Origin of the sequence: Stenotrophomonas maltophilia group sp. Smal12 (genome assembly GCF_037079935.1) — a bacterium.
GTDB lineage: Bacteria > Pseudomonadota > Gammaproteobacteria > Xanthomonadales > Xanthomonadaceae > Stenotrophomonas > Stenotrophomonas sepilia.
Genome location: NZ_JBAWUK010000014.1, coordinates 1 through 55,656, shown reverse-complemented (window position 1 = coordinate 55,656; position 55,656 = coordinate 1). Strand labels below are relative to the sequence as shown.

General features: G+C 67.1%; 55 protein-coding genes (1 of these 55 only partly in view). 27 read left to right on the top strand and 28 right to left on the bottom strand.

The window, feature by feature from the left end; genetic code table 11:
• From WDC87_RS08525 to grxD, 3 genes are all read right to left on the bottom strand, one after another.
• On the bottom strand, positions 1-199 hold the start of the coding sequence (locus WDC87_RS08525) for a carboxypeptidase regulatory-like domain-containing protein (RefSeq protein WP_252745447.1). 3,023 nt of this gene lie to the left of the window's left edge; 199 of the gene's 3,222 nt are visible here — the first part of the coding sequence; the start codon lies at positions 197-199; its stop codon lies beyond the left edge, outside the window.
• Positions 200-431: 232 nt separating this feature from the next.
• On the bottom strand, positions 432-1,208 hold the full coding sequence (locus tag WDC87_RS08520) for an SDR family NAD(P)-dependent oxidoreductase (RefSeq protein WP_088497715.1): 777 nt from the start codon (positions 1,206-1,208) through the stop codon (positions 432-434).
• Positions 1,205-1,525, bottom strand: coding sequence for a Grx4 family monothiol glutaredoxin (gene grxD / locus WDC87_RS08515; RefSeq protein WP_005415957.1), 321 nt, complete (start codon positions 1,523-1,525; stop codon positions 1,205-1,207). The genes WDC87_RS08520 and grxD overlap by 4 nt, the downstream gene beginning before the upstream one ends.
• 120 nt (positions 1,526-1,645) lie before the next feature.
• On the opposite strand from grxD, the gene WDC87_RS08510 reads away from it, so the two are divergent.
• A complete protein-coding gene (locus tag WDC87_RS08510) occupies positions 1,646-2,224 on the top strand; it encodes a superoxide dismutase (RefSeq protein ID WP_032954072.1) in 579 nt (192 codons plus the stop codon).
• Positions 2,225-2,338: 114 nt separating this feature from the next.
• Here the strand turns inward: WDC87_RS08510 and WDC87_RS08505 are convergent, their stop codons facing one another.
• The 3 genes from WDC87_RS08505 to purE all read right to left on the bottom strand — a co-directional run bounded on the left by WDC87_RS08505 (position 2,339) and on the right by purE (position 4,454).
• Complete coding sequence (locus WDC87_RS08505; RefSeq protein WP_088497714.1) at positions 2,339-2,680, bottom strand: carboxymuconolactone decarboxylase family protein; 342 nt, start codon at positions 2,678-2,680, stop codon at positions 2,339-2,341.
• A 125-nt stretch (positions 2,681-2,805) separates the two neighbouring features.
• Positions 2,806-3,954 carry a 5-(carboxyamino)imidazole ribonucleotide synthase gene (locus WDC87_RS08500; RefSeq protein ID WP_061478498.1) on the bottom strand — a complete coding sequence of 383 codons (1,149 nt, stop codon included), beginning with the start codon at positions 3,952-3,954 and terminating at the stop codon, positions 2,806-2,808.
• Positions 3,951-4,454, bottom strand: a complete 504-nt coding sequence (purE, locus tag WDC87_RS08495) for a 5-(carboxyamino)imidazole ribonucleotide mutase (protein WP_005412808.1) — start codon at positions 4,452-4,454, stop codon at positions 3,951-3,953. Before purE ends, WDC87_RS08500 begins: the two co-directional genes overlap by 4 nt.
• A 58-nt stretch (positions 4,455-4,512) precedes the next feature.
• On the opposite strand from purE, the gene WDC87_RS08490 reads away from it, so the two are divergent.
• From WDC87_RS08490 to WDC87_RS08475, 4 genes are all read left to right on the top strand, one after another.
• Entirely contained in the window at positions 4,513-4,782 is a 270-nt protein-coding gene (locus WDC87_RS08490; protein WP_005415953.1) for a Trm112 family protein, read from the top strand.
• Complete coding sequence (gene nadC / locus WDC87_RS08485; RefSeq protein WP_252745448.1) at positions 4,779-5,630, top strand: carboxylating nicotinate-nucleotide diphosphorylase; 852 nt, start codon at positions 4,779-4,781, stop codon at positions 5,628-5,630. Before WDC87_RS08490 ends, nadC begins: the two co-directional genes overlap by 4 nt.
• Before the next feature lie 117 nt (positions 5,631-5,747).
• Entirely contained in the window at positions 5,748-6,737 is a 990-nt protein-coding gene (locus WDC87_RS08480) for a DUF2272 domain-containing protein (RefSeq protein ID WP_072166751.1), read from the top strand.
• Between the two features lie 67 nt (positions 6,738-6,804).
• Complete coding sequence (locus WDC87_RS08475) at positions 6,805-7,155, top strand: DUF3301 domain-containing protein (protein WP_072166752.1); 351 nt, start codon at positions 6,805-6,807, stop codon at positions 7,153-7,155.
• An 85-nt stretch (positions 7,156-7,240) separates the two neighbouring features.
• Here the strand turns inward: WDC87_RS08475 and WDC87_RS08470 are convergent, their stop codons facing one another.
• The 7 genes from WDC87_RS08470 to WDC87_RS08440 all read right to left on the bottom strand — a co-directional run bounded on the left by WDC87_RS08470 (position 7,241) and on the right by WDC87_RS08440 (position 13,298).
• Positions 7,241-7,693 carry a ClpXP protease specificity-enhancing factor gene (locus WDC87_RS08470; protein WP_005412806.1) on the bottom strand — a complete coding sequence of 151 codons (453 nt, stop codon included), beginning with the start codon at positions 7,691-7,693 and terminating at the stop codon, positions 7,241-7,243.
• A gap of 84 nt (positions 7,694-7,777) precedes the next feature.
• Positions 7,778-8,413: a glutathione S-transferase N-terminal domain-containing protein gene (locus WDC87_RS08465; protein ID WP_005415948.1), complete on the bottom strand. Its 636-nt coding sequence runs from the start codon at positions 8,411-8,413 to the stop codon at positions 7,778-7,780.
• 134 nt (positions 8,414-8,547) lie between these two features.
• Positions 8,548-9,297 carry a cytochrome c1 gene (locus WDC87_RS08460; RefSeq protein ID WP_072166753.1) on the bottom strand — a complete coding sequence of 250 codons (750 nt, stop codon included), beginning with the start codon at positions 9,295-9,297 and terminating at the stop codon, positions 8,548-8,550.
• Positions 9,290-10,549: a cytochrome bc complex cytochrome b subunit gene (locus WDC87_RS08455; protein WP_005408840.1), complete on the bottom strand. Its 1,260-nt coding sequence runs from the start codon at positions 10,547-10,549 to the stop codon at positions 9,290-9,292. The genes WDC87_RS08460 and WDC87_RS08455 overlap by 8 nt, the downstream gene beginning before the upstream one ends.
• Positions 10,549-11,169, bottom strand: a complete 621-nt coding sequence (petA, locus tag WDC87_RS08450) for a ubiquinol-cytochrome c reductase iron-sulfur subunit (RefSeq protein ID WP_004151998.1) — start codon at positions 11,167-11,169, stop codon at positions 10,549-10,551. Before petA ends, WDC87_RS08455 begins: the two co-directional genes overlap by 1 nt.
• A gap of 194 nt (positions 11,170-11,363) precedes the next feature.
• Positions 11,364-12,284, bottom strand: a complete 921-nt coding sequence (locus WDC87_RS08445) for a lytic transglycosylase domain-containing protein (protein ID WP_252745449.1) — start codon at positions 12,282-12,284, stop codon at positions 11,364-11,366.
• A 45-nt stretch (positions 12,285-12,329) separates the two neighbouring features.
• Positions 12,330-13,298: a WYL domain-containing protein gene (locus WDC87_RS08440; protein WP_072166755.1), complete on the bottom strand. Its 969-nt coding sequence runs from the start codon at positions 13,296-13,298 to the stop codon at positions 12,330-12,332.
• Positions 13,299-13,378: 80 nt separating this feature from the next.
• On the opposite strand from WDC87_RS08440, the gene WDC87_RS08435 reads away from it, so the two are divergent.
• Together WDC87_RS08435 and miaB are read left to right on the top strand one after the other, a co-directional pair.
• Complete coding sequence (locus WDC87_RS08435) at positions 13,379-13,999, top strand: glutathione S-transferase (protein ID WP_088497707.1); 621 nt, start codon at positions 13,379-13,381, stop codon at positions 13,997-13,999.
• Between the two features lie 195 nt (positions 14,000-14,194).
• Positions 14,195-15,613 (top strand): tRNA (N6-isopentenyl adenosine(37)-C2)-methylthiotransferase MiaB, encoded by a 1,419-nt coding sequence (gene miaB, locus WDC87_RS08430; protein ID WP_072166757.1) that lies wholly within the window; start codon positions 14,195-14,197, stop codon positions 15,611-15,613.
• A 79-nt stretch (positions 15,614-15,692) separates the two neighbouring features.
• Here the strand turns inward: miaB and WDC87_RS08425 are convergent, their stop codons facing one another.
• Genes WDC87_RS08425 through WDC87_RS08415 form a run of 3 tightly spaced genes read right to left on the bottom strand, consistent with a single transcriptional unit; the run spans position 15,693 to position 18,702 of the window.
• Positions 15,693-16,805 (bottom strand): ABC transporter permease, encoded by a 1,113-nt coding sequence (locus WDC87_RS08425; protein WP_088497706.1) that lies wholly within the window; start codon positions 16,803-16,805, stop codon positions 15,693-15,695.
• Positions 16,802-17,725, bottom strand: a complete 924-nt coding sequence (locus WDC87_RS08420; protein ID WP_252745450.1) for an ABC transporter ATP-binding protein — start codon at positions 17,723-17,725, stop codon at positions 16,802-16,804. Before WDC87_RS08420 ends, WDC87_RS08425 begins: the two co-directional genes overlap by 4 nt.
• Positions 17,726-17,745: 20 nt before the next feature.
• Positions 17,746-18,702 carry an HlyD family efflux transporter periplasmic adaptor subunit gene (locus WDC87_RS08415; RefSeq protein ID WP_088497704.1) on the bottom strand — a complete coding sequence of 319 codons (957 nt, stop codon included), beginning with the start codon at positions 18,700-18,702 and terminating at the stop codon, positions 17,746-17,748.
• 441 nt (positions 18,703-19,143) lie between these two features.
• Between WDC87_RS08415 and WDC87_RS08410 the strand changes: the two genes are divergently transcribed.
• The 6 genes from WDC87_RS08410 to WDC87_RS08385 all read left to right on the top strand — a co-directional run bounded on the left by WDC87_RS08410 (position 19,144) and on the right by WDC87_RS08385 (position 24,514).
• Positions 19,144-20,130 (top strand): PhoH family protein, encoded by a 987-nt coding sequence (locus WDC87_RS08410; RefSeq protein ID WP_005415936.1) that lies wholly within the window; start codon positions 19,144-19,146, stop codon positions 20,128-20,130.
• A complete protein-coding gene (ybeY, locus tag WDC87_RS08405) occupies positions 20,127-20,612 on the top strand; it encodes an rRNA maturation RNase YbeY (protein ID WP_072166760.1) in 486 nt (161 codons plus the stop codon). The genes WDC87_RS08410 and ybeY overlap by 4 nt, the downstream gene beginning before the upstream one ends.
• A gap of 104 nt (positions 20,613-20,716) precedes the next feature.
• Entirely contained in the window at positions 20,717-21,286 is a 570-nt protein-coding gene (locus WDC87_RS08400; protein WP_072166761.1) for a hypothetical protein, read from the top strand.
• A 64-nt stretch (positions 21,287-21,350) separates the two neighbouring features.
• On the top strand, positions 21,351-22,232 hold the full coding sequence (locus WDC87_RS08395) for a transporter associated domain-containing protein (RefSeq protein ID WP_005408827.1): 882 nt from the start codon (positions 21,351-21,353) through the stop codon (positions 22,230-22,232).
• Positions 22,229-23,485, top strand: a complete 1,257-nt coding sequence (locus WDC87_RS08390) for a DUF4105 domain-containing protein (protein ID WP_252745451.1) — start codon at positions 22,229-22,231, stop codon at positions 23,483-23,485. The genes WDC87_RS08395 and WDC87_RS08390 overlap by 4 nt, the downstream gene beginning before the upstream one ends.
• Positions 23,486-23,491: 6 nt before the next feature.
• Positions 23,492-24,514 carry a magnesium and cobalt transport protein CorA gene (locus tag WDC87_RS08385; RefSeq protein WP_252745452.1) on the top strand — a complete coding sequence of 341 codons (1,023 nt, stop codon included), beginning with the start codon at positions 23,492-23,494 and terminating at the stop codon, positions 24,512-24,514.
• Between the two features lie 75 nt (positions 24,515-24,589).
• Here WDC87_RS08385 and WDC87_RS08380 read toward each other — a convergent pair whose 3' ends face one another.
• The 4 genes from WDC87_RS08380 to potA all read right to left on the bottom strand — a co-directional run bounded on the left by WDC87_RS08380 (position 24,590) and on the right by potA (position 28,942).
• Positions 24,590-25,954, bottom strand: coding sequence for an NAD-dependent succinate-semialdehyde dehydrogenase (locus WDC87_RS08380; protein ID WP_111202171.1), 1,365 nt, complete (start codon positions 25,952-25,954; stop codon positions 24,590-24,592).
• A gap of 83 nt (positions 25,955-26,037) precedes the next feature.
• Positions 26,038-26,880, bottom strand: a complete 843-nt coding sequence (locus WDC87_RS08375) for an ABC transporter permease subunit (protein ID WP_005415928.1) — start codon at positions 26,878-26,880, stop codon at positions 26,038-26,040.
• Positions 26,877-27,809: an ABC transporter permease subunit gene (locus tag WDC87_RS08370; RefSeq protein WP_069137955.1), complete on the bottom strand. Its 933-nt coding sequence runs from the start codon at positions 27,807-27,809 to the stop codon at positions 26,877-26,879. The genes WDC87_RS08375 and WDC87_RS08370 overlap by 4 nt, the downstream gene beginning before the upstream one ends.
• Positions 27,806-28,942: a polyamine ABC transporter ATP-binding protein gene (gene potA, locus WDC87_RS08365; RefSeq protein WP_005415926.1), complete on the bottom strand. Its 1,137-nt coding sequence runs from the start codon at positions 28,940-28,942 to the stop codon at positions 27,806-27,808. Before potA ends, WDC87_RS08370 begins: the two co-directional genes overlap by 4 nt.
• Before the next feature lie 309 nt (positions 28,943-29,251).
• On the opposite strand from potA, the gene WDC87_RS08360 reads away from it, so the two are divergent.
• Positions 29,252-30,622, top strand: coding sequence for an NAD(P)-binding domain-containing protein (locus WDC87_RS08360; RefSeq protein WP_336331295.1), 1,371 nt, complete (start codon positions 29,252-29,254; stop codon positions 30,620-30,622).
• Positions 30,623-30,665: 43 nt separating this feature from the next.
• Here the strand turns inward: WDC87_RS08360 and WDC87_RS08355 are convergent, their stop codons facing one another.
• The 3 genes from WDC87_RS08355 to WDC87_RS08345 all read right to left on the bottom strand — a co-directional run bounded on the left by WDC87_RS08355 (position 30,666) and on the right by WDC87_RS08345 (position 34,022).
• Positions 30,666-31,775 carry a polyamine ABC transporter substrate-binding protein gene (locus WDC87_RS08355; protein ID WP_005415924.1) on the bottom strand — a complete coding sequence of 370 codons (1,110 nt, stop codon included), beginning with the start codon at positions 31,773-31,775 and terminating at the stop codon, positions 30,666-30,668.
• A gap of 91 nt (positions 31,776-31,866) precedes the next feature.
• Complete coding sequence (locus tag WDC87_RS08350) at positions 31,867-33,264, bottom strand: glutamine synthetase family protein (protein ID WP_049416306.1); 1,398 nt, start codon at positions 33,262-33,264, stop codon at positions 31,867-31,869.
• Positions 33,261-34,022 (bottom strand): gamma-glutamyl-gamma-aminobutyrate hydrolase family protein, encoded by a 762-nt coding sequence (locus WDC87_RS08345; protein WP_252744695.1) that lies wholly within the window; start codon positions 34,020-34,022, stop codon positions 33,261-33,263. Before WDC87_RS08345 ends, WDC87_RS08350 begins: the two co-directional genes overlap by 4 nt.
• A 200-nt stretch (positions 34,023-34,222) precedes the next feature.
• Between WDC87_RS08345 and WDC87_RS08340 the strand changes: the two genes are divergently transcribed.
• The gene (locus WDC87_RS08340; protein WP_194433971.1) at positions 34,223-35,461 is read left to right on the top strand and encodes an FAD-binding oxidoreductase; all 1,239 of its coding nucleotides are present in this window, start codon (positions 34,223-34,225) and stop codon (positions 35,459-35,461) included.
• 222 nt (positions 35,462-35,683) lie between these two features.
• A complete protein-coding gene (locus tag WDC87_RS08335) occupies positions 35,684-37,276 on the top strand; it encodes an MASE1 domain-containing protein (RefSeq protein WP_072166938.1) in 1,593 nt (530 codons plus the stop codon).
• A 160-nt stretch (positions 37,277-37,436) separates the two neighbouring features.
• Here WDC87_RS08335 and WDC87_RS08330 read toward each other — a convergent pair whose 3' ends face one another.
• Positions 37,437-37,895, bottom strand: a complete 459-nt coding sequence (locus WDC87_RS08330) for a hypothetical protein (protein WP_229766026.1) — start codon at positions 37,893-37,895, stop codon at positions 37,437-37,439.
• 489 nt (positions 37,896-38,384) lie between these two features.
• On the opposite strand from WDC87_RS08330, the gene WDC87_RS08325 reads away from it, so the two are divergent.
• The 3 genes from WDC87_RS08325 (at position 38,385) to WDC87_RS08315 (ending at position 41,933) form a co-directional block, all read left to right on the top strand.
• Positions 38,385-39,947 (top strand): MASE1 domain-containing protein, encoded by a 1,563-nt coding sequence (locus WDC87_RS08325; RefSeq protein ID WP_252744694.1) that lies wholly within the window; start codon positions 38,385-38,387, stop codon positions 39,945-39,947.
• Between the two features lie 95 nt (positions 39,948-40,042).
• Positions 40,043-41,386, top strand: a complete 1,344-nt coding sequence (locus WDC87_RS08320) for a diguanylate cyclase (protein ID WP_049416322.1) — start codon at positions 40,043-40,045, stop codon at positions 41,384-41,386.
• 85 nt (positions 41,387-41,471) lie between these two features.
• Positions 41,472-41,933 (top strand): bacteriohemerythrin, encoded by a 462-nt coding sequence (locus WDC87_RS08315; protein WP_188241124.1) that lies wholly within the window; start codon positions 41,472-41,474, stop codon positions 41,931-41,933.
• On the opposite strand, the gene WDC87_RS08310 is transcribed toward WDC87_RS08315, so the two are convergent.
• Together WDC87_RS08310 and WDC87_RS08305 are read right to left on the bottom strand one after the other, a co-directional pair.
• The gene (locus WDC87_RS08310; RefSeq protein WP_336331296.1) at positions 41,914-43,215 is read right to left on the bottom strand and encodes an MFS transporter; all 1,302 of its coding nucleotides are present in this window, start codon (positions 43,213-43,215) and stop codon (positions 41,914-41,916) included. The two genes, WDC87_RS08315 and WDC87_RS08310, sit on opposite strands and share 20 nt — an antisense overlap.
• 243 nt (positions 43,216-43,458) lie before the next feature.
• Positions 43,459-44,955, bottom strand: a complete 1,497-nt coding sequence (locus WDC87_RS08305) for an aldehyde dehydrogenase (RefSeq protein WP_072166770.1) — start codon at positions 44,953-44,955, stop codon at positions 43,459-43,461.
• A gap of 104 nt (positions 44,956-45,059) precedes the next feature.
• Here WDC87_RS08305 and WDC87_RS08300 point away from each other — a divergent pair, with 104 nt between their 5' ends.
• From WDC87_RS08300 to WDC87_RS08270, 7 genes are all read left to right on the top strand, one after another.
• The gene (locus WDC87_RS08300; protein WP_072166771.1) at positions 45,060-46,412 is read left to right on the top strand and encodes an aspartate aminotransferase family protein; all 1,353 of its coding nucleotides are present in this window, start codon (positions 45,060-45,062) and stop codon (positions 46,410-46,412) included.
• Positions 46,413-46,475: 63 nt separating this feature from the next.
• Entirely contained in the window at positions 46,476-47,354 is an 879-nt protein-coding gene (locus tag WDC87_RS08295; protein WP_252744354.1) for a plasmid replication/partition related protein, read from the top strand.
• A gap of 124 nt (positions 47,355-47,478) precedes the next feature.
• On the top strand, positions 47,479-48,765 hold the full coding sequence (locus WDC87_RS08290; RefSeq protein ID WP_252744355.1) for a DUF445 family protein: 1,287 nt from the start codon (positions 47,479-47,481) through the stop codon (positions 48,763-48,765).
• Positions 48,766-49,010: 245 nt separating this feature from the next.
• The gene (locus WDC87_RS08285; RefSeq protein ID WP_053498676.1) at positions 49,011-49,325 is read left to right on the top strand and encodes a DUF3649 domain-containing protein; all 315 of its coding nucleotides are present in this window, start codon (positions 49,011-49,013) and stop codon (positions 49,323-49,325) included.
• Positions 49,322-50,959, top strand: coding sequence for a PepSY-associated TM helix domain-containing protein (locus WDC87_RS08280; RefSeq protein ID WP_252745313.1), 1,638 nt, complete (start codon positions 49,322-49,324; stop codon positions 50,957-50,959). Before WDC87_RS08285 ends, WDC87_RS08280 begins: the two co-directional genes overlap by 4 nt.
• A complete protein-coding gene (locus tag WDC87_RS08275; RefSeq protein ID WP_005415908.1) occupies positions 50,956-51,285 on the top strand; it encodes a DUF3325 domain-containing protein in 330 nt (109 codons plus the stop codon). Before WDC87_RS08280 ends, WDC87_RS08275 begins: the two co-directional genes overlap by 4 nt.
• A gap of 29 nt (positions 51,286-51,314) precedes the next feature.
• Positions 51,315-51,788, top strand: coding sequence for a hypothetical protein (locus WDC87_RS08270; protein ID WP_088497693.1), 474 nt, complete (start codon positions 51,315-51,317; stop codon positions 51,786-51,788).
• A gap of 112 nt (positions 51,789-51,900) precedes the next feature.
• Here the strand turns inward: WDC87_RS08270 and rlmKL are convergent, their stop codons facing one another.
• A complete protein-coding gene (gene rlmKL, locus WDC87_RS08265) occupies positions 51,901-54,048 on the bottom strand; it encodes a bifunctional 23S rRNA (guanine(2069)-N(7))-methyltransferase RlmK/23S rRNA (guanine(2445)-N(2))-methyltransferase RlmL (RefSeq protein ID WP_252745312.1) in 2,148 nt (715 codons plus the stop codon).
• A gap of 145 nt (positions 54,049-54,193) precedes the next feature.
• Positions 54,194-54,721 carry an alpha/beta hydrolase gene (locus tag WDC87_RS08260; RefSeq protein ID WP_024958728.1) on the bottom strand — a complete coding sequence of 176 codons (528 nt, stop codon included), beginning with the start codon at positions 54,719-54,721 and terminating at the stop codon, positions 54,194-54,196.
• A gap of 72 nt (positions 54,722-54,793) precedes the next feature.
• Here WDC87_RS08260 and WDC87_RS08255 point away from each other — a divergent pair, with 72 nt between their 5' ends.
• Positions 54,794-55,360 carry an N-acetylmuramoyl-L-alanine amidase gene (locus WDC87_RS08255; protein ID WP_111007601.1) on the top strand — a complete coding sequence of 189 codons (567 nt, stop codon included), beginning with the start codon at positions 54,794-54,796 and terminating at the stop codon, positions 55,358-55,360.
• Positions 55,361-55,656 lie beyond the last annotated feature (296 nt).

The following is a 55,656-nucleotide window of genomic DNA, read 5'->3' as shown; positions in this document are numbered from 1 at the left end:
CATCGGTGGTGGCACGCGAAACAGTGCCCGACTCGGTGTGCGTGATGGTGACTTCAGCGCCGGCGACAGGCTGGCCTGCAGCGGACATCACCTGGCCGCCGACACCGGCGGAGGTGCTGCTCTGGGCGAAGGCGGGAGCGGCAGCAAGTGCAGCCACGAGACCAAGGGTAAGCTTGGACATCCGGAGTGGGTGGGTCATTTTTCGGTAGCCTCGATGCGAGTTGGCGATGGCGGAAAAAAAGCGCATCCAAGCAGCCCTGCGGGTGGCTGATCGGAGAGTTATCTGGGGTTCCCTACCGCTCGGCTGAAGGCAGCCCTAACGGTTAACACTAGATTAACACGCTACGCCATCATTGTGACGGTTGTGCGACAAACGGCACCGGTTCGCAACGCAATCGTGACGGGTTCTTCACTCCGTCTTTCCACAGGGCTCACCTTTCCCGGGGCGTCTCACTGGCATCGAGAATCTGCCCGCGCCAGGTGCTCCCAGCGGCGGACAGCAGGGTCACCGCGGCGGCCGCCGCGGCTTCCGGGCCTTGCGCAGCCGGGTCCTGGTCCACGGAATAGGCGCGGGCCCGAAGCGCCGTGCGCAGGGGGCCGGGGTACAGGCCGCTGACCCGGATGGGACTGCGGCCCAGTTCATCGTGCAGGCTGGCGATCAGGCCACGCAGGCCGTGCTGGGCCACGCCATACCCCCCCCAATAGGCCTGCCCCACCCGGTCGGGGGCATCGACCGCGAACACCATGGCGGCATCCTCGCGTTGCCGCAGCAGCGGCAGGCAGGCCTGGGCCAGCCAGGCCGGTGCGGTCAGGGTGACATGGACCGCACGGGCGAAACTGGCCGGGTCAGCCAGTTCAAACGGAGTCAGCCCGGGGAAATGCGCGGCGCAGACCAGCAGTCCATCCAGTCGCCCCAGCTCGCGCTGCAGGGCCTGGGCCAGTTCGGCATAGTCATCGGGGCTGGCGCCTTCCAGGTCCAGCGGGTACAGAAGCGGTTCCGGACCGACCGCCTGGACCTGGGCATAGACCCGGTCCAGCCGGCGCGGCTTGCGTCCCAACAGGACCACGGTGGCACCGGCTGCGGCTGCGGCGACCGCCGCGGCACTGCCCAGCCCTCCCCCGGCGCCGGCGACCAGTACGACGCGATCCTGCAACGGGCGGCCATCGATCGCCCCGTCAGTCGGTGACGTCGACGGCCAGGCACTCATCCCTGGGTCGCCTCTTCGACGATGCGCTTGAGCTCGCCGGATTCAAACAGTTCCATGACGATGTCGCAGCCGCCGATCAACTCACCGTTGATGAACAGCTGCGGGAAGGTCGGCAGATTGGAAAAGCGCGGCAGGTTGGCGCGGATCTCCGGCTCTTCGAGCACGTTGACAGTGCGCAGGGTGACGGCGCCGGCTGCCATCAACGCCTGCACGGCGCGACTGGAAAAGCCGCACATCGGGTATTGCGGGGTGCCCTTCATGAACAGCACGAGCGGGTAACGATCGACCTCGGCCTGGATTTGCTGCATTACCGCCACAACCACACTCCTTGCTTCGCCGGACAAACCGACCGTGATGGTCGGCTAGACTGCCCACGGTAGCCGCCATTGTAAGCGGATGGAACAGGCTGCCGCCGTCCCCTGGCCACGAACCTGTCCATGCCCGTCGAATTGCCTGCCCTGCCCTACCTCCCCGGCTCCCTGCAGCCCCACCTGTCCGCGCAGACCGTTGAGTTGCATCACGGCCGCCACCACCGCGCCTACGTTGACGCGGTCAACGCCGGCACTCTCGGCACCGAGTGGGAGGAGGCGTCACTGGAAGAGATCGTGCGCCATGCCCAGGGCACGCTGTTCGATGCGGCCGCCCAGGCCTGGAACCACGGCTTCTATTGGCAGTGCCTGCGCCCGCGCGGCGGCGGCGAGCCGCAGGGCCGGCTGGGCGAGCTGGTCAAGCGCCAGTTCGGTGACGCGCAGCGCCTGCGCGAGGAATTCAACCGCACCGCGCTGGGCCTGTTCGGCTCGGGCTGGGTGTGGCTGGTGCAGCACCCCGGTGGCCAGCTCGGCATCCAGGCCACCCGCAACGCCGGCACGCCACTGACCGGCGAAAGCACCCCGCTGCTGTGCTGCGATGTCTGGGAGCACGCCTACTACACCGATTACCAGAATGATCGCGCGCGTTACCTGGATGCCTTCTGGCAGATGGTCAACTGGGAATTCGCCGAGAGCCAGCTGCGCTGAGGCAGCGGCTCGGTCACGGGGTAGTGCCGGCCGCTGCCCGGCAACCCACTGGACGTACAGGGATGCCGGGGTTGCCGGCCAGCGGCCGGCACTACCAAAATGCAGAGCGGAGCGTCACGCGTTCTCGTGCGCGGCCACCGCGTCCATCACCCGCGCCGAATACACCAGCGCGGCGCCGGCATTGAGCGACACCGCCACGCCCAGTGCTTCGGCGATTTCCTCGCGACTGGCGCCCTGCTTCAGCGCAGCGTCCACGTGCACGGTGATGCAGCCGTCGCAGCGGGTGGTCACCGCCACCGCCAATGCGATCAGCTCACGGGTCTTGGCATCCAGGTGGTTGGTCTGGGCACCGGCATTGGCCAGGGTGGCGTAGCCCTTGACCGTGTCCGGCGAGAGCTTGCCGATCTCGCCGATGCGGCCCTTCAGTTCCTTGCGGTAGGCATTCCAGTCAAGCATGGTCGTGACTCCTGTGAAAGGAGCTCCACGCTACCACCGGCAATGGTGCGCCGATGCCTGCACCGGCGCGCCACACCGTTGCAGGCATACAGGGTTGTGCCGGCCATTGGCCGGCACGCCCGGGCTCAGCGGTTGCGCAGCGCGTGCACTGCCGGCGCCACCTGGGCCTGGCGGTCCAGCTCCAGGCCGACCTGGTCCAGCGCATCGGCCAATGCAGCGGCATCATCGTCGCGCAACGTGGCGTGGCCGACCTTGCGACCTTCGCGCGGCTCCTTGCCGTAATCGTGCCAATGGCCACTGGCCTGACCCAGCACCGGCGCCGGATCGGGCATCGCGCCCAGCCAGTTCAGCATGCAGGCATGGCCGAGCATGCGGGTGCTGCCCAGTGGCAGGCCCAGCACGGCACGCAGGTGGTTCTCGAACTGCGAGGTCTCGCTGCCTTCGATGGTCCAGTGCCCGGAGTTGTGCACGCGCGGTGCCATCTCGTTGGCCAGCAGTTCGCCGTCGCGACAGAACAGCTCCAGTGCGAACACGCCCACATACTGCAGGTGCTCGGCGACGCGGCGGGCATAGCCGATCGCTGCCTGCCGCTCGGCGTCGGACAGCACCGCTGGTGCCACGCTGGCCGACAGCACGCCGTCGACATGCCAGTTGCCGGTGACCGGCCAGGCTTCGAAGCTGCCATCGCGGCCACGCACGGCCACCACGCTGACCTCGCGTTGGAAGGCCACGAAGCCCTCCAGGATCAGTCCGGTGCGCTCCACCTGGGCACCGAGCGCATCCCATGCGGCGTCGATGTCGGCTTCGCTGCGCAGGCGGAACTGACCCTTGCCGTCGTAGCCGAGGCGGCGGGTCTTGAGGATGCACGGCAGGCCGAACTCAGCCGCCTTCGCCGCCAGCTCGTCGCGGTTACGGATGTCGGCGAAGGCCGGCAGCGGAATACCCAGCTGCTGGAACAGGGTCTTCTCGCTCAACCGGTCCTGGGCCACCGCCAGCGCGGCCGGCGGCGGATAGACCGGCACGCGGTCGGCCAGGAACTGTGCACTGTCGGCAGGTACGTTCTCGAAATCGAAGGTGACCACATCGACCTTGGCGGCGAAGTCCGCCAGGGCCTGGCGGTCATCGAAGGCGCCCACGGTGAGCGGCGCCAGCGGGCCGCTGCAGGCGTCGGCGGCCGGGTCGTACAGTTCGAAGCGAAGCCCCAGCGGCGCACCGGCCAGGACCATCATGCGGGCGAGCTGGCCGCCGCCCAGGATGCCGACGGTCAGGCTCATTGGCGCGGATCGTCGTGGGCCATCACGTCTTCGGTCTGGCGTGCACGGAAGGCATCGAGCGCCTGGCCGATCGCCGGCTGGTCGCTGGCCAGCATCGCCGCCGCGAACAGCGCGGCGTTGGAGGCGCCGGCGTTGCCGATGGCGAAGGTGGCGACCGGGATGCCGGCCGGCATCTGCACGATCGACAGCAGGGAATCCATTCCGTTGAGGGCCTTGGACTGCACCGGCACGCCCAGCACCGGCACGGCGGTCTTGGCCGCGATCATGCCTGGCAGGTGCGCGGCCCCGCCGGCACCGGCGATGATCGCGCGCAGGCCACGCGGGCCCGCCTGCTCGGCGTAACTGAACAACACATCCGGCGTCCGATGCGCGGACACCACCTTCACTTCGAACGGAACACCCAGGGCTTCAAGCTTCTGGGCGGCGTGCTGCATGGTTTCCCAGTCGGAACGGGAACCCATGACGATGCCGACAAGCGGCGCGATCGGGTTGGGGGTCATTGGCCGTCACCTGCCTTAAAGACGTATTCTAGCCGTCTTCCACGCAAGACGAAGAACCATGGATCGCAAGCTGCTCGACCTGCTGGTGTCCCCGGACACCCGCCAGCCCCTGTCCCTGCTGGATGGCAAGGGCCTGGAAGCCCTCAACAAGGCCATTTCCGCCGGCACGGTGACCAAGGCCGATGGCAACCCGCTGGCGCAGCCGCTGCGCGAGGCGCTGGTCACCCGTGACCGCAAGCAGGTGTTCCGCGTCGACGACGGCATCCCGGTGCTGCTGGCCGAGGAAGCCATTCCGACCGCCCAGATCGCCGACTTCCCGGCCGCATGAGCACGCTGCCGACGCCGGATGCGGCCGTTGTCGCCGCCGATGTCGCGCGCGCGCTGGCCGAGGACCTGGGCAGCGGTGACGTCACCGCCGCCCTGCTCCCCGACCAGGCCGACAGCGCCTACCTGCTGTGCAAGCAGGATGCGGTGATCGCCGGGCGGCCCTGGTTCGACGCCACCCATCGCGCGCTCGACCCTGACGTGCGCATTGAATGGCACATCGCCGAAGGCGATGCCGTCACCGCCGGCACCGTGCTGGCCCTGCTGCACGGGCGCAGCCGCAGCCTGGTCAGTGCCGAGCGCACATCGCTGAACTTCCTGCAGACGCTGTCCGGCACCGCGACCACCACTGCCCGCTACGTGGCTGCGGTGGCCGGTACCGGTACCCGCATCCTCGACACCCGCAAGACCCTGCCCGGCCTGCGCCTGGCACAGAAGTACGCGGTGCGCTGCGGCGGCGGCGAGAACCATCGCTTCGGCCTGTACGACACGGTGATGCTGAAGGAGAACCACATCCGTGCTGCCGCTTCGCTGGCCGCGGCGGTGGCCGCCGCACGCCGGCAGTGGCCTGCGCTGCCACTGGTGGTCGAGGTCGAAGACCTGGCACAGCTGCGCCAGGCGCTCGAAGCCGGTTGCGAACGCATCCTGCTGGATGACTTCAGTCCCGACCTGCGCCGCGAGGCGGTGCGCATCACGGCCGGGCGCATTCCGCTGGAAGTCTCCGGCAGCGTCGGCCTGGGCGGCCTGCGTTCGATCGCCGAGGATGGCGTCGATTGCATCTCCATCGGCGGGCTGACCAAGCATGTGCAGGCCATCGATCTGTCGTTGAAGCTGGGCCCGCCGCCGGCTTGAGGCCTACGCGACCTTGTGGAGCCGAGCGTAGGCTCGCCTCTACACGACCCGGGCGCCTTCACGGCTCGGCTACGCCAGCCTCTGCGACGCTGCGGGCATCCCCCACAGGAGCCGCGCATGCGCCGGATGCTCTTGCCTGCCTGTCTGCTGCTCGCGGCAGCCCCCTTGTCCGCCGCAGCCGCTGAAGCCTGCGATGTCCCTCCCCGCTTCGGCCTGAGCCCATTGGCGGTGGCCATCCGCAATACCGCCTGCAATGAACACCGGCTCTGGTTCCGGCCCTTCATCGATCGCGATGGCCGCGCGGCGAGTCTGAGTGTCACCGAGGCCGAGAACGAACACCTGGCCGACAACGGGCTGATTGCCTGGCAGCGCGTGGCCGGCTACTGGCGCAACAGCGGCACGCTCAACGCGATGGGCAGCATCGCCGGTGCCAGCAGCTGCGTGGCACCGCTGGGTACGCGCTACACCGACAGCGACTGCCGCGCCTTCCTGATCGACAATCCGTGGTCGGCCGCTTTCATTTCCTGGGTGATGGTGCAGGCCGGCGTTCCCGGCTTCAACACGTCGCCGCGCCACATCGACTACATCCGTGCCGCGTACCAGGGCGGCCCCTCGGGCGTGCCGTACCGGCTGGTCGATCCCGCGACCGCAAAGCCCGCACCGGGCGATCTGTTGTGCTTCCTGCGCGACCGCAGCACGACGCTCAGCTACAGCGGGCTGGTGCAGGCGCTGGGCAACGGTTCGGTGGGCCACTGGAAATCGCATTGCGAAGTGGTGGTGGCTGCCAACCTGGGGGGCGACCAGACCCTGTACCTGGTCGGTGGCAACGTGATGAACACCGTGGCAATGCGCCTGCTGCCGCTGGACCGTACCGGATTGATCAAGCTGCCCCCGGCACGCGAACGCAACAGCACCGGCATCGACCCCAGCTGCACGCCGGGCCGCGAGGACGAATGCAGCTTCAACCGCCAGGACTGGGCAGCCCTGCTGCAGTTGACCGCGACCGCGCCATTGGTGATGCCGTCACCCTCCGCAGCGCCGATGCAGGCCGTACCGGCCAACGCGCCCGCAGCACCGATGACGGGCCAGCCACCGCCGAGCCGGTGATACCCGTGCTTGATCCAGCGCGCGTTCGCCGCCATCTTTGCCGGATCGACCTCTGACGGCTGACGCCATGCCTACCCTGCTGCTGTTGCTGATTGCCGGCGGAATCATCTACTTCTTCTGGAACGCCGCACGCTCGGCCGCCGAGCGCGCGGTCGAGCTGGGACGCAATGCCTGCCGCGCCGCCGACGTGCAGTGGCTGGACCAGGCGGTGCACGCCACCGGCCTGCGACTGTCGCGTGGCGAGGATGGCCGGCTCGGTTTCGAGCGCACCTTCAAGTTCGAGTATTCCTACGATGGCATCGATCGCCACGTGGGCCGCATGGTGCTGCGTGGCGACCAGCTGATTTCGTTCACCGGCCCCGGTGCCGCGCGGATCAGCCAGATCCGGCCGGATGCGGAGGATGCCGAGGATGCCTAGGGTTTGAAGATGTGCCGGCCAACGGTCGGCACCCACCGCCAAACGGGCAAAGAAAAACGCCGCCCATCGGGCGGCGTCGGAATGGTTACTTGACCACGCGCAGGTTCGGGCGGCCCTTCGGTGGCGGACTGGCCGGCGGCGTGTCGTCCGGCGGCGTGCCTTCCTCGTGCAGCAGCTCATCGCTGGTCGGTGCGGTTTCGTTGCCCGGAATGTCATCCGGCAATGCCATGCCCTGCCCGGTCTCGCGGGCGTAGACCGCCAGCACGGCGCTGATCGGCACCTGCACCGGGTAGCTGGTTCCGGAGAAGCGGGCCGAGAAGCTCACCATTTCGTTGTCGATCATCAGCCGCACGACAGCACGTTCGGCGATGTTGAGCACGACCCGGCCATCCTTGACCGCCGAAGGCGGGACCTGCACGCCGGGGACGCCGGCGTCGACCAGGATGTGCGGGGTCAGCTGGTTGTCGTTGATCCATTCCACCAGCGCCCGCAGCAGGTACGGGCGGTGGCTGGTCATGTGGAAGAAGTCTTCGGTCATGCGTGAAGTGTACGCGCCCGGCGCCCCGCCGGGGCGGATCGTCTGCACGCCGGTCGGCCTGCAGACGGGTAACGCGGGGCCGGATCAGACCGGCAGATCGCGCAGTTTCTTTTCCTGCTCGGTCAGGCTGCGGACAAATCCCGGATGGCGGAAGATGCGGTTGCCGTAGTCCTCGATCGCCTTGCCATCCTTCGGCAGCGGCACATCCAGCGACTGCAGGCGCCAGATGATCGGCGCCATCGCGCAGTCGGCCAGGCTCATTTCCGGATTGAGGAAGAATTTGCTGGCCTTGAACAGCGGCAGCGAGGCGGTCAGCAGTTCCTTCAGGCGCTTGCGCCCGGCCTCGGCCTGGGTCTTGTTGCCCAGCTGGATGGCCTGCACCTGCGGCACCCAGTCGTGCTCGATGCGCAGCATGGCCAGGCGGATGCGCGCACGCGACAGCGGGTCGACCGGCATCAGTGGCGGATGCGGGTAGCGCTCATCCAGGTATTCGCTGACCACCGATGCGGCGTACAGCACCAGCTCGCGTTCGACCAGGGTCGGCACCGAGTGGTACGGATTGAGGTCGATCAGGTCTTCAGGCGGGTTCTGCGGATCGACCGGAACGAAGTCGAAGGTGACGCCCTTGGCCGCCAGGACCAGGCGTACACGGTGGCACAGTACGTCGTCGTTCGAGGAAAACAGCGTCAGTGTATTGCGCATGCGTACGCTCGCCGCCATCAAAGGCTCTCCCACGACAGGAGACCGCCTGCCGCATCGGCGCCGCCGGCACCGTGCCAGCGGTCGACTCCTCCCCGAGTGTGCAACCGACCATCACAAAAGCCAATAGGCCCACGCGATGGCCGGCGCCAGAATCAGTGAACGTCCTTCCAGTATTCCTTCTTCAGCAGATACAGAAGGAAGGTCAGCAGGGCCAGGAACAGGATCACCCACACGCCCAGCTGCTGGCGCTTGAGTGCGGCCGGTTCGCCGGCGTATTCGAGGAAGTTGGTGATGTCCCGCACGGCCTGGTCGTACTGCCCGGCATCGACCGATCCCGGCGTTTCAATCTTCAGGCCGGTCACCGGCGGGTCCATGCCGGGCGCTTCCGCCTTGCCGTGCACCGCATGCTGCAGCCCCTGCATCTCCCACAGCGGGTTGGGCATGGAGGCGTTGGCGAACAGCGCGTTGTTCCAGCCCAGCGGGCGGCTGCTGTCCAGATAGAACGACTTGAGATAGGTGTAAACCCAGTCACTGCCCCGCACGCGCGAGATCAGGCTGAGATCGGGCGGCATCTTGCCGAACCACTTCTCCGCGTTTTCCTTGGGCATCGCCACCGGGATCGGGTCGCCGATCGCCGAGCCGGTGAAGTTGAGGTTGTTCATCACCTCTTCTTCGGTCAGGCCCAGGTCCTGCGCCATCCGCGAGTAGCGCAGGTACTTCAGCGCATGGCAGCCGGAGCAGTAGTTCATGTACAGCTGCGCACCCCGCTGCAGCGAGGCGCGGTCACCGAGGTCGTTGCCGGCCTGCAGCAGCGTGGTGCCGCCCTCGGCGGCGGAGGCCAGGAAACTGCCCAGCATCAGGGTGGCCGTCAGGGCCAGCCGGACCATCCAGCGCTCAGTCATGCGTGGTCACCCTCTCCGGTACCGGCTTGGTCTTGTCCAACCTTGTCCATAGCGGCATGGTGATGAAGAACGCGAAGTACAGGAAGGTCAGCACCCGCCCGATGTAGGTTTCATGCACGTCGGTGCCCGGGCCGGAGCCGATCACGCCCAGCCACACGAAGCACACCGCCAGCACGCCCAGCATCACCTTCGAGATCCAGCCGCGGTAGCGCACCGACTTTACCCTGGCCTTGTCCAGCCACGGCACCAGGAACAGGATCGCAATGGCCGAGAACATGACCAGCACGCCACCGAGCTTGTTCGGTACCACGCGCAACATCGCGTAGTACGGCGTGTAGTACCAGACCGGCTTGATGTGTTCGGGGGTCACCAGGCGGTTGGCCTCGGTGAAGTTGTCGTGTTCCAGGAACAGGCCGCCGAAGCCCGGTGCGAAGAAGATGATGAAGGCGGCGATGATCAGCAGGAAGCCGGCGCCGACACCATCCTTGAGCGTGTAGTACGGGTGGAACGGAATACCGTCGGCCGGCGCATTCGGCGACCAGCGGTTGCCCTTCGGTCCTTTCTTGATCTCCACGCCATCGGGGTTGTTCGACCCCACTTCGTGCAGCGCGCCCAGATGCAGCACCACCAGCAACAGCAGCACCAGCGGCAGTGCGATGACGTGCAATGCGAAGAAGCGGTTGAGCGTGGCGTCACTGGGCAGGTAATCGCCCATGATCCATTCGGTCAGGCCGTTGCCGATCACCGGTATCGCGCCGAACAGCGAGATGATCACCTTGGCGCCCCAGAACGACATCTGGCCCCACGGCAGCACATAGCCCATGAAGGCTTCGGCCATCAGCACCAGGTAGATCAGCATGCCCAGGATCCACACCAGCTCGCGCGGCTTCTGGTAGCTGCCGTACAGCAGGCCGCGGAACATGTGCAGGTAGACCACGATGAAGAACAGCGAGGCGCCGGTGGAGTGCATGTAGCGGATCAGCCAGCCCCACTCCACATCACGCATGATGTATTCGATGGAGCCGAACGCCTCCGCGGCGCTGGTCTTGTAGTGCATCGTCAGGAAGATGCCGGTGACGATCTGGTTGACCAGCACCAGCAGTGCCAGCGAGCCGAAGTAGTACCAGATGTTGAAGTTCTTCGGCGCGTAGTACTCGCTGACGTGCTTGCGATAGACCGGCATCAGGCCCGGCGCGCGGGCATTGACCCAGTCGGCGACGCCGCTGGCGGTACGGCTGAGGATATTGGCCATCAGGCAGCCCCCTGCGGATCGACACCGATGATGATGGTGTTGTCGTCCTGGTAGTGGTGCGCGGGCACCTTCAGGTTGATCGGCGCCGGCACATCCTTGAAGACGCGGCCGGACATGTCGAAGCGCGACTTGTGGCACGGGCAGAAGTAACCGCCCTTCCACTGCGGGTCATAGGGCTCGGGCCGGATCTCGGCGACCATTTCCGGCGAGCAGCCCAGGTGCGTGCACAGGCCGACCAGCACGGAGATGTCCGGCTTGATCGAGCGCAGCTCGGGGTTCTGCTTCAGCACGTAGTCCGGCTGCTGGTCCTTCTCGCCGGACTCGGGGTCCTTGAGGCGGCCATCCAGCCCGTGCAGTGCATCCAGGATCGCCTTGGACCGCTTGACGATCCAGATCGGCTGGCCACGCCACTCCACGATCAGGCGTTGGCCTTCCTGCAGGGCGCTGATGTCGGCCACGACCGGTGCACCGGCAAGCTTGGCACGGGCACTGGGATTCCAGGATTTGATGAAAGGAACGGCGGTGAATCCGACGCCGACGGCGCCAACCACAGCAGTGGTGGCAGAAAGAAAACGCCGACGTCCGGTGTTGACTGGATCGTGTACCCCATCGTTGGCCATCCGGCACTCCGATATTGATTAGGTAGCTTTAAGGCTGCCAGCGGATCCGGTGGGGGCCAGAGCCGCATTGAATCATGGGCGAGTGTAGCGGAACCGTCGCGCGCCACACAACGCATTGCAACAACATTGATTACGGGGTTGCCGGCCAGCGGCCGGCACTACCTTTCAAAGGAGTGCCGACCAACGGTCGGCACCTACTGGTGACTCAGGGCGGTGCGGTAACGCTCGGCCAGCTGCCCAACCCGGCGCACGTAGTACTGGGTCTCGCTGTAGGGCGGCACGCCACCGTGGCGGTCGACCGCGCCTTCGCCGGCGTTGTAGCCGGCCGCGGCCAGGGTCAGGTCGCCATTGAAGCGCTTCAGCAACCACGCAAGATACTGCACGCCACCACGGATGTTCTGCCCCGCATCATAGGAATCGCTGACCCCGAAGCGCGCGGCTGTCGGCGGCATCAGCTGCATCAGCCCCTGCGCGCCGGCGCGGCTGAGCGCGGTCGGGTTGTAGGCCGATTCGGCGTGGATGATGGCACGCACCACGGCCTCCTCGACGCCGAACTCGCGTGCCGCCGAGGTGATCTCGGCCTGGAACGCGGTGGTGTTCAGGCGCACCGAACCGAAGTCCACGCGCGGGTTGACGCCGCACGCGTAGCAGCGCTCCATGAAACTGTAGCGGATGGTGCGCACCGGACCGAGGTTGGCCACCTGGGTCGGCCGCGCACTGGTGTAGTGGCGCACCCCATCCTTCATGAAGGAATAGACCTGGCCGCTGACCATCCGCCCGGCCCGCGAGGCCGTCGGTGCCGCGGCAGGCGCGGGTGCAGCAGGCGTCGGCGCGACCGCAGCGGGCGCAGCAGCGCTGGCCACCACAGCGACCGGATTGCGTTCGATGCTGGCCACCGAGGTCGGCGCAGGCTTCGGTGCGGCCACCACGGGGCGCGGTGCCGGGCGGGTATCGCGGCTGTAGCTGATGCTGCTGCAGCGCGCGCCGGCCACTCGCTTGCTCACGTAGCTGGTGACCCCGTCGGCGCCCTGGCACTTGTACAGGGTGCCGGCGCTGGCCGGCGCAGCGGTCAGCGCAGCGATGATGATCGCCGTTGTCCCCAGTATCCCCTTCATGCCGCGAGTGTCCCAGCTTCGCCGGGGCTTGCCAAGCGACGCGGCTCAGCCTGTGACCGGCGGCACAGCCAGCACCTGGCCCAATCCGGCCAAACGCTGTGCCAGCTCATCGCGCAGGCCCGGCGGTGTGGTCCACAACGCCACCGGCACGCGGTCCAGGCTGAGGATCTGCGCCAGCATCATGCCGCCGCTCTCGGCGCCCATGCGCAACAGGCAATGGTCGGCGCCATCAGCCTCCAGCACGCCACACCACGGCGGGATGCGCCCTTCCAGCTCGGTGCGGCTGCCGGCCAGGCGGACGATGGCCTGCAGCGCGAAGGGCGCCTGGCTGACCGCCTGCCGCACCATCACGTCCGGGGGCGCGGGCGTGCGTCGATGCATGCCCGGCCCGGCGCATTCGCGCACCGCGCCCATCCGGTCCACGCGCAGGGTGCGCCAGTCCTGCCGGCCCAGATCCCAGGCCAGCAGGTACCAGCGCCGCCCATAGTTGACCAGGTGCTGCGCCTCGACCTCGCGCTGGGTCACCGCCTCCTGCGCACTGCGGTACTCGAAGGCCAGCCGTGACGCCTGCCGGCAATGCTGGGCCAGCCGTCCCAGCAGGCGTGCGTCGGTGGAGGGAAGGTCGGACAGGGTGGCCGTCGCCGCATGCACCTCGCCGGCCTGCTGGCGGCGACGGGTCGGCACCAGCGGGTCGAGCTTGGACAACAGGCCCCGGGCGGTGTCGTCGATGCCAGCGACGGTCGCGGACGCGGCCCGCAGCGCGATCGCCAGGGTGGTCGCCTCTTCCTCGTCCAGCAGCATCGGCAGTACCGGTGCCCCGGCCCCCAGCTGATAGCCGCCACCGACCCCCGACGAGGCCCGGACCGGATAGCCCAGTTCGCGCAGCCGCTCGATATCACGCCGGATGCTGCGCCGGTCCACGCCCATGCGCTCGGCCAGCTCAGCCCCGGACCACTGGCGGCGGGCCTGCAGCAGGGCGATCAGGCGCAGCAGTCGATGGGCGGTATGGCGCATGAAGAATCGAGGACAGAAGTCGTCCGCAATGGTGCCCCAGGATGGCTTCCAGTTCACCACCCACCGCAAGGAGCAATGCCATGACCTCACGCCAGATCACCCTTTACCACGCCGCCCGATCCCGCTCGAGCGGCGCCGTGGCCCTGCTCGAAGCGCTGGGTGCCGACTACCGCATGCAGGTGCTGGACCTGAAGGCCGGCGCCAACCTGGCCCCGGCCTATCTGGCCATCAACCCGATGGGCAAGGTGCCGGCCATCGTCCACAACGGCGCGCTGGTGACCGAACAGGTGGCCATTTATCTGTACCTGGCCGACCTGTATCCGGAAGCCGGGCTGGCGCCGCCGATCGGCGATGCCCTGCGCGGGCCCTACCTGCGCTGGATGGCCTTCTACGGTGCCTGTTTCGAGCCGGCGATGATCGACAAGGCGATGCACCGCGAGCCGCCGCCGCGCATGATGTCGCCGTACAACGACGCCGAGACCGTGCTGCAGGTGGTCGAGGCCCAGCTGGCACAGGGTCGCTACCTGCTCGGCGAGACGATGAGTGCCGCCGACGTGCTGTGGGGCAATGCGCTGGCCTGGACCACGGCCTTCGGTCTGGTGCAGCCTGCGCCGGCCACGGCTGATTACATCGCACGGATGAGCGCGATGACCGCCTTCGACCGTTCGCGGCAGATCGATGCGGAGCTGGCGGCGGCATAAGCAGCGCCGGCTGGCTTTCCTTGTAGAGCCGAGCCCACGCTCGGCTGGCTTCAGTAGAGCCAGGCCATGCCAGGCTGCCCCATGGGAAGCGGGAAGAGCAGCCGAGCGTGGGCTCGGCTCTACAAGGGCGCGGCGGCTGGCGCGGGATGCGGGTAGAATTGCCCGCTTTCCCGCCACCCGAATGGATTAAGCGCCATGACCGGGACGCCAGACGTCTTTCCGCCCGCCACCCCGGGCGGTACCCCGCTCGTTGCCCTGCCCGCTGGTCCGCGCAAGCCCGACCAGGTCAAGGGCAAGCTGTACATCAAGACCCACGGTTGCCAGATGAACGAGTACGACTCGGCCAAGATGGCTGACGTGCTTGCCGCCAGCGATGGCCTGGAACTGACCGACAGCCCGGACGACGCCGACGTCATCCTGGTCAACACCTGCTCCATCCGCGAGAAGGCGCAGGAGAAGGTGTTCAGCCAACTCGGCGTGTGGAAGGGCCTGAAGAACAAGGGCCGCGAGGTCATCATCGGCGTGGGCGGCTGCGTTGCCTCGCAGGAAGGCGAAGCGATCATCAAGCGCGCCCCGTTCGTGGACCTTGTGTTCGGCCCGCAGACCCTGCATCGCCTGCCGGAACTGATCCGCGCGCGGCGCGAGCAGAAGCGCCCGCAGGTGGACATCAGCTTCCCCGAGATCGAGAAGTTCGACCGCCTGCCCGAGCCACGCGCCGAAGGTGCCTCGGCGTTCGTGTCGATCATGGAAGGCTGTTCCAAGTACTGCTCGTTCTGCGTGGTGCCCTACACCCGCGGCACCGAAGTCAGCCGCCCGTTCGAGGACGTGGTGGTGGAAGTGGCGCAGCTCGCCGCGCAGGGCGTGCGCGAGATCAACCTGCTCGGCCAGAACGTCAACGCCTATCGCGGCCCATATGGAGACGGTGAGTTTGCCGACCTCGGCCTGCTGATCCGCACCATCGCCGAGATCGATGGGGTCGGCCGCATCCGCTTCACCACCTCGCACCCGCTCGAGTTCAGCGATTCGCTGATCGACGCGTTCCGCGACGTTCCGCAGCTGGCCAACTTCCTGCACCTGCCGGTGCAGGCCGGCAGCGACCGCGTGCTGTCGGCGATGAAGCGCGGCTACACCGCGCTGGAATTCAAGTCGAAGATCCGCAAGCTGCGCGCGGTGCGCCCGGACATTTCCATCAGCTCGGACTTCATCGTCGGCTTCCCCGGCGAGACCGATGCCGACTTCGAGAAGACCATGAAGCTGATCGAGGACATCGGCTTCGACCACAGTTTCTCCTTCATCTATTCGCGTCGACCGGGTACACCGGCGGCCGATCTGGAGGACACGATCAGCGATGCCGAGAAGCACGCTCGCCTGTCGCGCCTGCAGGAGCGCATCAATGCGCACGCCGCCAGCATCTCGCAGAAGATGGTCGGTACCGTGCAGACCGTGCTGGTGGAAGGGCCGTCGCGCAAGAACCCGAACGAACTGACCGGCAAGACCGAGAACATGCGGTCGGTGAATTTCCCGGCGCCTGCGCGGTTGATCGGCCAGTTCGTGGATGTGCTGATCACCGAAGCGCTTACCAACTCGCTGCGTGGGCGCGTGGTGGCGGAATAAGGCTAGGGTGTGCCGACCAACGGTCGGCACCCACCGGAAATGATGCCGGCCAGCGGCCGGCACTACCGAATGACAGGCCTCAATCCAGGCGCTTGCGGAAACGCAGGATCGCCAGGGTCATCATCACCACGATGAAGGCCAGCAGCGCCAGTGCGTCGTGCCACAGCTCCCATAGCGAGGCGCCGCGCAGCATGATGCCGCGCACCAGACGCAGGAAGTGGGTCAGCGGCAGCACTTCGGCCAGCCACTGCACCGGCCGCGGCATGCCGGCGAACGGGAACATGAAACCCGACAACAGGATCGACGGCAGGAACAGGAACAGCGTCATCTGCATCGCCTGGAACTGCGAACGCGCGCGCGTGGAGATCAGCAGGCCCAGCGCCAGGTTGGCCAGCACCAGCAGCACTGCGGCCAGGTAGATGTCGAGCAGGCTGCCGCGGATCGGCACCTGGAACAGCCAGGTGCCCAGCACCAGCACCAGCGTGGTCTGCAGCATACCGATCGCTGCATAGGGCAGCACCTTGCCGACCATCAGTTCGCTGCGTGATACCGGCGTGGCGATCAGCAGTTCCATGTTGCCGCGCTCGCGTTCGCGCACCACCGCCACCGCCGTGAACATCACCAGGGTCATGGTCAGGATCACCCCGATCAGGCCGGGCACGATGTTCACCGCCGAGCGCCGTTGCGGGTTGTAGAAACTGGTCACGCTGACCTGGCCACCGGCAATGCTGCCTTCGCGCAGCGGCCGCGTATTGCTGGTCGGGCGCGTATCCAGTGGCACCTGCGCCAGCTGGATCGCCGCACTCTGCACCACGGTGTCGCTGCCATCGACCAGCACCTGTACCGCTTCGCGTCCATCGAAGCGGCGACGCTCGAAGTCCGCCGGCACCACGATGCCGACGCTGATCTCGCCGCGGCGCAGCGCCTGCATCAGCTGGTCCGGCGTGTAGGCCTCGCTGCGTGGCGTGATCACGCCGGTGGCGACCATGTCCTGCACCAGCGCGCGTGAGGCGGCGCTGTTGGCCTGGTCGGCGATACCCGCATCGAGGTGGCGCAGGTTGAGGTTGATCGCATACCCGAACAGCAGCAGCTGCATCACCGGAATGCCGACGATCATCGCCAGCGTGATGCGGTCGCGGCGCAGCTGCCGCAGCTCCTTGAGCATGATCGCCCACAGCCTGCGCAGGTTCATGCCGCTGGCTCCCTGCCACGGCCACGGGTGGCGGCCACGAACACGTCCTCCAGGTTCGGCGCCACGATTTCGATATGCGCTTGCAGGTCGGCGCTGGCCAGCGCGCGCCGCAGCGCCGCGACATCCGCTGCGCCTTCGTTGCACAGCACGCGCAGATGGGTGCCGATCTGCGCCACGCTCAGCACGCCGGGTAGCTCGGCCAGCACGCGGCTGGCCTGGCGTGGCTGCGATGACGTGACCTGCAGCGTTCGTCCTTGCAGCCGAGAGCAAAGCTCGGCCGGCGTGCCGTCGGCCACCAGTGCGCCGCGATCAAGGATCGTCAGGCGATGGCAGCGCTCGGCTTCGTCCATGTAATGGGTCGACACCAGCACCGTGGTTCCCGCGTCGGCCAGTTCAAACAGGGCCTCCCAGAAATCGCGGCGCGACTCGGGATCGACCGCGCTGGTCGGCTCGTCCAGGAACAGCAGTTCGGGCGAATGCACCACGGCGCCGGCCAGGGCCAGGCGCTGCTTCTGCCCGCCGCTGAGCGTACCGGCCAGCTGCGGCTGCCGGTCCTGCAACCGGTACTGCTGCAGCAGCGCATCGACCCGTTGCCGGGCCTGGTTGCGCGGCAGGTCCTGGATGGCGGCGAGGAATTCCAGGTTCTCGCGTACCGACAGGTCTTCGTACAGCGAGAAGCGCTGGGTCATGTAGCCGATGCGCCGGCGCAGTGCTTCGGCCTGCTCGGGAACCGCCAGGCCCAGCACCTCGATCTGCCCCGCACTGGGTTCGAGCAGGCCGCACAGCATGCGGATGGTGGTCGACTTGCCTGACCCGTTCGGGCCCAGGAAGCCGTACACCTGCCCGCGCGGGACGGTCAGGTCGACCTTGTCCACGGCCAGCAGTTCACCGAAGCGGCGGGTCAGGCCCTGCGCATGCACCGCGATGTCCGCACCGGTGTTCAGAAGCGCACCTGCACCGGCAGTCCGGCCGGAAGCTTCTGCATGTCGCTGGCTGCATCCACGTCGACCTCGGCGAGGTAGCTCAGGCGCTCGACGTCATCGCCGGTGAGTGCGTAGTACGGGGTGAAAGAAGGCTCGCTGCGGATCGCGCGCACATGGCCCTTCAGTACGGTGCCCCCTCCCTCCAGCTGTATCTGCGCTGGCTGACCGACCTTGACCTGCAGGCGCAGCGGCTGCGGCAGGTAGACGCGCGCATAGGGGCGCTCGCCGACCAGCATCACCGCCAGCGGCGCCCCGATCGGTGCCTGGTCACCCTGCCGGTAGGGCAAGGCATCGATCACGCCATCGCGCGGTGCGCGCAGCTGCAGCTTCTGCAGGTTGACGCCCTGCACCACCTGCTGCGCCTGTGCGGCGTCGGCGGCCGCCTGGCCCTGGGCGATGTCCTGCGCGCGACTGCCGTGCACCCGTTCCAGCCAGGCCTGCTCGGCGGCACGCACGCTGGCCGCGGCATGGCCGGCGGCCGCCCGTGCACGGTCCAGCTCGGCGGCGGCGATCAGGCGCTGGCGTGCCAATGGCTGCACCCGACGATAGTAGGCAGTGGCTTCAGCAGACTGCGCGCGCAACGCGGCCAGTTGTGCCTGGGCCTGTGCGATCTGTTCCTGGCGCGGGCCGAGCTTCAGCTCTTCCAGCTGGGCCTGCGCGCGCGCCGTGTCGGCCTGCGCCGCCGCGAACTGCGCGTCGCCGCGGGCGGGATCGAGCTGCATCAGCACGGCCCCGGCCTTGACCCGCTGGCCCTCGCGCACCTCCACCGTGGCGATCACCTCGGCCGCCGGCGCCGGCACCGTGATCCGGTCCCACTCCAGCGTGCCCAGCGCCGTTGGCGTTGACTGCCCACAGCCCGCCAGCAGGCCGATGCCCGCCAGCCCGAGTCCACGCATCCCGTTGCCGATGCCCATGCCATTCCCTCCTGCGACGGCGACACGGTGCCACCTGCCCCGTGCACCCTCAATGATTCCGATCAGCCCTGACGGTTTTTTCGCCACGCGCGGACAGGCCTTTTGCTGCAAGGTTCCTCGCCACCTATCCACAGCTTGATTCAGCATCATTCCACAGCCGGTGTGGAGAACCGGACGGGGGCAGCCGTACTGGGTGCCTGGCAGCGGAAGATGCGCTGCCGTCACAGGCGCCGGCCGACCGTGACGGTTTTTTCACCACCACCTCATCCGCCTTGTGGCACAAGCACTGCGAAGGCCTATCCACAGCTTTTCGCGCCCCCCGTCCACACCGGGTGTGGAAAACCGCGTATCGGCCCGCCGCTGGCCGCATGCCCGGTACGCGCGTAACCTTGTCACCCCGAGTCCATCGCGGTGGACGGCGACCCCGCCCCACCCCAAGCAATGAAAAGCATCGATCATCGAGACTTCACCCTGTCGCCGGAAGACAACGAGCGACTGGCCAACCTGTGCGGCCCCTTCGATGGGCACCTGCGCCAGATCGAGCTGAAGCTCGGCGTGGAGATCGCCAATCGTGGCTTCGTGTTCCGCATCAGCGGGCCCAACGAAGCCATCGTGGAGGCGCAGAAGCTGGTTGAAGCGCTGTACGCCGAAGCCGGCGAAACCACCTTCGACAACCACGCCATCCACCTGCGCCTGGCGCAGGCCAACGTCGAGCAGATCGCCGAGCGCTCCTACGAAGCGCAGGACGTGGCGATCAAGGTCAAGCGTGGCACGGTACGCGGCCGCGGCGCCAACCAGGGCCGCTACCTGCACCAGATCGCCACGCATGACATCAACTTCGGCATCGGCCCGGCGGGAACCGGCAAGACCTTCCTGGCCGTGGCCAGCGCGGTCGAAGCACTGAACGAGTCACGGGTGCAGCGCCTGATCCTGGTGCGCCCGGCGGTGGAAGCCGGCGAGAAGCTGGGCTTCCTGCCCGGCGACCTGAGCCAGAAGGTCGACCCCTATCTGCGACCGCTGTACGACGCCCTGTACGAGATGATGGGCGTGGAAAAGGTGGTCAAGCTGCTGGAGAAGAACGTCATCGAGATCGCGCCGCTGGCCTACATGCGCGGCCGCACGCTCAACGATGCGTTCGTGATCCTGGACGAGGCGCAGAACACCACCATCGAGCAGATGAAGATGTTCCTGACCCGCCTGGGCTACGGCTCCACCGCGGTGGTCACCGGTGACCTGACCCAGACCGACCTGCCCAAGCACGTGAAGTCCGGCCTGCGCGACGCCATCGATGTGCTGCGCGAGGTCGAGGGCGTCAGCTTCACCTTCTTCGAATCCCGCGACGTGGTCCGGCATCCGCTGGTGGCGCGCATCGTCAGCGCCTACGACCGCCGCGACCTGCATCAGATCCAGCCTGGAGCGACGCCATGACCCGTGGTCCCGTGCGACTGGACGTCGCCGTCAGTTATGCCCTGCCGCGTACCGGGCTGCCGGCGGCAGTGAGCTTCCGCAAGTGGGTGGCCGCTGCGTTGAAGGGCCGCATCCGCGAGGCCGACCTGGCCATCCGCGTGGTCGATGCCAAGGAAGGCCAGTCGCTGAACCGCCATTACCGTGGCAAGGACTACGCCACCAACGTGCTCAGCTTCCCGGCCGAAGTGCCCGAAGGTCTGCCCAAGGGCGTCAAGTTCCCGCTGCTGGGTGACCTGGTGATCTGCGCACCGGTGGTGGCGCGTGAAGCCGACGAACAGGGCAAGGCGCTCAATGCCCACTACGCGCACCTGACCGTGCACGGCGTGCTGCACCTGCTTGGCTGGGACCACGAGGACGACAAGGAGGCCGAGGCGATGGAACAGCTGGAGCGCGAGATCCTGGCCGAGCTGGGCATTGACGACCCGTACGCGGGCGAGCGCTAAGGCCTATACAGCCGCGCCTACGCTCGGCTCCAACGCATCGCCCCCCGCAAACCTGACCGAAATGCAGCCGAGCATGGGCTCGGCTCTACAACGGGAATTTCTTTGTGCTGCTGCGTATTGCCCTGCCCCTGCTGCTCGTCGCGTCCGCCCCGGCCGCTGCCTTGGATCTGCCGGCGCTGATCGAATGCCGCCAGGGCGTGGCCGAGCAGACAGCGCTGGCGCCGCTGCTGGCCGATCCGCTGAAGGCCGTGGCCCGGGGCCTGCAGCCGCTGCCGCAGGGCAACCAGTTCATGAGCGAGTACCGGCTGGCCAGCCCGATCACCGTCTTCGGCCAACAGACCGAGCGGGTAGCGGTGGCCGGCGCCAGCATCATGGCCGTCCTCGACCAGGCCGACCCTCGGCCTCTGGCCAAGCGGCTGGCGCTGGAGACCGGCTACGACCAGAACGGCAAGTTCATGGCCGGCCGCGAGCTGGTCAGCCGCGACGTGACCGACCCGCAGAGCGGCGAGGCCCAGATCGAGTCGATCATCCTCAGCGTCTCCACCGTGGCCTCCCATCCGGGGAAAACGCTGGCCGGCTGTACCTACAGCCTGGACCTGCCTGAAGAAGAAGCCCCTGCCCGGCCTGAACTGGCCCCGCCGCCGATCACCGGACCGGGCAGCGACGGTCACTGACAGGCCGCCACATCCTGCTAGACTTGGGCCAACGCCCGGCCTGCCGGGTGCCTTTTTTCCAGAGATGTCAGAAGACGACAGTAGTAGCTCCCCTGCGGAGCACAGTGAAAAGAAGCGCGGTTGGCTTGAACGCCTGACCTCGGCCTTCTCCGGCGAACCCCACACCCGCGACGAGCTGGTCGCTGTCCTGCACACCGCGCAGGAAGAGGGTCTGATCGCCGCCGATACCCTGAAGATGATGGAAGGCGCCATTTCGGTGGCCGAGCTGACCGTGGGCGACGTGATGATCTCTCGCTCGCAGATGGTCTCGCTGCCGGTCGAAGCGCCCTTCCTGGAACTGATGAAGCAGGTGGTCGAATCGGGCCATTCGCGCTTCCCGGTGCACGGCGAGAACAAGGACGACATCCTTGGCATCCTGCTGGCCAAGGACCTGCTGCGCGGCGTGGTCGCCGACAACGGCCCGGCCAACGTGCGCGAGCTGCTGCGCCCGGCGGTGCTGATCCCGGAGGCGAAGAAGCTGAACGTGCTGCTGAAGGAGTTCCGCCTGTCGCGCAACCACATGGCCATCGTGGTCGACGAGTACGGCGGTGTCGCCGGCCTGGTCACCATCGAGGACGTGCTGGAGCAGATCGTCGGCGAGATCGACGACGAGCACGACGAGGCCGAGGATCCGTCCGCGCAGATCGCCATCCAGTCCGACGGCCAGTACGTGGTCGACGCGCTGACCCCGATCGGCGACTTCAACGAGCGCTTCGGCGCGACGTTCTCCGACGAGGACTACGACACCATCGGTGGCCTGGTCACCGAGGCCGTGGGCCATCTGCCGGAAGTCGGCGATGAGCTGGCGCTGGACCGCTTCATGTTCCGCGTGGCCCGCGCCGATGCGCGCCGGGTGCAGGCCTTCCACGTGACCGTGCTGCCGCCGGACGCGCAGGACGACGCTTGAAGCGCCGCGTTCTGATCCTGACGGCGTGGCTGGCACTGTGTGTGCTGGCCATGACCATGGCCCTGCCACTGGCCGCCTTCGCGCAGCCGGCGGCAGCCGTGCCCGCACCTGCCACCGCCAGCGCCGAGGCCCCGGTCCCGCGTATCGGCGTGGTGACCATGCAGCCGGGCACCGTGTTCTTCGAACGCTTCGGGCATGATGCCATCGTGGTGATCGATCCGCTCAGCGGCCAAGCGACCTCATACAACTTCGGCTACTTCGATCCGTCCGAGGACGATTTCATCAGCCGCTTCGTGCGCGGCGACATGATGTATTACCTGGTGGCGCTACCGCTGCAGCAGGACCTGTCGTACTACGACGAGACCGGCCGCGGTGCCAGCGTGCAGTGGCTGGACCTGCGCCCCGACCAGGCGCGTGCCCTGGCCGCTGACCTGGCCGAGCGGGCCAAGCCTGAAAACGCGCGCTACCACTACGACTACTACACCGCCAACTGCGCCACGATGGTACGCGACACGGTGGACAAGGCGCTGGGCGGTGGCCTGCAGTCGCAGTTGTCGGGGCGTTCGCGCGGCAACACCTACCGCAGCGAGTCGGTGCGCTTGGCCTCGCCCGCCCCGTGGATGTGGCTGGGCTTCGATGTCGGCCTGGGGCCGTTTGCCGACCAGCCGCTGTCGCGCTGGCAGGAAGCGTTCGTGCCGATGCGCCTGGCCGATGCGCTGCGCCAGGCACGCAACAGTGATGGCCGGCCGCTGGTGCAGTCCGAACAGGAACTGCTGCCACACCGCATCGATCCGGAGCCGAAGGAATTCGCGCGTCGCTGGTGGCCGTGGCTGCTGCTTGGTCTGGCCGTGGCCGGCGGCGTGCTGGTGCTGCGCAACCGCCCGCGCCTGCTGGCCGGGCTGGCCCTGCCGTTCTGGCTGCTGTGCGCCATCGCCGGCAGCCTGCTGGTGTTCCTGTGGGGCTTCAGCATCCACTACGCCGCCTGGGCCAACCGCAACCTGCTGCTGCTTTCGCCGGTGGCCGTGCTGCTGCTGCCCGGAGCAATCAGCCTGCTGCGCCGGCGCGTGCCGGGCCGCATGTTCAGGGTCGTGCTGTGGCTGCTGGCAGTGCAGGCCGTGGCGGCGCTGGTGCTGCACTGGCTGAGCCTGCAGGCGCAGTACAACGTGCAGTGGATCGTGCTGCTGCTGCCCGTCCACGTCGCGCTGGCGTGGGTACTGGGGCGCCATCCTCACTTGTCCGAAACACGGCGCTGACGCACGATGGCGGGCATGTCATTGCCCGCCTCCGCTTCCGCCCAGGCTTCAGCCAACCCCGCCTGCGTCATCAACTGCGTCCACTACGATGACGAGGGCAAACGCCACGACATCACCCTGGACGCCATCAGCGATGTCATTGCCAGTGGCAATGGCTTTGTCTGGGTTGGCCTGTACGACCCCAACGACGATGTGCTGCTGAAACTGCAGGAGGAGTTCTGCCTGCACGACCTGGCCATCGAGGATGCGCGCAACGCCCACCAGCGGCCCAAGGTCGAGACCTACGGCAATTCAATGTTCGTGGTGGTGACCACCGCGCAGATGGTCGACGAGCGCATCCAGTATGGCGAAACCCATGCCTTCCTCGGCCCGCGCTTCCTGGTAACGGTGCGCCACGGCGCCTCGCTTTCCTACGCGCCGGTACGTGCTCGGGTCGAGCGTGAGCCGCAGCTGCTGAAGATGGGCCCGTCGTACTGCCTGTACGCGGTGACCGACTTCGTGGTCGACAATTACCTGCCGATCGTGCACCGCTTCCGCGACACCCTGGACCTGCTGGAAAAGGACATCTTCGCCGAGAACTACAAGCGCAGCACCGTGGTACGCCTGTACGAGCTCAAGCGCGAACTGAACAAGATGCGGATGGCGGTGGCGCCGCTGCAGGATGTGCTGGCCCAGCTGCGCCGTTACCAGGGCGAGCTGGTTCCGGACGAAGTGAAGCTCTACATCCGTGACGTGCACGACCACGCGGTACGCATCAGCGATGTGATCGACACCCTGCGCGAGATGCTGGGCACCGCGCTCAGCGTGAACCTGTCGCTGGTGACGCTGGCGCAGGGCGAGACGGTCAAGCGCCTCGGTGCGTGGGCCGCGCTGCTGGCGGCACCGACGCTGATCACCAGCTGGTACGGGATGAACTTCAGCCACATGCCGGAGCTGAGCCAACCGTGGGCCTACCCACTGATGATCGTTGGTGTGGGCGGCGTCTGCGTGGGCCTGTACCGGTTGTTCAAGCGCGCAAAGTGGTTGTGACCCGCTGGTGGTAGTGCCGGCCGCTGGCCGGCAACCAGGGCAATGCCGGCCAGCGGCCGGCATTGCCATTCGGCATCAAGCTACGTAAACGGTCTTGATGTTCATGAACTCATGGATGCCGTGGTCGGCCAGTTCCCGGCCAAACCCAGACTGCTTGCTGCCGCCGAACGGCAGCCGCGCATCGCTCTTGACGATCGCGTTGACGAACGCGGCGCCGCATTCCATGCGTTGTGCGAAAGCTTCGCCGCGCACCGGATCGCGCGTCCACACGCTGCCGCCGAGGCCGAAGCGGGTGTCGTTGGCCACGCGCAGTGCCTCGCTCTCATCAGCGACCCGGATCACCGCAGCCACCGGACCGAACAGTTCCTCGTCGTAGGCCGGCATGCCCGGGCCGACCTGGTCGAGCACCGTGGCCGGATAGCCGGCATGGGTGCCGGCAATCGGCTCGCCGCCTATCAGCACCCGCGCACCCTTGGCCACGCTGGCCTGTACCTGCTTGTGCAGTTCATCGCGCAGATCGGCACGGGCCATCGGTGCCAGCGTGGTGCCCCGCTCATCGGGATCGCCGTACTGGCGCTCGGCCGCAGCTTCAACGAAGCGACGGGTGAATTCATCGGCCACCGCCTCGACCACGATGAACCGCTTGGCCGCGATGCAGGTCTGCCCGCTGTTGTCGAAGCGCGACTTCACTGCTGCCGCAACCGTCTTGTCGAGGTCGGCATCGTCGAGCACCACGAAGGCATCGCTGCCACCCAGCTCCATCACCGACTTCTTCAACTGGCTGCCAGCGTTGGAGGCGATCGAGCGCCCTGCCCGCTCGCTGCCGGTCAGCGTCACCGCCTTCACCCGTGCGTCGCGCAGCACGTCGGCGGCCTGGTCGTTGTCGATGTGCAGCACGTCGAACACGCCGTCCGGCAGGCCGCCATCACGGCACACCGCCAGGATCAGGTCGGCACACTGCGGCACGTTGCTGGCATGCTTGAGCAGGGCCACGTTGCCGGCCATGAACGCCGGTGCGAGGAAGCGGAACACCTGCCAGATCGGAAAATTCCACGGCATCACCGCGAACACGCAGCCGATCGGCTCGTAGCGCACATAGCTGCGCTGCGCTTCGGTGTCGATCAGCTGCGGTTTGAGATAGTCGGCCGCATGGTCGGCGTAGTACTCGCAGGCCGCCGCGCACTTGTCGACCTCGGCCAGCGCTTCGGCCTTGAGCTTGCCCATCTCGTGGGTCATCGCCTGCTGCAGGTCGTCGCGGCGCGTGCGCAGCTGCGCCGCGATCTGGCGCAGGATCGCGCCGCGTTCCTGCAGCGAACGCTCGGCCCAGCCGGGGAACGCATCGGCGGCGGCCTGCAGGCGCTGCTCGATGTCGGCAGCGCCCATCAGTTCATGGCGGTAGGTCACCTGGCCGGTGGCCGGGTCGACGATCTCGACGGTCATGGGGGATCTCCATCTGAAAGACCCCCATTGTGCGCCGCCGGCCGTGAGCCGGGCGTTGCCGGCACAGTGGACGGATCGTGTACTCAGCCGTTGTCCTGCCGCGCCAGCTGCAGGTCGCGCTGGCGCCGCTTCTCGGCACGGGCATTGATGTACCAGCCGATCACCGCAGCGATCGATACCGCCGACACCAGCAGCGTGGCCAGTGCATTGATCTTCGGGCTGATGCCCATGCGCACCGACGCAAACACCTTCATCGGCAGCGTGGTCGAGCCCGGCGTGGCGACGAAGCTGGCCACCACCACGTCATCCAGCGACAGGGTGAACGCCAACAGCCAGCCCGCCACCAGCGCCGGCGCGATGATCGGCAGGGTGATGCGGGTGAACACGGTCAGCCGGCTGGCCCCCAGGTCCATCGCCGCTTCTTCCAGCGACAGATCCATTTCCTGCAGCCGCGAAGACACCACCACGGTGACGAAGCACAGGGTGAAGGTGACGTGCGCGATCCAGATGGTGGCCAGGCCGCGCGCCGGGAAGCCCGGAATCGCGCCCATCGAGGCCAGCAGCGCCATCAGCGAGAAGCCCAGGATCACATCCGGCATCACCAGCGGCGCGGTGACCAGCGCACCGAACAGCGGCTTGCCACGGAAGCGCTTGAAGCGGGTCATCACCATCGCCGCCAGCGTGCCCAGCACGGTGGCGGTACAGGCGGTCCAGAACGCCACCACCAGGCTGGTCCACATCGCATCCATCAGCGCGCGGTCGGCGAACAGGTCACTGTAGGCGCGGGTGGAGAACCCGGCCCAGACCATCGCCAGCCGCGAGCTGTTGAACGAATAGAACATCAACAGCAGGATCGGCAGGTACAGGAAGGCGAAGCCGAGCAGCAGCACGCCCAGCCCCAGGCCCTTGGCGGTACGCGGGCTCATGCCTGCTTCCCTTCCAGCAGGCGCTGCTGGGATCGGTTGAACAGCAGGATCGGCACCAGCAGCAACAGGATCATCGCCACCGCCATCGCCGACGCGCCCGGCCAGTTGCGGTTGTTGAAGAACTCGTTCCACAGCTGGCGGCCGACCATCAGCGTCTCCGAGCCCCCCAGCATTTCCGGAATCACGAATTCACCCACTGCCGGGATCATCACCAGCATGCAGCCGGCGATGATGCCGGCCTTCGACAGCGGCAGCGTGATGCGGAGGAAGGCCTGCCATGGCCTGGCACCCAGGTCGTAGGCCGCTTCCAGCAGGCGGTGGTCATGCTTGACCAGGTTGGCGTACAGCGGCAGCACCATGAACGGCAGGTAGCAGTAGACGATGCCGATGTAGGCGGCGGTCGGCGTATCGATCAACTGCAGTTTCGGCAGGCCCATCGACGTCATCAGCGTCTGCAGGCCGGTGAACTGCAGGAACTGGTCAAGCAGGCCGTTGCGGTCCAGGATCGCCTTCCACGCATACACGCGGATCAGGAACGAGGTCCACGACGGCAGCACCACCAGCATCATCGCCACGTTGCGTGCGGCCGGCGACAGGCGGGCGATGGCGTAGGCCATCGGGTAGCCGATCAGCAGGGTCAGGAAGGTGGAGATGGCCGCGATCCTGATCGAGCTCAGGAAGGCCTGCGCATAGATCGAATCGCGGAACAGCGCCAGGTAATTCTCCAGGTTCAGCTTCAGCGAGAACCCGCCGTCCCCGTACTGCAGCAGCCAGGTATACGGCGGCGAGCCGACCCGGCTGAGCGAGAAACTGATCATCAGCACGATCAGGAACGGCACTGCGAAGAACAGCAGCAGCCACAGGTACGGAATGCCGATCACCGTGGCACGCAGCCCCGGCAGCCAGCGCTTCAGGCCGGCGACGCTCATGAGGTGAGCACCACGCCGTCGTTGTCGCGCCAGTGCACCCACACCTCGTCGCCCCAGGTGAAGCCATCACTGGCCCAGCGCTGCGAGTTGGCGAAGTTGGCCAGCACCTTGGCGCCGCTGGGCAGGCGCACGTGATACACCGAGTGGCTGCCGAAGTAGGCGATGTCCTCGATCACGCCCTGCGCCTTGTTGGTGTGCCCTTCCGGCTCGTCCTTGCCGATCATCACCTTCTCCGGGCGCAGCGCGAATGCGACCGGCTGCCCTTCGTAACAGGTGATGCCATGGGCGATGTAGATCGGCGCCGGGAACAGCGGCGAGCGCACGGTCACGTACTCGGGCAGGTCCTCGTCGATCACCCCATCGAACAGGTTGACCGAACCGATGAACTCGGCGACGAAGCGGTTGGCCGGCTGCTCGTAGACCTCGTCCGGCTTGCCGACCTGCTGGATCCAGCCGGCATCCATCACCGCGATGCGGGTGGCCATGGTCATCGCTTCTTCCTGGTCGTGGGTGACCATCACGCAGGTCACGCCCGACGATTCGATAATGCTGACCAGTTCCAGCTGCATCTGCGAGCGCAGCTTCTTGTCCAGCGCGCCCATCGGTTCGTCCAGCAGCAGCAGCTTCGGCCCCTTGGCCAGCGACCGCGCCAGCGCCACGCGCTGCTGCTGGCCACCGGACAGCTGGTGCGGCTTGCGTTTGCCCAGGTGGCCCATCTGCACCAGGTCGAGCATTTCGCCGACGCGCTTGCTGATCGCGTCCTTGCCCAGGCCATCCTGCTTCAGGCCGAAGGCGATGTTCTGCTCGACCGTCATGTGCGGGAACAGGGCGTAGGACTGGAACATCATGTTGACCGGCCGCTGGTACGGCGGCAGCGCGTCCAGGCGCTGGCCATCGACGGTGATGCTGCCCTTGGTGGGCGTCTCGAAGCCGCCCAGGCAGCGCAGCAGGGTCGACTTGCCACTGCCGGAGCCACCGAGCAGGGCAAAGATCTCGCCCTTGCGCACGTCCAGGTTGACGTCGTCGACGGCGACGAAACCGTCGAATTCCTTGCGCAGATCACGAATGGAGAGATAGCCGGGCGCACCGGTCGTGTCGACGACGGCGGCTACCGGCTGGGCTTCAACGGGCATGGGGGCTCCGGGAGCGGGCGGTGGACAGCGGCGGCCATTCTAACGGCCGGGGGCCGAAGGGGATATGACGGGAGTGGGTGGAAGCGGCCGCTGGCCCGCCCAGGGCCCCCGAGGGCGTGTCGGTTTTCCCCGCGATGGTGGCCTGTCCGCCCCAAGGCCCGGGCTCCCCTGGACGACCCTGCAGCCGTCCCGGCCAGACACTGCGGGCGGCAGCCCGATCTGCAACATTTTTCAGAACGGGATCCATTGAAAGCCCCGGACATTCCCCGCGCAATGTCCCGCATCTAGGCCTTGCATGGACCGCCCCTGGTGATTTCCCCGGACAGCCCCTCCCCTTTCCCGCCCCGCCTGCCGGGCTGCCTGCCTGCACGGCTGCCGCTGGTCATCATCGGCGCCGGCCAGGCCGGGTTGTCGCTCAGCGCGCTCCTGCAGGAGGCCCGCGTCGAGCATCGCGTGCTGGAGGCCGAAACCGTGGGTGCCAGCTGGCGGCGACGCTGGGATTCGTTCCAGACCAACACCGCCAACGCGACGATGGCCCTGCATGGCCATGCCTATGCCGGGGATGACCCGGAAGGGTTCATGGGGGCCCCGGAAGTGATCCGACGGCTGCGCGACTATGCCGACGAGCGCGCGTTGCCGATCAGCGAGGGGTGCGTGGTCCATCGGGTCGGGCCGGAGTCCGGTGGCTATGCCATCGACAGCAGCCGGGGGCTGATCCATGCCCAGGCGGTGGTGGTCGCCACCGGTGAATACCGCCGGGCGCGGTTGCCCCGGGCCCCTTTCGCGCCCGCAGCAGGCCTCACCGTGCTGCACTCCAGCGACTACCGCAGTCCCGGCCAGCTATCCCCGGGCGCGGTGCTGGTCATCGGCGGCGGCCAATCCGGCGCACAGATCGCCCAGGACCTGTGCGACGCTGGTCGCAGCGTGTACTGGTCATTGGCCGATCGTCATTCGCACACCCGTCGGCTGCGCGGCAAGGACTCGATGACCTGGTGGGCCATGGCCGGGCGCATCCATCAACACGTAAGCCAATCGGCGGCCGTACTGGCAGGCGAGCCGGACGCGCTGCGCAAGGCCCGCACCGCGGAGTTCCCCCTGATTTCCGGCAAGGGAGGCGCCGGCCTGGGCAGTTCGATCAGCCTGCTGGCGATGCACCGCGCAGGGATCAGGTTGCTGGGACGGTTGCAGGAATTCAATGGAAACACCGCCCGCTTCGCCGATGTCCGCCCGCAGCTTCGCACCGCGATTGAAGCGACGCAGGCCGAGTACGCCTATCTCGATTCGCTGGCCAGCGCGTACTACGCCACGCGGCCCGAGCCGCGCACCGACGATGCCCGCTACATTCCCGAAGAGGTCTATCTGCACTGGGAGCCGGACATAGCCCCGGATGAACTGGATCTGCAGGCGGCAGGCATCCGCTCGGTGGTGCTGGCCACCGGTTTCGTCGCCGAGTGGCCCTGGCTCGATGTGCAGGGCGCGCTGGATGCCCACGGCTATCCGCTGGGCGAGTTTGGCGTTTCCCCGCAACCGGGCTTGTTCTTCATCGGCATGCACAACCTGCAGCGGATGAGTTCGTCGTTCCTGTGCAACGGCGGCCGCGATGCACGCGACCTGCTGCCGGCCATCCTGAGGCACCTTGACCAGGCCGACGGTACCGATTCCGGCACGGTGAAGCGGTGAAGCAAGGCGGCCGCCGGGCAAGGCCCGGCGGCGCCAGACCGGCTTAACGGCCGGTCTTCACCTCGGTCCACAGCCGGGTGTAGAGCTTGTCGGTCTCCGGCGTGTTGATCGAGTAGGTGAACATCTTCTCGGCCACGTCGGCCGGCGGGTAAATCGTCGGGTCGGTGCGGATCGCCTCGTCCACCAGCGGTGTCGCGGCCGGGATCGGGTTGGCGTAGTGGATGAAGTTGGTGTTGGCCGCGGCGACCTTCGGTTCCAGCAGATAGTTGATGAACCTGTAAGCCGCTTCCGGGTGCTTGGCGTCCTTCGGGATCGCCAGCATGTCGAACCACTGCGGCGCACCTTCCTTCGGGATCGAATAAGCCACGTGCACGCCATTGCTGGCTTCCTCGGCGCGGTCGCGGGCCTGGATGATGTCACCCGACCAGCCGACCACCAGGCAGGTGCCGCCATTGGCCAGCGAACCGACGTACTGCGAGGAGTGGAAGTTCTGCACGTACGGGCGGATCGACTTCAGCAGGTCGGCCGCCTTCTGCAGCTCGGCCGGGTCGCCGCTGTGCGGATCCAGGCCCAGGTAATGCAGCGCGATCGGGATCATGTCGGCCGGCGTGTCCAGGATGGTCACGCCGCAGTCCTTCATCTTGCTGATGTTCTCCGGTTTGAACACCAGGTCCCAGCTGTTGGCGATATCGGTGCTGCCGCCGAAGCGCTGCTTCAGCATGTCCACGTTGTAGCCGATGCCGGTGGTGCCGATCATGTACGGCACGCCGTACTGGTTGCCCGGATCCTGGGTGGCGATGCGCTTCATCACCGCCGGATCGAGGTTGGCCAGGTTCGGAATCTTGCTCTTGTCCAGCGGCAGGAACACGCCGGCCTGGATCTGGCGGCCGAAGAAGTTCAGGGTCGGCACCACCACGTCGTAGCCGCTGTTGCCAGCCAGCAGCTTGGTCTCGACCATCTCATCGCTGTCGAACACATCGTAGGTCACCTTGATGCCGCTCTCCTTCTCGAAGGTCGGAATGGTGTCCTCGGCGATGTAATCGCTGTAGTTGTAGACGTTCAGGACCTGGCTGTCCTGCGCGCCGCCGTTGCCACCGCCACAGGCGGCAAGCATGGCGGAGGCCAGGCCGAGCGTGAGGATACGCAGCTTCATCGGGTGCTCCAGAATGCGGGAAGGGGGGCCGGCGGGGCCGGCGACGGGTGCCAGCCTACCCCCCGGCGGCGGATTTTTCTATTCCAGATGCTCAGACGTTCAGCAGCAGGAACTCGCGCTCCCACGAGCTGATGACGCGGAAAAAGGTCTCGTATTCCTTGCGCTTGACCGAGATGTAGGCGCGGCAGAAACGCTCGCCCAGCAGGGCCTGGAGCTCGCTGCACTGCTCCAGCCCGTCCAGCGCCTCGCCCAGCGAGCGCGGCAGGTTGTAGCCCAGTTCCTTCGCGCTGCCGGTCACCGGCGCGTCCGGCGCCAGCCGCTCGCGGATGCCGAGCAGGCCGCAGGCCAGGGTCGCGGCCATCGCCAGGTAGGGGTTGGCGTCGGAGCCGGCGAAACGGCTCTCCACGCGCATGTTTTCCGGCGTATCCAGCGGCACGCGCAGGCCGCAGGTGCGGTTGTCGAAGCCCCAGTGCACGTTGCTCGGCGAGACTTCGCCGAACACCAGGCGCCGGTAGGAATTCACGTTCGGCGCGAAGAACGCCATCGCCTGCGGCGCGTACTTCTGCAGGCCGCCCAGGTAGTGGCCGAACACCGGGCTGAACTCGCCCTCAGCATCGGTCTCGCCAGCGAACACATTGCTGCCATCGCTCACCCGCACCAGGCTCTGGTGGATGTGCATGGCACTACCGGGCTCGTTCTCCATGGGCTTGGCCAGGAACGTGGCGTACACCCCGTGGCGCATCGCCGCCTCGCGCATGGTGCGCTTGAACAGGAACACCTGGTCGGCCAGGTCCATCGCATCGGCATGGGTGAAGTTCACCTCCAGCTGTGCTGCGCCGGATTCGTGGATCAGCGTGTCCACGTCCAGCTTCATCGCATCGGCGTAGTCGTACATCAGGTCGAGGATCGGGTCGAACTCGTTGACCGCGTCGATCGAGTACGACTGCCGCGCGGTCTCCGGGCGCCCCGAGCGACCGGCCGGTGGCAGCAGCGGGAAGTCCGGGTCGGTGTTCTTCTGCACCAGGAAGAACTCCAGCTCCGGCGCCACCACCGGGCGCAGGCCCAGTTCCGCATAAGCCGCCAGTACGCGGCGCAGCACGTTGCGCGGCGCAAGCTCGTGCGGTTCGCCGCTCTTGGTGTAGCAATCGTGGATGACCTGTGCGGTGGCATCGGCTGCCCACGGCACCATGCGCACCGTATCCGGGTCAGGGCGCAGCATCATGTCCGAGTCCGACGGCGAGGTCAGCTCGTAGTAGTCGTCAGGGAACTCGCCGGTGACGGTGGTGGCGAAGATGCCTTCCGGCAGGCGCGTGCCGTAGTCGTGCGAGAACTTGTCGGCAGGAATGATCTTGCCGCGGGCGTTGCCGGTGATGTCCGGCACCAGGCATTCCACCTCGGTGATGCGCCGCTCCTTCAGCCAGCGCAGCAGGCTGCTTTCCTGCGGTGCGGGGGGCGTGGCCGTCTTGCGCGGGCGCGTTCGGGAACTCATCGGGAATCCAGTCGGTTCTGTTGGTGCTGCCGGCAAGCTTGGCCGAACGCACGGAAAATAGCGTGATAGAACGGCGTCTGCGTGACACGCCACTCCGGATGCCACTGTACGCCGAGCACAAATCCATGGTGCAGGCTGCGCGCCGCCTCGACCAGTCCGTCATCGGCCATGGCCTCGACCTGCAGGCCCTGCGCGAGGCGGGCGATGCCCTGTCCGTGCACCGAATTGATCTGCGCGCGGCCACCGCCGTGCCACTGCGCCAGCCAGCCGTCGGCGGCCAGGGTCACCGCATGGGCCGGCCCATACTGCACGTCCACCGGCGCCCGCGGGTCGTCGCGATGGTCGGCCAGGCCGGGCACCGCATGCACCTGCGGATGCAGGCTGCCGCCCAGTGCGACGTTCAGCTCCTGGAAGCCCCGGCAGATCGCCAGCACTGGCAGGTCCAGCGCCAGCGCCTCGTGCAGCAGCGCGAAGGCATTGGCATCGCGGGCAGGGTCATGCGGATTGCCTGGCCAGCTGCGGCCGCCTTCGTAGTGCTGCGGTTCGATGTTGCTGACCGCGCCGGTCAACAGCAGGCCATCGAGCCCAAGCAGCCAGTCGCTGGCCGGCAACGGTGGCTGCAGGCTCGGCAACACCACCGGGGTCACCTCGGCCGCCTCGGCCAGCGCGCGCACATACTTCTCGCCGGCCACCGCGAAACGGTGGTGGCCGAGCACGGTGCTGTCGGTGGGCAGGCCCACCCAGGGCAGGCGGCGCATGGGAAGACTCCTTGGCGTGCCGACACGTTACCCGTCGCCTGGCAACGGCGGCAAGTCGCTGCCGTCACACCACAGCTGCCATGCATCGGCGAAACTACCGGGGTGAACGCTGATCGACCTGCCCTGCTCCGCCCGCCCGCACTGCACCCACGAGGCCTGCAGTGAGCGCCGCCTTTCCGCCCAGCTGGTATGCCTCCAGCCTGCCCGAACCGCCCGCACTGCCCGCGTTGCAGGGGCAGGTGCAGGCCGACGTTGCGGTGCTGGGCGCCGGCTATACCGGCCTGACCGCCGCACTGGAACTGGCCGTGCGTGGCCAACGCGTGGTGGTGCTGGACGCACAGCGGATCGGCTGGGGCGCGTCCGGCCGCAATGGTGGCCAGGTGCTGGTCGGCTATGGCTGCGAGGTGGACGAACTGGAGCGTCAGCTCGGCCGTAACGATGCGCGCCACCTGTTCGACTGGTCGCGCGACGCAGTACAGGCGATGCGCAGGCGCATCGACCGCCATGGTATCGACTGCCATTGGGTGGAGGGCCACGCCAGCGTCGCCATCCGCGAGCGCCATGAGCGCGACCTGCGCGCCAACTGCGAGCATCTTCAGCGCCACTACGACTACCCGATGCAGTGGTGGGACCGTGATGCGCTGCGCGCACAGCTGGACAGCCCGCGCTACCGCGCCGCGATGTTCGATCCGCACAGCGCGCACCTGCACCCGCTGGCCTATGCGCGTGGCCTGGCCGATGCGGCACGTGCGGCCGGCGTGGTGATCCACGAGAACTCCGCAGTGACCCGCGTGCAGCGCGGACCGCAGCCCACCCTGCATACCGCGCAGGGAAGCGTGCGCGCTGCGCATCTGGTGGTGGCCGGCAATGCCTGGCTGCAGGGCCTGCTGCCCGACCTGGAACGGCGGATCATGCCGGTCGGCACCTATATCGGCGCCAGCGCGCCGCTGGGGGCCGAGCGCGCCCGCGCCCTGATCGGCAACAACATGGCCGTGGCCGACACCGCGTGGGCACTGGACTATTTCCGCCTCAGCCACGACCACCGGCTGCTGTTCGGCGGCCGCGCCAGTTACTCGGCGTTGCCCCCACCCGGCCTGCATAGGGTGATGCAGCGGCGCATGCACCAGGTGTTTCCACAACTGGCCGACGTGCCGCTGGAGCAGGTCTGGGGCGGTTACGTGGACATCACCCGCAACCGCGCTCCGCATTGGGGCCGGCTGGACGGCAACCTGTACTTCGCGCAGGGGTTCTCCGGCCATGGGGTGGCCGCCGCCGGGCTGGCCGGCGAGGTCATCGCCGCCGCGATTGCCGGCCAGAGCGAGCGCCTGGACGTGTTCCAGCGCCTGCGGCATGCGCCTTTCCCCGGCGGCCGGCTGCTGCGCACGCCGCTGCTGGTGGCGGCGATGTCCTGGTACAAGCTGCGGGATGCGTTGTGGTGAAGATTCCGCATCTCCTGGATTGAACGCTCTGACAGGCGCACCGCAGCGCTGATCGTGCTGCACACGTCACAGATTTTCACGCAACATCTGTGATGGATGGTTGGTCAACTCCCTAAATGCGCCGCTGTGCAATTGCATAATCGTTCGCAGACCGATAACGTCCTGAGAAACCGGGCCTCGCGGCGAATGGAAGCTGACAGGGGACACGTAGGAGAGGGGGACGTGCGATTGGACTGGTGGAAAGAAGGATTGTTGCTGAAGGTGCGCATTCGTCCGGCTGGCCTGATGCTTGCCTTGCTTTATGCAGTTGCCTATTGGGCAACCCGACAGCTGTCGCTGGATCAGTTCTATTTGCCAGCCGGCATCCGGGTGGCGGCCGTACTGTTGTGCCCGCCGCGCCTGTGGCCGTATCTGCTGCTGGGCGAATATGCGTACTTTGCACAGTCCCGCGTGCCAATGATCGAGAAGTACGGCCTGACATGGGTCATTGTTGCCTCCGCGTTCCTCATGCCCGCAGTGATGTTGATTGTGAAGCTGCAACGGCGACTGATGGCGGAGTCGCAGACGATCGGCCTTTTGTTGATTGCCGCCGCTTCCAGCGTCGTAGTTACGCTGCTGAACCTCAGCTTTTCCCATCTGCTCTGGCCAACACCCCCTTCCACGCCCTTCCTGACCAGTGCGGCGCGTTACAGCGTGGGCGACTTCATCGGCATTCTGACGGTGGCCCCCATCGCCATGCTGTGGGCGCGACAGGACCTGGGGCAGGAGTGGAACGCTGGACGAAAGACCCCGATGCTGGCGGCACTTTCATCGATGCTCCTGATCGGGATAGCAGCAACTCAACTGCCCGCAGACTGGGTTGCGCTGAAGGCAACGCTCCTGCTGCTGCTGGCACTCCCCGCGGCCGCACTTACCTGCCTGTATGGCTGGAAGGGTGCCGCCCTTGCAGTACCGGTGCTCAACATGGTCATCGGCCTGACCACGCCCAACACCCATCCCACCGCATTCGATCCCGCGGCCTTCATCACCCAGCAGATCATGGCGATCAGCGGCATCGTATTGCTGTTGCTCGGATCACGCATCACCCACTTCTACCATCGTTACAGGCTGCGCGAGATGGGGGAAAGGGACGCCATCCATCTTGCGAGGAGCTCGCAATTGGCCAGCGAGATGGAGCTGCGTGAGCGTGCCCTGCACCTTCGCAAGCTCGGCGACGGCATTGATACCTCACTGGTGGAGCTGGCCGACTGGCTCAAGGCCCAGGGACATCACGCAGTGGCCAGCAGCCTTCTGCATACTTCGAATGTACATTCGCGGCTCCTTCGCGAACAGACAAGCATGGTCTATCCCTCGGGTCTGGAGCATCTTGGGCTTTACGTGGCTTTGCAGGCTGGTGGCATCCGTGAGTCGTGGACGCTGACGGAGCGCGTTCTCCGCCCTGATCTGAAAGGCGACCCCTGCAACCTGAGCGTGGAACTGCAGTTGGCCGCTTACCGGACACTGATTGATGCAGTCTCCATTCTTCTCAAGCATGAAGGTGGACAGATTCGCATTCGTGCAAGATGCGGCGGAATGGGCTCCAGGCGCGGAATCCTCATGGTCGTGTCGCTGCTGGAGTCGCGTCGGCGCCTTTCCCAGCAGACAACCATGGCAGCGTTCGAGCGGCTGACCGGGCGAACCCTGCCCTATGACGGGACCGTTGACTGCTATCGCAACCGGGTCAGGATCCTGTTCCTCGACCGTGAAACAAAACTTGAGACACAGCCCAGTGCTCCATCACGGTACAGCTGCCCTGCACCCTCTGCGCTGCAGTAGCGCATTTCACAGTCAAGCGATCGGATCGAACCAAGGCAGCGGTATCGCATGAACGTCCCGCTCATCCCGCTGGCCAAAGGCGTCATGGGCACCCGGCGAACATCCGGGTGCCCATGCAGTCTGACACTGAAGCTCTCCGATATCCCGGCAACAGGCGGTATCAGGGTGCCTCTACCGCCCACAAGACATCAGCTCCGCTTGCATATCTGACCAGCGTGAATGCGGGGGACCGATAGACAACCGTCCTGGTGGCTTTGGCGGGAACAGGCAGGCGCTGCTCAGGCAACGACACCTTCGCAGATGGGTCACCTGCCGGCAGTACCCAGAACGTGCCCGCAGCATTGCCGATCACGATGTGCACGTGGCCCGCGAGATCGTTTACCTGGAAATAATCCATACCATCGCGCTCGAACCCATAGACCAACCAGCCGGGATCCACGCTCAGGTCCTGTGCCTGCGGAATCGACTGGCCGAGTCCTTGGCCGGCCATCTTGATTCCATGGTCGTCACTCGGGGCAAAAGCAAGAACGGATACCGGCACCAACATCAACGCACCAGCAAATGCATGAATTCGGAAATTTCCCACACTAACCTCCAGGTTGGATGCAATACGGATCAAGCAGGATGCTACCCCCAATCGCATCAGCATATACCGGGCGGACTCCGTAAAGCCCATGGGACATAATCGACTGGATCGATGCAAACCCATGCCACGCCGATGCAGCGTCCGAAATCGCCAATACCCGTAGCGAAACCCGCCCACGGTGCGGGTCAGCTGCATCTGCGACAAATGACCTGGACAGGCGCGTGTAACAGCAGGACATTGTCGATTGCGCGATAGTGAACACAGTGGACAGCATCAACTGCCGAATGTAGCGGGTGCAACGGCTGCAACGTGATCGAACCGAGGACGCGCTGATTGTGGATGATTCACCGTCCGCTGGTGGCTATGCCGACGCACTGCTGACCGTGTAGGGCCACGAAGCGCAGGAAGCCGGCAATTGCAGCGCAAAGGGAGGCCAGACACCTCGATTGCGCCCTTCTCCGACTGTCGATAATGTCTACGGACGTGGCCAGTCATCATTGGCCGGGAGGCAAGAGGCGGGGCTTGGACCGATTCAAAGAAGCAATTGAACTGAGCTTCCGGATCCGACCCGTCGGAATCGCACTCGCGGCCGTCTACGCTTTGAGCTGCCTTGTCTCGCGTCAGTTCTCGCTGGATCAGTTCTTCCTGCCAGCGGGCATCCGGGCAGCGGCACTCCTGATCGTCCCGACCCGCCTGTGGCCCTACCTGCTGCTTGGCGAGTACACCTACTTCGCAACCCTGCGCATCCCCATGATCGACAGCTACGGCCTGGCCTGGGTCATCCTGGCCTCGACGCTGCTGATGCCGATGGCGATGCTGGTGGTCCACCTGCACCGCATGAGAATGCCATCGGAGTCCGCCGCCGGCCTCTGGCTGCTGTCGCTGACCTTCTGCACGGCGTTGTTCGTCCCGGTTCTCAATATGGGCGTTTCATTCGCCCTGTGGTCGAACCCGCCGCCGAGCAACCTGCTTAGCGCAGTTGATCGCACGATCTTTGGCCACTTCGCCGCCATCATTACCCTCGTGCCACTGGCATTCCTCTGGTCGCGACGAGAGGCGGCCCCCAATTGGACGCGCCGCTTTGCTGCACCTACGGTCACGGCCATCCTGGTGATGCTGGTCCTGGCCCTGTGCATGCAGCTTACGGCCATCAGCGCCCACACCACACGCACCCACCTGGTGCTGCTGTCCTCCCTACCAGCGATCGCCCTGACCTTCATGCATGGGTGGCGTGGCGCTGCCATCGCGATTCCGCTGTTGAACCTTCCACTCCATTTCGCCACTCCCAGCACCGGCCTACCGTCCTCGTTCGACCTGGGCACCTTCGCCACCCAGCAGAACATGGCCGTGATGAGTGTCGCACTGCTCGCCCTGGGATCCAGCATCAGCTATCACCACGAGCGTGCACGGTCCCGTGGACTGGCTGAGGAAACCACATTGCGCTTGGCACGTAGTTCGCATCAGATCCGTGAGCGTGAACTTCGCGAGCGCGCCTCCCATCTCAGGCAACTCGGCGAAGGCATGGACAGCTCGCTCGGCGAGATGGTCAGCTGGCTGAAGGCGCAGGGGCATCATGCGGTGGCCAACAGCCTGCAGCACGCCTCATCCGTGCACTCGCGGCTGTTCCGTGAACAGGCCAGTCTGGTCTACCCCACGGGGCTGGAGCAGGTTGGGCTGTATATCGCGCTGCGCGTTGGCGGCGCATGCGAGAACTGGGACAACTCCCATCGCGTGATACCGCCCCGGCTGGGGGGCAACCCCTGCCTGCTGACTGTTGACCTGCAGCTCGCCATCTATCGCTCGCTGATCGAGGCGGTGTCGCTGCTGCTGGAGCTGGAGTCGGGACAGGTCAGCGTGCGCGCCCGCAGCGGCCAGGCTGGCGACCGCCGCGGCATTGTGGTGGTCGTGGGCCTGCTTGACCGCAGCTGCACGCTGTCGAGTGGGACCGTTCAGCAGGCCACGGAGCGTCTGGCCGGCCGGATAATGGCCTACGGCGGTACGGTGCATTGCCGTGGCAACCGGCTCCGGTTCGTCCTGCACGAATCCATTGCGGGCACAGCGGCGTCATTCACATCGCCCGCCTGATCGCCGAACGACACGCAGGGCATACTGCCCCGCTAAAGTTACACCCGAAACCGCCGCTATCCGTGCCGAGCCCCTCCCTCGTGAGCCACCGCATCATGCCCGTGCTGCCGCAGGCCGCCGTCGATGGCGACCTGGCCGATCCGCTGCCGCAGCGGATCCTGCTGGTCGAAAACTCCCGTGCGTTCACCGGCATGCTGCGCGAAGCCATCGAGCAGCGCCTGGAACTGCCGGTGGTGATCGCCTCCACCCTGGCCGAGGCCGACCGGCTGCTCAGCGAAGGCGGAGGCTGGTTCCTGGTGCTGACCGGACTGGTGCTGGCCGACGGCGACCGCGATGCAGTGGTCGAGTTCTTCCTCAAGCGCGACCTGCCGACGGTGGTGGTCAGCGGCGTTTACGACGAGGACCTGCGCAAGCGCGTACTACAGCAGCAGATCATCGACTACGTGCTGAAGAATACCCCGGGCAGCATCGACTACCTGGTGTGGCTGGTGCAGCGGCTGGAACGCAACCGGCGCATCGCCGCGCTGGTGGTGGACGATTCGCCGTCCGCGCGTGGCTATGCCGCCGCCCTGCTGCGGATGTATGGGCATGAGGTGCACGAAGCCGCCGACGGCAACGAGGGCCTGGCTGCTATCGAGGCACATCCGGCGATCCGCCTGGCGGTGGTCGACCAGGAAATGCCCGGCATGCAAGGCGTGGAATTCACCCGTCGCCTGCGCACCCTGCGCTCGCGCGACAAGGTGGCGGTGATCGGCATCTCCGGCAATACCGACGCCTCATTGATCCCGCGCTTCCTGAAGAACGGCGCCAACGATTTCCTGCGCAAGCCGTTCTCGCGCGAGGAGTTCTTCTGCCGCGTCTCGCAGAACGTGGACCAGCTGGAACTGATCGGCACCCTGCAGGACCTGGCCACCCGCGACTTCCTCACCGGGCTGCCCAACCGGCGCTTCTTCCTGGAGCAGAGCCAGCGCCAGCTGCCGCAGCTGCAGCTGCACGGCCAATGCGTGGCGGTGGCGATGATCGACATCGACCACTTCAAGCACATCAACGACACCCATGGCCACGAAGCAGGCGACGACGCGCTGCGCGCGGTGGCCGGCGCGGTGACCGCGCATGCACGCAGCCACGACCTGATCGCGCGCTTCGGCGGCGAGGAGTTCTGCCTGCTGGTGCCAGACATGGAACAGGACGAGGCGCTGCTGTACTTCGAGGAGCTGCGCCAGCGCATCGCCGCACTGGAGGTGGACATCGGCACCGCTACCCTGCGCATGACGGTCAGCATCGGCCTGTGCTGCCTGCGCCCGCAGCGCGATGCGCTGCACCGGCTGATCTCCGAGGCCGACCGCCAGCTGTACCTGGCCAAGGCCGGTGGCCGCAACCGGGTCAGCTGCACCACGGTGGCCAGCCCGCTGCGTCCACGCGAGCCTGCGCTGACCTGACCGGCTCGCTTTGATCCAGATCAACGCCGTTCCCGCACGGCAGCTCTACAGTCGGCCCCGACATACGCATGAAGGGGAGCCGGGGATGGCACTACTGGTCTGGCAGGACGATCTGAACATCGGCATCGATGTGATCGACCAACAACACCGCCGCATCATCGAGATGCTCAACCACCTGCACGTGGCGCAGACCAGCCTGCAGCGTGCAGCGGTGGGTGAAGTGATCGACGAAGTCGTCGACTACACCCTGTCGCACTTCGCGTTCGAGGAAGAGCTGATGGAGGAGGCGGGCTACCCGTTCTGTGCAGCGCACAAGCGCGTGCATGAGATCTTCATCAAGCGCGTGGCCGAGTACCGGTTGCGCTTCCAGGCCGGCGAGGACATCAGCGACGAACTGCGCACCATGCTCTCGCGCTGGTTGTTCAACCACATCCGCGGCGATGATCAGGCCTATGCCGAACAGGTCAAGGCGCACCTTAACCAGTTCACCCGCGAGCACCAGGGCGGTGGCTGGCTGGGACGCACGCTCAAGCGCTTCTTTGGCTGAACCGCAGCGCGCGCCGGTGCAGTGCCACCAGCGCGCACAGCGTCGCTGCCGCAGTCAGGCACAGGTAGTAGCCGACCGCGACCAGGCCGAAGCGTTCGGCCAGCCAGGTGGCCAGGTACGGCGCCGGTGCCGCACCCAGAATGCCGGCCAGGTTGAATGACAGCGATGCGCCGGTGTAGCGCACCTCCACCGGGTAGATCTCGGCCAGGAAGGTACCGCAGGGGCCATAGGTCAGGCCCATCAGGAACAGGCCCAGGCACAGGAAGGCGGTGACCATCCACGGGCTGTGCGGCTGGAACAGCGGCGCGAACAGCACGCCAAAACCGATGATCAGCACGCTGGCCACGATCATCGTGCGGCGCGTCCCCCAACGGTCGCCATAGCGCGCCGACAGCGGGATGCCCAGCGCGAAGAACAGCATGCCGGCCATCTGCATCAGCAGGAACTGCTCGCGGCTGTAACCCAGCACGGCCGTGCCGTGGCCGAGGCTGAACACGGTCATCAGGTAGAACAGCACGAAGGTGGCGAACGCGCCCAGGGTACCCAGCAGCATCGGCACCGGGTGGTCACGCAGCACCGTCCACATCGGCAGCCGCACCGGCGCCTTGCGCTCCAGCGCCTGCTTGAAGTCGGGGGTCTCGTGGATGTTCAACCGCACCCACAGGCCGAGGCCGACCAGCAGCGCGCTGGCCACGAAAGGAATGCGCCAGCCCCATTGCAGGAAGTCGGCCTGGCTCAGGCAACGGCCAAGCACCAGGAAGATGCCGGCCGACAGCAGGAAGCCGAGCGGTGCACCCAGCTGCGGGAACATGCCGTACCAGGCACGCTTGCTCGGCGGTGCGTTCTCGGTGGCCAGCAGCACTGCCCCGCCCCACTCCCCGCCCAGACCCAGGCCCTGGCCGAAACGGCACAGCGCCAGCAGCGCCGGCGCCCACAGCCCGATCTGTGCGTGCGTCGGCAGCAGGCCGATCAGCACCGTGGACAGCCCCATGGTCAGCAGCGCAGCCACCAGGGTGGCCTTGCGGCCGATGCGATCGCCGAAATGGCCGAACACTGCCGAGCCAACCGGGCGTGCGATGAAGGCCACCGCGAAGGTTGCCAGCGACTGCAGCAAGGCTGCCTGTTCGCTGCTGTCCGGGAAGAACAGGTGCGGGAACACCAGCACCGCGGCCGTGGCGTAGATGTAGAAGTCGAAGAACTCGATCGTGGTACCGATCAGGCTGGCCAGCAGAACACGACGGGGGGAATTCACGGGCGGCGCGGCAGCGGTGATCGTCGACATCGGCAACGTGGGAAATGGCAGATCGCCCGATTCTGCCACGGGCAGGCGGCGGTACGGCACGATGGTTTCAGCCGACACCGATGCCAACGAGGGGCCAGGCGCCTCTGTAACGTCGAGCCATGCTCGACGGTTCTTCTCTTCGCGAGATGCAGCCGAGCATGGCTCGGCTCTACAGAAGAACGAACGGCAGTCGAGCATCCCTCGACTCTACAGAGAGCGAACAGCCGTCCAGCAGTCGCGTCGTTACAACTGGATCCAGGTGGCCTTGATCTCGCTGTACTTGTCGAACGCATGCAGCGATTTGTCGCGCCCGTTGCCGGACTGCTTGTAGCCACCGAACGGAGCGGTCATGTCGCCGCCATCCCAGCCGTTCACCCATATGCTGCCGGCGCGCAGCTGGCGCGCGACGCGGTGGGCCCGCCCCAGGTCCCGTGTCCACAGGCCGGCGGCCAGGCCGTAGCGGCTGTCATTGGCCACGCGCACCGCTTCGGCCTCGTCTTCGAACCCCAGCACGGCCAGCACCGGCCCGAACACTTCCTCGCGCGCCAGTGCCTGCTCCGGACGCACCTGGTCGAACACGGTGGGCTGGACGTAGCTGCCGCCGGCTTCCACTTCGGCGCGCCGCCCACCCAGCAGCAACCGGGCGCCCTCGCCTTCGGCGCGCGCGATATCGTCCATCACCTTGTCCAGGTGCGCGGCATCCACCAGCGCGCCCATCGGCGCATCGGGGTCCAATGGATGGCGGGGGTGCATGTGCTGGCCATAGGCAACCACCTGATGCACGAAATCCTCGCGGATCGAACGCTGTACCAGAAGCCGCGAACCTGCGGTACAGACCTCGCCCTGGTTGAAGAAGATACCCTGTGCCACCGCCTTCGCGGCGGCGTCCAGATCAGGGGCGTCGGCGAACACCACATGCGGGCTCTTGCCGCCACACTCCAGCCAGACCCGCTTGAGGTTGGATCGCCCGGAACACTGCAGCAGCTTCGCGCCCGTGGCGGTGGAGCCGGTGAAGGCGAGCACGTCCACATCCATGTGCAGGGCCAACGGCTCACCGACGCGCGCACCGTACCCCGGCAGCACGTTCAGCACGCCCTCTGGCAGGCCCGCTTCGGCGGCCAGCGCCGCCAGCCGCAACGCACTCAAGGGCGAGCGCTCGGACGGCTTGAGCACCACCGAGTTGCCCATGGCCAATGCAGGCGCGATCTTCCAGCAGGCCATCAGCAGCGGAAAGTTCCACGGAACGATCGCGGCCACGACCCCGGCGGCCTCGCGCGTGACCAGTCCCAGTTCGTGCGGGCCGGTCGGCGCGATCTCGCCGTACAGCTTGTCCACGGCCTCGGCGGTCCAGCGCAGGCAGCGCACCGCGCCTGGCAGGTCGATGCGGCGCGCATCACGCACCGGCTTGCCCATGTCCAGGGTTTCCAGCAGGGCCAGCTCGTCGGCGTGCTTTTCCACCAACGCCGCCAAGGCTAGCAGCACGCGCTTGCGATGGGACGGGCTTGCCTGCGACCAGTGCCCCGCCTCGAAGCTGCGCCGCGCGGCCAGTACCGCGCGCTCCACGTCCTGCGCGTCGCAGTCGGCGACCGCCCCCAGTACGCGACCGTCGATCGGGCTGACGCAGTCGAAACGGGCGCCGCTGGCTGCATCGACATAGCGGCCATCGATGAAGGCCTGGCCTGGCATCGACAGCTGGAGGGCCAGCGCCTGCCAATGGCTGCGGTCGGGAAAATCGGCCATGGGAAGCTCCAGCATTCAACGAGCCTTGGTTATACTGGGGTCACCGCGACTCCGCCGTGACGTGGCTGCGCTACATTCGTCGCATCGGACCCGACGGAGCTGGCATGAAGCGTCCCGGAAGCGACCTGCACGACCTGACCACACAGCGCCCCGAGTCACTGGACGCTTACTGGATGCCATTCACCGCCAACCGCCAGTACAAGGCGGCACCACGCATGCTGGTCCGCGCCGAAGGCATGCACTACGAAGACATCGATGGCCGACAGATCCTTGACGGCACCGCCGGCCTGTGGTGCTGCAACGCCGGCCACGCGCGACCGCGCATCGTCGAGGCCATCGCCGGGCAGGCACGCACGCTCGACTACTCGCCCGCTTTCCAGATGGGCTCGCCGCCGGCCTTCGCGCTTGCACAGCGGCTGGCCGCACTGGCTCCGGCCCCGCTCAACCATGTGTTCTTCACCAGCTCCGGCTCGGAGGCGGTGGATACCGCGATGAAGATCGTGCTGGCTTACCACCGCCAGCGTGGCGAGGGCCAGCGCACGCGCTTCATCAGCCGCGAGAAGGCGTATCACGGCGTCGGTTTCGGTGGCATGGCACTGGGCGGTCTGCCCAACAACCGCAGGGCGTTCGGCCTGCAGCTGGGGGGCGTGGACTATCTGCGCCACACCCTGGACCTGCAGCGCAACGCGTTCAGCAGGGGCCTGCCGCGCCAGGGCGCGGAGCTGGCCGACGACCTGGAACGGCTGATCGCGCTGCATGACGCCTCGACGATTGCCGCCGTCTTCGTCGAGCCCATCGCCGGCTCCGCCGGGGTGATCCTGCCCGCGCCCGGATACCTGCAGCGCCTGCGCGAATTGTGCGACCACCACGGCATCCTGCTGGTGTTCGATGAGGTCATCACCGGTTTCGGCCGGGTCGGCATGCCCTTCGCCGCACAGCGCTTCGGGGTCACCCCGGACCTGCTGACCTTTGCCAAGGCGGTCAGCAACGGCGCGGTTCCGCTGGGCGGCGTGCTGGCCAGCGACGCCGTGCATGCCACGCTGATGCAGGCCCCGCCACAGGCCATCGAGCTGTTCCACGGCTATACCTACTCGGGACACCCGCTGGCCTGCGCCGCAGCGCTGGCAACACTGGACGTCTACGCCGAGGAGCGCCTGTTCGAGCGCGCCATCGAACTGGGCGAGTACTGGCAGGAACGGCTGCACGCGCTGCAGGGCCTGCCCAACGTGATCGACATCCGCAACTTCGGCCTGGTCGGCGCGGTCGAGCTGGCGCCGCGCCGCGATGCACCTGGCAGCCGCGGCTACGAGGTGTTCCGGCGCTGCTTCCACGACGGCCGGCTGCTGGTGCGCTGTACCGGTGACATCATCGCGCTGTCGCCGCCGCTGATCGTGGACAAGGCACAGATCGACCAGATCACCGGCACGCTGGGCGAGATGATCGGGGCCACCGCCTGAGCCCGGGCCGGTGGTGGCGAGCGGGTACAATGGACGGTTCCGCTCCTGCTCGCTGCCGTGCCCATGGATATCGTCGTCAAAGAAGAACTCAAGGCCTACATCGACCCGCTGACCGCGGACGAACATGACGCGCTGGAGCGCAGCATCCTGGCCGAAGGCTGCCGCGATGCGCTGGTGCTGTGGGGTAATGTGCTGGTCGATGGTCACAACCGTTTCGGCATCTGCCAGAAGCATGGCCTGCCCTTCAACACCGTGCAGAACACGCGCTTGCAGAGCATGGAAGACGTGCACCTGTGGATGATCGAACAGCATCTGGGCCGTCGCAGCGTGTCCGATTTCCAGCGCGGCGTGCTGGCGCTGCGCAAGCGCGACATCCTGGCCGCCCGCAAGCAGGTCGAGCAGGCGCAGCTGCAGCGCGAGAGCGACGGTACCGCCGAAATCGCCGATGAGGCGGGCGAAGACAGCCCGCCGTGGGAGCCGGCACCGAAGCTCAGCCGCGCCGAGCTGGCCCGCGAAGCCAAGCTGAGTACCAGCCAGGTCGGCATGATCGAGCGGATCCACGCCCAGGCTGCACCCGAAGTGGTGGAGGCAGTGAAGGCCGGCGTGATCTCGATCAGCGCCGCTGCAGCCGTGGCCGACCTGCCCGAAGAGGAGCAGCGCGCCGCCGCCGCCGGTGGCAAGGACGAGCTGAAGCAGGCGGCCAAGCGCGTGCGCGAATCCAAGCGCAAGCCGCGCGCGCCGAAGCCGGACGCGGCCGAGATGGACTTCGAGGAGCCCAGCGAGGACGAGATCGCCAGCCGCGACGCCGAAGTGCTGTTGGCGCTGGAACAGCTGGGCGAGGATGCCCCGGCCCTGCGCCGCCGCGTGGTCGCGTTGACCCGCGAGAACGACACCCTGCGCGCGCAGCTGGCCGCGCTGCGCAAGCAACTGGAAGCGCTTTAAAAACGCGCGGATCTCTCATGTAGAGCCGAGCCCATGCCCGGCTGCGGTTTGCCGCGCGCAAGGCAGCCGAGCATGGGCTCGGCTCTACAGGCAGGCATCACCAGGCTGCGGTTAGACTCGTGCAATGACGCCTGCCCACGATCCGCGCCGCGCCCAGCTGCGGCGCCTGAAAGCCCTCGCACTGGGCCTGCTGCTGTTGATGCTGGCCGGATTCGCGGTCAGCCATTGGCACGGCGAACGCGGCATCTGGGCCTGGGTTTCGGCCTTCTGCGAGGCCGCTGCGGTCGGCGCGCTGGCCGACTGGTTCGCGGTCGTTGCGCTGTTCCGGCGGCCAATGGGCCTGCCGATTCCGCACACCGCGATCATCCCGCGCAGCAAGGAGCGCATCGGCGACAGCCTGGCGCTGTTCGTGCGCGACCAGTTCCTGGAACCCGGTGTGCTGCTGGCCAAGCTGCAGGTGTTCGATCCGGCCAGCCGTCTCGGCAGCTGGCTGTCCGACCCGGCACGCTCGCGGATGCTGGCCGACATGGCCCGCAGCTGGGCGCTGCAGGCACTGGATTTCTTCGACGAAACCGCGGTACGCCGGCAACTGCACGCCTTCGTGGTGCAGCAGCTGCGGCAGTGGAATGCCGCTGCCACCGCCGGTGAACTGCTGGCCCTGCTGACCGCCGATGGACGCCACCAGCGCGTGCTGGACGAGGGCCTGCAGCGGCTGGGGCGCTGGCTGGAGCAGCCGGAGGTGAAGGAACGCGCCTCGCAGCTGATCGTGCGCTACATCCAGCGCGAATGGCCGACGCTGTCGAGCACGGTGAACTGGGTCAAGCCGATCGACGAGATCGGCGACAGCCTGGCCGAGCGCCTGGCGCGGGCGGTACTGGAAGAACTGCAACAGGTGCTGGCCGAGCCGCAGCATCCGCTGCGCCAGGACTATGAGACCTGGCTGCAGAACTACGTGCAGCGCCTGCGCGAAGACCCGGCGCTGGCCGAGCGCATCGAACAGCTCAAGCAGGACATGATCGACCACCCCGCCCTGCAGGACTACGTGCAGGGGCTGTGGGCGCGCATCCATGCCAGCCTGCGCGCCGACCTGCAACGCGAGGACTCGGCACTGGTCGGCCACCTGCAGCGCAGCCTGGCGTCGCTGGGCAGCAGCCTGCAGGCCGACCCGGCCCTGCGCGAGGCCCTCAACCAGCACCTGCTGGAAGGTGCGCAGCGCCTGACCGGGCGCCTGCGCGAGGGCGTGACCACGCATATCGCGCAGACCGTGAAGGGCTGGGACGAGCGGCACCTGGTCGAGCAACTGGAACTGAGCGTGGGTCGCGACCTGCAGTTCATCCGCTTCAACGGCACCCTGGTGGGCGGGTTGATCGGCCTGCTGCTGCATGCGGCAACCGCGGTGTTCAGGTTCTAGCCCCGGCCAACGCCCACGATCAGCACGCTTGATTCATGAAATGCGAATACATATCATTTACTGATCGGTTGTACGCTTAGCCAAACGGGTACGAAAAACGTGCCCATCGCCCGTGTACTGCCCCGACTTCTGGGCTGCCCGTCTGCGCGGGCAGTGCTTCGTCGATGGGACACGCTGGGCGACATGCGCAGGGCGCAAGGGGGCCGCGGACGCGTTCCATCCCTTCTCCTACCTGCAGGAACGCCGTGGACCGCTCGCCCACCCCCGCCAGCCCCCGCACCTTGTTCTCCAACCCGCGCTGGGGCGTGCTGTCACGCGCTTTGGCCGCGATTTTCGGCGGCTATGCGCTGGCCTCGATGACCAGCGTGTTCTGCGCGGTGGCGTTGCCCGGCGCGCGCGGCCAGACCGTGCTGACCGGCATGCTGCTGGCCATTGTGGTGGCTGCCTGCGCGGCGCTGTGGGCCTTCGCCACCCGCAGCGCGCTGCGGGCCTGGGTCGGCATCCTCGCCCCCGCCCTGCTGATGGCGGCGGTCGCACGCCTGTTGGGAGCCTGGGCATGAAGAACGGATTCCGCCAGTCGATGGCCTGGCTGCATACCTGGACGGGCCTGCTGGTCGGCTGGTTGCTGCTGCTGATCTTCATGGCCGGCACGGCCAGCTACTACCGCGAGGAAATCAGTCGCTGGATGCGCCCGGAGCTGCCGTCCAGCAACGTCAGCATCGACGTGGCCGCGCAGCGCGCGGTGGACTACCTGCAGGCCAATGCGAGCCACGCCGAGAACTGGTTCGTCACCCTGCCGCAGCCGCGCAACCCGGCCATGCAGCTGTTCTGGCGGCTGCCACCGGAACTGGCTGACCCCAGTCGTGGCCGTCGCGGTGGCTTCGGCGACGCCACGCTCGACCCGAACACCGGCCAGGCATTGAAGGCGCGCGAGACCCGTGGCGGCGACTTCTTCTACCGCCTGCACTTCGACCTGCACTACATCCCGGTGTACTGGGCGCGCTACCTGGTCGGGTTCTGCGCGATGTTCATGCAGGTGGCGATCATCACCGGCGTCATCACCCACAAGAAAATCTTCAAGGACTTCTTCACCTTCCGCAAGGACAAGGGCCTGCGGTCCTGGCTGGATTTCCACAACGTCAGCGCGGTGATGGCCCTGCCGTACCACGCGATGATCACCTACACCGGCATCGTCACTCTGATGATCATGTACCTGCCGTGGGGGGTGAAAGTTGCCTACCCGCAGGACGAGGACAAGTTCTTCAGCGAAGCCTTCGGCGGCATGCCAGAGGTGACCGCGCCGGCACAAGGCCGCGCCACGCCGCTGCCGATCGCACAGCTGCTGGACAGCGCGCGTGCACACTGGCACGGCGTGGAAGTGGCCGGCTTCACCGTGTCCAACCCGGGCGCTGCCAATGCGGTGATCGACATCCGCCAACGCGACGGCAGGCGTTTGTCCACCGACACCCCAGCGCTGCGCTACAACATGGTCAACGGTGCGCTGCTGGAAGAGACGCCGCCGTCCGGCGGCGCCACCGCCACCCGTGGCGTGCTGTATGGCCTGCACCTGGCGCGCTTCGCCGACTGGGGCCTGCGCGCACTGTTCTTCCTGTCCGGCCTGGTCGGCTGCCTGATGGTCGCCAGCGGCGTGGTGTTGTGGGCGGTGAAGGAGCGTCCCAGGCATGCCAAGAACGGGCGTACCGGATTCGGCCTGCGCCTGGTCGATGCGCTGAACATCGGCACCGTGGCCGGCCTGCCGATCGCCTTCGCGGCGTACTTCTGGGGCAACCGCCTGCTGCCGCTGCAGATCGCCGAGCGCTCCAGTGCCGAGGCCAACGTGTTCTTCTACGCCTGGGGCGGCGCGCTGCTGGCCGCCTTCATCTGGCCGAAGCGGATGATGTGGGCGTGGCAGCTCTATCTGGGTGCGGCCGCGTTCGCACTGGTGCCGGTGGTCAATGCGCTGACCACGCACGCGCATCTGGGCATCACACTGCGCAGCGGCGACTGGGTACTGGCCGGCGTCGATCTTTCGATGATCGCGTTCGGCGCGATGCTGGCGCTGTGCGGCTGGCGCATGCAGCGCTGGACGCCACCGCTGAGTGCGGCCGAGAAGAAGAAACGTGCGGCCGCTGCGGCTGCACCGAAGGCATCGGTGAACACTGCGGAAGCGGCCGAAGCGGAGGCCAGCGCATGATGCTGCTGGCACTGGCGCTGTCGTTCTCTGCGTTCACCGCGCTGTCGCTGTCGATGGAAAAGCACCAGCACGACCTGCATGGCAAGGCCGCGGCCGCACCCGCACGGCGGATGCAGTGGCGGGTGCTGGGCTGGGCGCTGCTGGCGGCGGCGTTCGCACTGTGCGTGGCCGACCACGGCTGGGCGATGGGCCCGGTGCTGTGGCTGGGGGCAATGACCCTGGCCGGCGTGACGCTGTCGTTCGGGTTGTACCCGTATCGTCCAACATGGATTGCGCCGCTGGCGATCGCGCTGCCGGTGCTGGGGTTGGTGCTGGAATTGCTGTAGCCGCAGGACGGGGACAGCGGCATCCACGCATGGCGTGGATCTACAATGCCCGTATGGATAGCATGCTGCAGCGGATTTCTGGAATCGGCTTTTTTTCCCGGTTGGGTGAAACACTGCCCATAACGGCCGGCGTCGTCGCCGTTCGGTCGCTGGCCGAAGCACTGCGGACCATCGATACCGATGGTTTCGAATGGATGCCCACCACACTGGGCGATTCGGATCCGTTTCACGGCGCCCTGCCCCATCCCGCCGAACTCGCCGACGCCCGACGCGAACTCAACCGCACGTTGATGCGCGCGCTTTCGGCACTGGATCTGCCGGCATTGCGCTGTGGTGCACATGACCTGCAGCTGGTGGCGCGCGATGGGGCGATGTTCGCCTTCCGGCAACGCCTGCTGGAGATGCATCTCGGCCTGCCGGCACACTGGGAGCCTGTGCTTGCGCTGTACGAACAGGGCCATTGGCCCCTGGCCCATGCGCCGGGGCGATTGTTGGTGCTTTAGGCCGATCCACGCATGGCGTGGATCTACGGACCAGACGCGGTAATGCCGGCCGCTGGCCGGCATCCCGCGGACCTTCCACGGTTCTGACGCAGTTGCCGGCCAGCGGCCGGCACTACCGGGCGTACCCCAACCGCTTCAGTTCCCACGCGCGGTGGATGCGCGCGTTGCGCTCGAAATCCGGACCAATCGTGCGTGCGGTGATCTCGCGGCACTGGGCGAACTCGGCGATGGCGTTCTCTTCCAGCTTGAAGCGGCGGAAGTTGTTGGAGAAGTACAGCACGCCACCCGGTGCCAGCCGCGCCACCGCCGCACGCAGCAGCTTCAGTTGTTCGCGCTGCACGTCGAAGTCATCGGCGCGTGCGGAGTTGGAGAAAGTCGGCGGGTCACAGAAGATCACGTCGTACTGGCCACGGTCGCCTTCCAGCCACGCCATCGCGTCGGCCTGGACCAGCAGGTGCTGGTTGCCCCCCTGTCCGTTCAACGCCAGGTTGTCGTAGCACCATTGCAGGTAGGTAGCCGACAGGTCGACGCTGGTCGTGCTGGCGGCACCCGCCACGGCGGCCTGCACGCTGGCCACGCCGGTGTAGCAGAACAGGTTCAGGAAACGCTTGCCACGCACCTGCTCGGCCATCATCCGGCGCAGCGGGCGGTGGTCAAGGAACAGGCCGGTATCGAGGTAGTCGAACAGGTTCACCTGCAGCAGCGCGTTGTTCTCTCGCACCACGATGAACTCGTCGCGCTGCTCGAAGCGGCCGTACTTGCTGCCGCCCTTGCCGCGCTCGCGCGATTTCATCGACACCTGCTCCGGCGGCACGCCGAATACTTCGCGCGCGGCGGCCAGCAGCTCATTGCGGCGGCGGCGCACGTCGTTCTCGGGAATCGCCGCCGGTGCCGCATATTCCTGCACATGCAGGAAGGTACGCCGCCTGCCAGCCTCTTCCTCGTAGACGTCGATGGCCGCCGCGTACTCCGGCAGGTCGGCGTCGTAGGCGCGGAAGCAGGTGATGTCCTCGCGGGCACGCCAGCTCTTGAACTTCTTCAGGTTCTTGCGCAGGCGGTTGGCCACCATCTGCGCGCCTTCGCTCAGCTCGCGGGGCTGTGCCGGATCACGGCCCGGCACAGCGATCGGATCGCAGACGATCAGCGCGCATTCCAGCGCACCGTTGAACATCTGGTACTTCTTGCTGGCGCGCAGGCCGGTGGCAAAGGCCAGTTCGTCATTGCCACACAGCAGGCTGGCGCGCCACTGCGGCACCGCCTTCTGCAAGGCATTGCCCAGTGCACGATACAACGCTGGATCGGCGGCCAGGCGCTCGTCGTACGGCGGGTTGCAGACCACGGCACCGATCTCCTGTTCCGGCGCGGCCAGGTCGGCGACATCGGCGCGGGTGAAACGGATCGCGTGGGCGACGCCGGCGACCTCGGCATTCTCGCGGGCCGCCTGGATCGCAGCCGGGTCGATGTCGCTGCCGTGGATGACCGGCTTCAGCGCGGCCAGGCCGGCCGCTTCGCGCTCACGTGCTTCGCTCTGGATGGACTTCCAGGCCGCCTTGTCGAAGCCCAGCCAACGGCTCGGCGGCAGGCTGCCATGCCGCATCAGGCCTGGGGCAACGTCGGCGGCCATCAGCGCGCCTTCGATCAGCAGCGTGCCGCTGCCACACATCGGGTCCAGCAGCCCACCGCCGGCGGCATGCAGGCGCGGCCATTGCGCGCGCAGCAGCAGCGCGGCGGCCAGGTTTTCCTTCAGCGGCGCCTCGTGGGCGGCACCGCGCCAGCCGCGGCGATGCAGCGGGCCACCGCCGAGGTCGATCGACAGCGAGGCGCGGCCCTTGCGCAGCGAGAGGTTGACGCGCACGTCGGGCAGATCGGTATTGACCGAGGGCCGCTCCAGGCCTTCGTCGCGCATGCGGTCGACGATCGCATCCTTGATCCGCTGCGCGGCAAAGCGTGCATGGGTGATCTTGTCGCCGGACACGTGCGCATCCACCGCCAGGGTCATCTCCGGCGAGATGTGCTCGTGCCACGGCAGTGCACGCACGCCGTCATACAGGGCCTGCTCGTCCGGGCAGTCGAACTCGTCGATCGGCCACAGCACCCGGCTGGCCAGGCGCGACCACATCACGATCCGCAGCGCCTGCGCCAGTTCGCCGTCGGCGTTGACGCCGGCAATGGTGGCGGTGGCCTTGCCAAGGCCCAGGGCCGACAGTTCATCGGCAAGCAGGTATTCCAGGCCCTTGGCGCAGGAGACGAAGAATTTCACGGGATCGGTTCGCAGGTGGTCGGGCGCGGCACAGGGGCCGGGCCGGTCGGAAAGGAGGGCCGTAGGCACGGCCGGCAGGCCCGCGCCGGGGGCGGCGGGGCTGCCATTGTAGTCAATGCGGGCGGGCGCGCCGTGCGCCCTGGCTTCACAGTTGCCGCAGCAGGCGCTCGAAGGCCTGCGCGGAGGCCTCCACGTGGCGCTCCAGGCGGTGACCGTCGTCAACCAGCAGCAACTGCGCCGAACGCGCCTGCGCCCAGGCAATCACGCCGGCAGCCGGTACCACATCGTCATGCCAGGCCTGCACCACCGTGGTCGGCACCGCAGCGGCGTCCAGCGCCGGCATCGGGCCCATGGTGGTCGGTGGCACCATCAGGAACAGGCCGGCTACCGGCACCTGCAGCGAGGCGATGGCGGAGATGTAGGCGCCCAGGCTGGAGCCGGCCAGCACCACCGGCCCCTGACGGGCCGCGATGGCGGCGCGTTCAACCAGACGGCGCAGGCGGGTCGGCACGTCGCCCACCCGGCTGACCTCGCTCATCGCGTCCAGGTCGGTGTAGTCGGGGCGCTCGTGGGTCCAGCCCAGGCGTTGCGCCACCTCGGCCAGCGCGGTGACCTTGGTCGCCTCCGGGCCGCTCTCGAAGCCATGGGAGAGGATGCAGTGGCCGCGGCTCATGCGCGTGCTCCATGGGCGCGGGCCGGCGAGGAAAGGGAAGGCAGGTTCATGCCGCAATGCTAGCATCGCCGGATGCCCAACCCGCTCCTGCCCGGCCTGCAGCTGCAGCCCCTGCCCTATCACGACCGACTGCCGCTGCGGGATCCCGCCTCGCTGGAAATGGTAGTGATCCACTGCACCGAGCTGCCCGATCTGGCGATGGCCCGCGAGTACGGCGAGCGCGTGCTGTACGACAGCGGCGCCGGCAACAGCGGGCACTTCTACATCGACCGCGATGGCAGCGTGGTGCAGTACGTGGCGCCGGAACGCGTGGCCCATCACGTGCGCGGCATGAACGCGCATACGCTGGGCATCGAGCTGGTCAACCGCGGGCGCTATCCGGACTGGTTCGACAGCCGCCACCAGGCGATGGACGAGGCCTACACCGAGCCACAGCTGGAAGCGCTGGAGCGGCTGCTGCTGGCGCTGGTGGCGCGCTATCCGTCGCTGCGGCGGATTGCCGGGCACGACCAGCTGGATCTGGAGCAGGTGCCGGCCAGCGATGATCCGACGCTGAGGGTGGCACGCAAGCGCGATCCGGGGCCCTTGTTCCCGTGGGCACGGGTGCTGGCGAAGGTGCCGCTGCAGGGGTTGGAGTAAGCAGCAGGGCTGCGCCCTGCACCTGCAGAGGCAACGTCAACGTCAAGAGCTGGCATTCCGGGGGATGGCGGGGGGGGGGGGGGGGGGGGGGGGGGGGGGGGGGCGCCCCCCGCGGGGGGGGGGGGCGGCGGCGGGGCGCGGGCGCCCGGGGCCCCCCTCCCCGCCCCCCGGCCCCCGCCGCCCGGGCCTGTAGCCGAAACACCCGCGGGGCTCGCAGTGCCTTCTAGCCCCCGCCCCCGGCGCCATCTTGTGCGGTTTGGGGGTGCTGGTGGTTTTTTGGTGATTTTTTGCAGCCC

Bases quoted from the DNA above. Each gene is read 5' to 3' on its own strand.
- WDC87_RS08520 (WP_088497715.1), bottom strand. From the start codon at position 1,208: ATGAGTGCCTGGCCGTCGACGTCACCGACTGACGGGGCGATCGATGGC.
- WDC87_RS08375 (WP_005415928.1), bottom strand. From the start codon at position 26,880: ATGAGCCCGCGTACCGCCAAGGGCCTGGGGCTGGGCGTGCTGCTGCTC.
- WDC87_RS08355 (WP_005415924.1), bottom strand. From the start codon at position 31,775: ATGAAGCTGCGTATCCTCACGCTCGGCCTGGCCTCCGCCATGCTTGCC.
- WDC87_RS08435 (WP_088497707.1), top strand. From the start codon at position 13,379: ATGACCTCACGCCAGATCACCCTTTACCACGCCGCCCGATCCCGCTCG.
- WDC87_RS08470 (WP_005412806.1), bottom strand. From the start codon at position 7,693: ATGACCGAAGACTTCTTCCACATGACCAGCCACCGCCCGTACCTGCTG.
- WDC87_RS08395 (WP_005408827.1), top strand. From the start codon at position 21,351: ATGTCAGAAGACGACAGTAGTAGCTCCCCTGCGGAGCACAGTGAAAAG.
- purE (WP_005412808.1), bottom strand. From the start codon at position 4,454: ATGACCCCCAACCCGATCGCGCCGCTTGTCGGCATCGTCATGGGTTCC.
- WDC87_RS08290 (WP_252744355.1), top strand. From the start codon at position 47,479: ATGACGCCTGCCCACGATCCGCGCCGCGCCCAGCTGCGGCGCCTGAAA.
- WDC87_RS08415 (WP_088497704.1), bottom strand. From the start codon at position 18,702: ATGGGCATCGGCAACGGGATGCGTGGACTCGGGCTGGCGGGCATCGGC.
- WDC87_RS08315 (WP_188241124.1), top strand. From the start codon at position 41,472: ATGGCACTACTGGTCTGGCAGGACGATCTGAACATCGGCATCGATGTG.
- WDC87_RS08385 (WP_252745452.1), top strand. From the start codon at position 23,492: ATGGCGGGCATGTCATTGCCCGCCTCCGCTTCCGCCCAGGCTTCAGCC.
- potA (WP_005415926.1), bottom strand. From the start codon at position 28,942: ATGCCCGTTGAAGCCCAGCCGGTAGCCGCCGTCGTCGACACGACCGGT.
- WDC87_RS08295 (WP_252744354.1), top strand. From the start codon at position 46,476: ATGGATATCGTCGTCAAAGAAGAACTCAAGGCCTACATCGACCCGCTG.
- WDC87_RS08455 (WP_005408840.1), bottom strand. From the start codon at position 10,549: ATGGCCAATATCCTCAGCCGTACCGCCAGCGGCGTCGCCGACTGGGTC.
- WDC87_RS08370 (WP_069137955.1), bottom strand. From the start codon at position 27,809: ATGAGCGTCGCCGGCCTGAAGCGCTGGCTGCCGGGGCTGCGTGCCACG.
- WDC87_RS08510 (WP_032954072.1), top strand. From the start codon at position 1,646: ATGCCCGTCGAATTGCCTGCCCTGCCCTACCTCCCCGGCTCCCTGCAG.
- WDC87_RS08480 (WP_072166751.1), top strand. From the start codon at position 5,748: ATGCGCCGGATGCTCTTGCCTGCCTGTCTGCTGCTCGCGGCAGCCCCC.
- petA (WP_004151998.1), bottom strand. From the start codon at position 11,169: ATGGCCAACGATGGGGTACACGATCCAGTCAACACCGGACGTCGGCGT.
- WDC87_RS08305 (WP_072166770.1), bottom strand. From the start codon at position 44,955: ATGGCCGATTTTCCCGACCGCAGCCATTGGCAGGCGCTGGCCCTCCAG.
- WDC87_RS08490 (WP_005415953.1), top strand. From the start codon at position 4,513: ATGGATCGCAAGCTGCTCGACCTGCTGGTGTCCCCGGACACCCGCCAG.
- WDC87_RS08255 (WP_111007601.1), top strand. From the start codon at position 54,794: ATGCCCAACCCGCTCCTGCCCGGCCTGCAGCTGCAGCCCCTGCCCTAT.
- WDC87_RS08425 (WP_088497706.1), bottom strand. From the start codon at position 16,805: ATGAACCTGCGCAGGCTGTGGGCGATCATGCTCAAGGAGCTGCGGCAG.
- WDC87_RS08440 (WP_072166755.1), bottom strand. From the start codon at position 13,298: ATGCGCCATACCGCCCATCGACTGCTGCGCCTGATCGCCCTGCTGCAG.
- ybeY (WP_072166760.1), top strand. From the start codon at position 20,127: ATGACCCGTGGTCCCGTGCGACTGGACGTCGCCGTCAGTTATGCCCTG.
- WDC87_RS08275 (WP_005415908.1), top strand. From the start codon at position 50,956: ATGATGCTGCTGGCACTGGCGCTGTCGTTCTCTGCGTTCACCGCGCTG.
- WDC87_RS08475 (WP_072166752.1), top strand. From the start codon at position 6,805: ATGCCTACCCTGCTGCTGTTGCTGATTGCCGGCGGAATCATCTACTTC.
- WDC87_RS08410 (WP_005415936.1), top strand. From the start codon at position 19,144: ATGAAAAGCATCGATCATCGAGACTTCACCCTGTCGCCGGAAGACAAC.
- WDC87_RS08445 (WP_252745449.1), bottom strand. From the start codon at position 12,284: ATGAAGGGGATACTGGGGACAACGGCGATCATCATCGCTGCGCTGACC.
- miaB (WP_072166757.1), top strand. From the start codon at position 14,195: ATGACCGGGACGCCAGACGTCTTTCCGCCCGCCACCCCGGGCGGTACC.
- WDC87_RS08345 (WP_252744695.1), bottom strand. From the start codon at position 34,022: ATGCGCCGCCTGCCCTGGGTGGGCCTGCCCACCGACAGCACCGTGCTC.
- WDC87_RS08260 (WP_024958728.1), bottom strand. From the start codon at position 54,721: ATGAGCCGCGGCCACTGCATCCTCTCCCATGGCTTCGAGAGCGGCCCG.
- nadC (WP_252745448.1), top strand. From the start codon at position 4,779: ATGAGCACGCTGCCGACGCCGGATGCGGCCGTTGTCGCCGCCGATGTC.
- WDC87_RS08500 (WP_061478498.1), bottom strand. From the start codon at position 3,954: ATGAGCCTGACCGTCGGCATCCTGGGCGGCGGCCAGCTCGCCCGCATG.
- WDC87_RS08280 (WP_252745313.1), top strand. From the start codon at position 49,322: ATGAAGAACGGATTCCGCCAGTCGATGGCCTGGCTGCATACCTGGACG.
- WDC87_RS08350 (WP_049416306.1), bottom strand. From the start codon at position 33,264: ATGAGTTCCCGAACGCGCCCGCGCAAGACGGCCACGCCCCCCGCACCG.
- WDC87_RS08310 (WP_336331296.1), bottom strand. From the start codon at position 43,215: ATGTCGACGATCACCGCTGCCGCGCCGCCCGTGAATTCCCCCCGTCGT.
- WDC87_RS08380 (WP_111202171.1), bottom strand. From the start codon at position 25,954: ATGACCGTCGAGATCGTCGACCCGGCCACCGGCCAGGTGACCTACCGC.
- WDC87_RS08460 (WP_072166753.1), bottom strand. From the start codon at position 9,297: ATGACTGAGCGCTGGATGGTCCGGCTGGCCCTGACGGCCACCCTGATG.
- WDC87_RS08320 (WP_049416322.1), top strand. From the start codon at position 40,043: ATGCCCGTGCTGCCGCAGGCCGCCGTCGATGGCGACCTGGCCGATCCG.
- WDC87_RS08465 (WP_005415948.1), bottom strand. From the start codon at position 8,413: ATGGCGGCGAGCGTACGCATGCGCAATACACTGACGCTGTTTTCCTCG.
- WDC87_RS08270 (WP_088497693.1), top strand. From the start codon at position 51,315: ATGGCGTGGATCTACAATGCCCGTATGGATAGCATGCTGCAGCGGATT.
- WDC87_RS08300 (WP_072166771.1), top strand. From the start codon at position 45,060: ATGAAGCGTCCCGGAAGCGACCTGCACGACCTGACCACACAGCGCCCC.
- WDC87_RS08505 (WP_088497714.1), bottom strand. From the start codon at position 2,680: ATGCTTGACTGGAATGCCTACCGCAAGGAACTGAAGGGCCGCATCGGC.